Genomic DNA, 57,671 nt, shown 5'->3' with positions numbered 1-57,671 from the left:
CCGCCTTCTTCCCCTGGGCGGTGTTGTACTCCTCGGTGCCGGCCTCCGAGTCGTGGTAGAGCTCCTCGACCTCTTCGCGCACCTTCTCGATGGAGGGCTTCGGTTCGGCCTGGCTCTGTGCCGTGGACAGCAGGGAGAACGCTCCCGCCGAGGCGGCCAGTACGGCGAGCCGGGGACTGCTCGGTGGCTTCGGTCTGCGGTGGGTTCCCATCTTGCGACAACTCCTCTGTGCGCCCACGCGGGCAAGGCACCGTTCCCCGTGCTGTGGCGGCGGCCTCGATCAAGTACGCCAGCAACTTAGTAGCTTCGTAGATACCGTTGCAATCCACGCCGAGAAAGAGCGGCGTTTGCGCCCGGTTTATCCGATGGTGGGTACGCAGCCGAACAGCAGCGGGAGCACCGGCACCACGGCCGCTGCGGCGGCCACCGATCCAAGGAGCGCGACATGCGGTCGCTGCTGCGGGATGAGCACCCGCCTCATGCGGACCACGGCGCTCGGACCGCCCACCGCGAACGCGCCCGCGGGGGCGGCCTTGGCCGCCGCCATCTCGTACAGGGCCGTGGCCAGCACCTCGCGAGACTGGCGGCGCAGTGCCCGGTCGTCGGCGATCATCTCCAGGAGCACTGCGGTCTGCTCCTTGGCGTGGTGGGCGAGCGGAAGTCGTCGGAAGACCCGGGCGAACGCCTCGGTGGCGGCCAGTGCCAGATGGTGGCGGCCCGCGATGTGTGAACGCTCGTGTTCGAGTACGGCATCGAGTTGCCCAGGAGACAGCAGCCGCAGGGCGCCCGCACTGACGACGACACGCGGGTTGTGCCCCGGAAGGCAGTAGGCGGCGGGCAGTTCGTGTTCAAGGATGGTGGCGCGCAAGTGCTGCGAGCGCCGGCCCACCATGTCCAGAACTTCCCGGTGACGGGTGCGAGCCCGTCGGCCAAGGAGCACTTCGCAGACGAAGCAGCCGAGTACCAGAAACACCACCGAGAGCGGCAGGCCGATCGCCAAGCGGTCGATGACGGTCGGGTCGGGCGCGGCGGTCGCGTTGGTCAGCCCGCAGGAATGCAGCACGCCGATCAGGTCGGCGTGCAGGTGCTCGGTCGGGCTGGCGAGGTGGTACGCGGCCAGTGCGACAGCGACGGTGAACGACACGGTCAGCCCGTGCCAGACGGCCACGGCCAAGGCCGGCGCGCGGTGCGGCCAGGCGCTGCGCAGCAGCAACCGCGGTGCGAGGAAACCGACTCCGGCCGCGTAGCCGAGCAGCGCGGGCACCGCGTTCACGACTCTGCCTGCCGCCCCGCCGTGCGCAATGCCTTGCGCAGGGCGCTGATCTCGTCGGGACTCATCTGCTGGACGAAGTGGGCCAGAGCCACCGGACGGTCCTCGCTCGCGCCGAGCGCGTCCTCCATGAGCGCCGCCGCGTACTCCTCACGACTGCGGACCGGCGTGTACAGCCAGGCCCGGCCCTGCTTGCTGCGCAGCAGCCAGCCCTTGGTGTAGAGGATGTTGGTCACGGTCATCACGGTCGTGTAGGCGAGCGGGCGCTCCTCGTTGATGTCGTCGACGATCTCCCGCACCGTCGCCGGACGCTGCCACCGCCAGAGGCGATCCATGATCTCCGCCTCGAGATCCCCCAGCCGCCGCATCGTCGCTCCCTTTCCACTGCAGTACGCAGCGCCATAGTAGAACGAGCCTTTCGGCTACCCCACCCTGCGGTCAGCGTCCCTGGGAGCGGTGCGGTTTGTGGGACCGCGGTGGGGCGTCCTGATGCAGGCGGCCATCGGCGGGATCTCGCTGCCGGCCGCACACACCGGACCTGACTGGCCGACGGCGTGTGGGCACCGCTGAAGAAGCTCACTGGCCGCGCTCGAGCGCCAGGCGCAGGCCGGGGAGAAGGCCGCCGAAAACCAACGCCGGATCCGAAGGTCCTGCGCCGGATGCCGCGCGGGCAGGCGTTCGAGCACATTCCGCGGTGGAAGTTTCGGGAGCCGACGAGCGCACGGCGGCCCAAGCGGCCGCCGAAGCGGAGCGGGCCCGACTGACCAGCGGCGACCCGGTCACCATCGTCGCGGCCCTGGAAGCCGCCTTCGAGGACGCCATCTCCCCAGCGGCACCCATCGACAGCACCGGTACCGCGGTGCAACGGTGATCGTCGCCTTCCCGCCACCGACGATGTGCCGCAGTGCGAGCAGAGCACCACCCCATCCGGTAAACCGACCCTCCGGCGGGGCCGGAGCCGATGGTGATGACCCCGCGTAGGGGGGCGCTCATCACCGAGGTCACGCCTCCTGCGTGGCGTCGATCTCGGCGATCAGCTCCTCGATGCGCGTCTTGATCTCGTCGCGGATGGGGCGCACGGACTCCACGCCCTTGCCGGCCGGGTCCTCCAGGGCCCAGTCGAGGTACTTCTTGCCGGGGAAGATCGGGCAGGCGTCGCCGCAGCCCATGGTGATGACGTAGTCGGAGGCTTGGACGGCCTCGGTGGTCAGCACCTTGGGCTGCTGGTCGGAGATGTCGACGCCGACCTCCTTCATGGCCTCCACGGCGGCCGGGTTGACCTGGTCGGCGGGAATGGAGCCGGCCGAGCGGACCTCGATCCGGTCGCCCGCGAGGTGGGTGAGGAATCCGGCGGCCATCTGTGAGCGCCCGGCGTTGTGGACGCAGACGAACAGCACGGAGGCGAGCGGGGTCGAGGACATCGGTTCTTCCTTCTTCTTGAGCAGGTGTACGGGGCTCAGGTGCTCGGCAGGGAGTCGAGCAGCCCGGTGATGTGGGCGTCGATCTCGTCGCGGATGCCGCGGACGACGTCGATCGGGGCGCCCTCGGGGTCGGTGGTGGGCCAGTCCAGGTAGCGGCGGCCGGGTACGACGGGGCAGGCGTCGCCGCAGCCCATGGTGATGACGATGTCGGCGGCCTGGACGACCTCGTCGGTCAACGGCTTGGGGAAGGCGACCTCACTCAGGGGCACCCCGACCTCGGCCAGCACCTGCCCGACGGCCGGCTCGATCTCGACGGCGGGACGCGTGCCCGCGGAGGAGACGACCACCTGGCCGTGGGCCCGGTGGGCGAGGAGAGCGGCGGCCAGTTGGGAGCGGCCGGCGTTGTGGGCGCAGACGAACAGCACCCGCGGCAGTCCGACGCCCGGCGCACCCTGAACGTGCGCGATGGCGTCGAGCCGGTCCTTCGTCAGGTGCTCGGTCAGCACGATCAGGTGGGTGCGGACGTGGGCGTGCTCGGCGAGGCGCTCGTACGAGTCTGCGATGACGCTCTGGATGGTCTCCGCGGAGAAGTGGCCCCGGTACCGCAGGGCGAGCCGGGCCACGCTGGCTTCGAGGTGCTCATCAGGCAGAACAGGGGGTGAGGAGGACGTCATGGTGACCCCTTTCAAAGGGTCATGGGCCCAACGGGTGTTGGGTGCGGGTCCCGATGATCGGCAAGGATCAGCCCAGACTGGTATCAGTCGTGGGTGATGTGACAGTATCAGCCCATGATGACGTCAGTCGACACTGACCTGATCCGGGTTCTGGCCGACCCCCTCAGGCTCCAGATCGTGACCCTCCTCGCCAAGGAGACCCTCTGCACCACCCACCTGGTGGAGGAGACGGGCGCCCGTCAGACCAATCTCTCCAATCACCTGAGAGTGCTGCGCGAGGCCGGGGTCGTCGAGACGGAACCGTGCGGCCGGTACACCTACTACAAGCTTCGCCCGGATGTCATCGCTTCGCTCGCGGACCAGTTCGCCGACCTGGCCGAGTCCGCCCGCACGGCGGCCGACAACAAGCGGTCCTGTCCCTGATCCCCGCCGCTTGAGGCGACTGCACCAAGGAGTCTTCGTTGACCGCCACCCACGAGTCCGCCGCGGAATCCGTCATACCCGCGGACGAGCCGCAGCCGGCGCCCGGAGCGACACCGCCCCGTACCCCCCTGGTCGCCAGGGCCGCCGCCGAGCTGGTCGGTACTGCTGCCCTGGTGACCGTCGTGGTCGGCTCCGGCATCCAGGCCACCGAGCTGACCCAGGACGTCGGGGTGCAGCTGCTGGCCAACTCGCTGGCTACGGTCTTCGGGCTCGGTGTGCTGATCGTGCTGCTCGGTCCGGTCTCCGGGGCACACTTCAACCCGGCCGTCACGCTGGCCGAGTGGTGGACCGCGCGGCGAGGAGGATCCGGGGTCACCGCGCGGGAGGTCGTGGTGTACGTCCCCGCACAGATCGTCGGTGCGATCGCCGGTGCCGTCCTGGCGAACGCGATGTTCGGCGAACCGCTGGTGGAGTGGTCGACGCATGACCGCTCGGCAGGGAATCTGCTGCTGGGCGAGGTCGTGGCGACGGCCGGCCTGATCCTGCTGATCTTCGGCCTGGCCCGCACCGACCGCCTGCGTTTCGCCCCGGTCGCGGTCGCGTCGTACATCGGCGCCGCGTACTGGTTCACCTCGTCCACGTCCTTCGCCAACCCGGCGGTGACCATCGGCCGCGCGTTCAGCGACACCTTCGCGGGGATCGAGCCGGGTTCCGTGCCGGCGTTCATCGGGATGCAGGTGATCGGCGCCGTGGTGGGGCTGGCACTGGTCTCGCTCATCTTCATGAACGGCCGCACCGCTCCTAGGGCGTGAGTCGGGCGACCCAGGTCGTCGTCGGCGGCGGCCAGGCCGGGCTCGCCGCCTCCGGGGGTCTGTGGGTGTCCCCAGTAAGCACCGCCACCTGCGCCGCCTGAGCATCGAGTTCGTCGACCGTGCAAGGCACGGCCTGACCCCGGCCGCCCCACCCGCCGCCGACTGTGAGGCAGGTTCCCTCGCAGTCGGCGGCGGGCGGCCGTCAACGTGACTCGAGCACGTCGCGGATCACGGGCATGGCGGTGAACACCTTCGGCCACCCGGCGAAGTAGGCCAGATGGTTCAGCAACGCGTCGACCTCGTCGTCAGTGATCCCGGAGTCCATCCCCCTGTTGAGGTGAAAGGTGATTTGGTCCCTCTGGCTGCTCGAGATGAGCGCCACGACGGTGATCAGACTCCGGTCGCGCGGCTTCAGGTCCGGGCGCAGCCACAGATCGTCGAAGAGTACGTCGTCGGTGTCATCGACGACTCCCTGCGAGACGCTGCCGTACTGCTCCTGGACGCTCTTCTCGCGGGCCCGCTCGGCCTCCTGGTCCTGCGGGAGCAGCTCCGGGTCCCGCTCGGGAAGCTGATCGGCGTCGATCCCGTGCTCGTCGAAGACCTCGGCGATCACCGGCACCGCGGCCTTGGCGTTCTGCCAGCCCGCGTAGAACGCGAGGTGGGTGACGGTCTCCGAGATCTCCGCTGCGGACAGCCCATCGTCGAGGGCGCGGTCGGTGAAGCGGCCGAGCTCCGTCGTCTGCCCGTTGGAGATGAGCACCGCGATGGTGACCAGCCCCCTGTCACGACGCGAGAGGCCGTCCTCGTTCCACAGCTGCTGGACTCGTTCCCTGTCGTACTTCGCCAGGGCCGGGGAGACCGACTCGACCTGACCGGTGCGGGAGCCGGGATCGGCCTGGGCGGTGTACCCGACGAGGAGCGTGCCCGCAGCGATCGTCCCGATGAGGGCAAGTGTCCTGGACCTGATCATGCTCGCTGCTCTCGCTTTCCGCCGAGGTACTGGTCGTCGGTGACAGGTTCCAGCCAGTGCACGTTGGTTCCGTCGACGGCGTAGGTGACGGCGGTGTGCGCCATCGCGCTGTCGCGGGTCGCACCGTGCCAGTGCTTGACGCCCGGCGCGATCCAGATGACGTCACCCTCGTGGACGGTGATGCGCTTCTTGCCCCATTCCTGCACCCATCCGGTGCCCTCGGTGATGATCAGGCGCTGTCCGTCGGGATGGGTGTGCCAGACGGTCCGGGCGCGCGCCGAGAACCGCACGTCGGAGGCGCTTTCCGAATTCTCGTCGCCTGTGTACAGGGGCTGGATCGAAACGTCACCGGTGAAATTGTCCGGGGCACCCGCCGTGCTCTCCCGGTCCTTGTCCCGTGACACGACGACCCCCGGATCCGGGGACGTCTTCACGGGCTCGGCCGACGCGGCCCGCGCGGCGGCGGCGCCGGCGGCCGGTCCGGAGTCCGTCGTACATCCGGCGAGCAGAAGCGCGGAGCCCGCGACACCGGCGAGCACGGTTGCTCCGGTTCGTCGAGAGGCCTTTGGCATCGTCACATTCCAATCTGTGTGGGGTTGGTGGGATCGGCCGACGTGTCTGAAGGCCGGTCCCCGGGCGGTGCGGTCAGCCGGACGGGGCCCCGGCCCCCGACCGATCGGTCATCCTCACGGGTTCGGTACCGACCGCGCTGTGTCGCTCGGCCCAGTTCTCCAGAGCCGTACGGCAGGCGTGGTCGAGGTGGTGGAGGCCGGACAGGTCGAGCTCGATCGGGCGGTCCTGGGGCAGCGCCTCCAGACTGTCGAGGATCTTCGGCAGCCGGAGAAAGGTCGCGTTGCCCGACAGGTAGACCTGGATGGGGCCAGCGCTCTTGTCGATGACCTGCGTCTTGAGGTGCGAGGCCTCCCAGGCGGTCTTGGCCACCGACAGGGCCAGACCGATCAGCACGCCCTCGAACATGTTCACCGCGACGATCGCCACGGCGGTGACGACGAGGATCAGAGCCTCGCCGCGGTGGCCCCGCCAGAGGGAGACGATCCCGCGCAAGGGGATCAGCTTCCAGCCCGCGTGGACCAGGATGCCCGCCAGCGCGGGGATCGGGATCAGCGCCAGCGTGACCGGCAGCGCGGCGGCGAACAGCAGCAGCCACACACCGTGCATCACCCGGGACGCCCTGGTCTTCGCGCCCGCCTGGACGTTGGCGGAGCTGCGCACGATGACCGCGGTCATCGGCAGTGCCCCGAGTACACCGCAGACCGCGTTGCCCACGCCCTGCGCCATCAGTTCCTTGTCGTACTCGGTGCGCGGACCGTCGTGCAGCCGGTCCACCGCGGCGGCGCTGAACAGCGACTCCGCGGAGGCGATCAGGGTGAACGCGAGGATCGTGCCGATGATCGCCGGGTTCGCCAGCTCACCGAACGCTTCCGCGCCGGGCGGCTGGATCGAGCCCAGCAGGCCCTGCACCTCCACGGTGGCCACCGGCAGGCTGAACGCCGACGTGGCCAGCGTCGCCAGGACGACCGCGGCGAGCGCGCCCGGCACCGTCCGGGCCTTCTTCGGCAGCCGCTTCCACAGCACCATCACCGCGATGGTGCCCGCGCCGATCGCGAGCGAGGCGAGCGCGGCGGTGGAGCCGAGAGCATCGGCGGCCGCGCCGGGCAGGCCGAGGATCCTGTCGACGCCGGAGGCGGGGGCCGTCAGACCGGCCGCCGCGTACAACTGCCCGGCGATGATCACCAGGCCGATGCCGGCGAGCATGCCCTCGACGACCGAGACGGATATCGCGCGGAACCAGCGCCCCAGCCTCAGGGCGCCCATGGCCAGTTGAAGCAGACCGGCCGCGAGCACGATCACACCGAGCGCGGGCAGTCCGAACTCCCGCACTGCTTCGAAGACCAGGACGGTCAGGCCCGCCGCCGGCCCGGAGACCTGGAGACTGCTGCCGCGCATCAGGCCAGTGACGATGCCGCCCACGATGCCGGTGATCAGACCGAGTTCGGCCGGGACCCCGGAGGCGACGGCCACACCGACGCACAACGGCAGCGCGACCAGGAAGACCACGAGGGAGGCGGCGAAGTCCTGCTTCAGATGAGGAAACTTGGTCATCGCGGTCCTCACAGGGCCTCGAACGCGTCAGTCTCGGCGCTGTGGGCGCGGACGGCCCCCTTGTGCACCTCGTAGTACCAGGCGTGCAGGGACAGTTGACGCTCCTTCAGCTTCCTCTCGATGAACGGGTACGAGCGCAGCCGCAGCAACTGCGTCAGCACATGGGCCTGCACGCCCTCGGCGACCTCCGGATCCCCGGCGGCGCCCGACGGGCGCGGGGTCGCATGCGTGAGCCAGTCCCGTACGGCCGGTACCGCGTCCAGGTCGTCGCGGCGCACCAACGCGCCGACGGCACCGCAGTGGGAGTGGCCGCACACCACGATGTCGCTCACACCGAGGACTTCCACGGCGTACTCGATGGTGGCCGCCTCGCTGGTGGGGTGTTCCGAGGCGTACGGCGGGACGATGTTGCCCGCGGTGCGCAGCTCGAAGAGCTCACCGGGGCGGGCGCCCGTGATCAGGGCCGGTACGACCCGGGAGTCGGAGCAGGTGATGAACAGGGCCTGCGGTGACTGGCCCTCGGCCAGTCGCACCAGTTCCTCGGATTGTTCCGTGGACCGGTGGCCGAAGCCGCGGGCATGGTCGATGAGTGGCTGCATGGCAGATATTCCTCCTGGCGCGCCGTCGGGACGGCGCGTCGGCGTACGTTCGAGCACGGCGCTGGGCAGGCACGGCGATCGGCCGCTCGGTGCCCGCAGGCCGGCTCAGCAGCGGAATACCTGGAGGGATTTGAGGCAGGGCGTGATGGTGTGGGGCGACGCGAGATACCCGGACTTGTGACTCACCGATGGGGGCAGCGCCACGGAGTCGTACACCCGCACGGTGAGCGGGTAGGGCTTCACGTCGGGCTCCGTGCAGACGCGCTGGCGGTCACGGCCGGGCTGCCAGGGGGACGGTTCCGCGGTCTGCCCGTCGTCACTGCAGGTGGCGAACTCGTCCGCGTACTCGTCGAGGACCACGCTCGTGAACCGGTCAGGGGATGCCGGTGCGGATGTGTGGGCGATGTGCGTGGAGGCGCCGGGCGTCAGGGCCGCGAAGAACTGAAGGGCCACCAGGAGCGCAGCCAGGGTGACCATGAACCAGGGAGTCCTGCCGCGCACCATGAGCCTCCTTTCAGCCGTGCGAGTCCACGCGATGTGTGTCTTCAGAACGCTGACAATGGAATTTCGTCCGGAGTTTCATCCAAATGAAGCCTGAATCCAGTCCTCACGCGGCTCGCGTGGTCGCTGTCGGGGATCTGGTAATGGCCGACAATGTGGTCGCGGTCCATGACGCGTGCAGACGTCTTATGCTGCGCTGATTCCATTGCCGGTTGCCTGCGATAGTGCGCGGCGGCGCGGTAGTTGGCTTCCGACGCTGCGGTCCATACGGCGGGTCGGTCATGTGTCCGACTCGGAGCGCACGAGCGCGACGTACATACAGGTCGCTACCTCCCTTGTAGTTACTGACGATGGCATGGTGAAGCGTGCCCGCAGAAGGGGAGAGTTCTCTCCCCCTCGCCGTGGGAACTTCGACGCGAGCCCAGCGTTCGTGCGCTTTGCCCTCGAGGGGGTTGCTGGTGCCCGAAGGTGAGCGCGACCGGGACCTCGAGGCACTCGTCTACGCCTACCAACCGTTCACAGGTTCGCGCTCCGACGGGGCGGGCCTGGGGCGACGTGAAGGTCGCGGATGGCTTCTCGGCCTCATAGCTGTCGACTTGTCCGCCTGGAAGCGCGCCCTGTTGTTGGACGGCGAACTCGCGGATCTCTGTTCTCCGTTGCACAACGCGCTCAGTCCATCAGGCCATGTTGAAGGTGAAGGAGAACTCGGCCGGGCCGGCGTCGAGGTGGTGCTGGGGCAGGACGCCGGGGCCGCAGGAGTGGGTGCCGATGCCGTGCTGGGCGTGGTCGAGGTTGACCCACACCGTGTTGCCGGGCCGCAGGTCGGGGGTGTGCTCGGCGGCGTCGAGCTGCTCGGTGGTCCAGCGGCGGGCGGTGAACCAGAAGGTGGGCTCGCCGTCGATCCGGAGGCCGGAGCCGTGGTCGTCCCTCAGCCGGGCCCAGCGGACGTCGGCCCGCGCGCCGTTCTCCTGCGGCCGTACATACGGGGTCTGCAGGGCGTCCACCGTGGACGACCAGCGCCCGGCGCGGGAGGCGGCCCGGGTGTCGGGGTACGCCTCGCCCGGCCCGCCGCCGTACCACTCGGCCTGGCCGTACGCCGCCGGCAGCCCGAGCCGTACGCCCAGCCGGGGCAGCGGGCAGCTCCACTCGCCCTCCGAGGTGACCGAGACCGTGAGGTGCAGCCGGTCACTGTCGGCGGTCCAGCGGTATTCGGCGTGCAGGCCGAGGTCGGTGGCGGCGGGGGCGACGCGGGTCCGTACGGTCAGCGCCTCGTCGGTCGGCTCCACCGCGTCGAGGCGGTGGCGCATCCGGTGCAGGCCCAGCTTGCGCCAGATCAGGCCGTAGCGGGGATCCGGCTGCCAGGGCGCGCCGTTGTCGTTGTCGGTCGGCGCCCGCCACACATCAAGGCGCGGGCCGGTGACCGGGATGCCGCCGATGTGTGTGAGCGCTCCGCTCGCGGCGTCGAAGATGCCGGGGCCAAGAGCGATGGTGCCGCTGCCGGCCAGGCCCCGTTGGGGACGGGCCGCCGGGGCGGTCCGCGGGCGGCTCACCTGTCCTCGGGTGTCGGCGCGCACGGTCCACAGCGCCTCGCCGGCGCGGTCGGTGGTGGGCGGCTCGGGGAGCTTCAGCTCCGCGGACTCGCCGGGTGCGACCGGCGGCACGGACAGCGGGCCGTCGGCGACGGTCAGGCCCTCGATCTCGTACGACCAGACGAAGGCGAGATGCGACAGGTCGGCGAAGTCATGGGTGTTGGTGATCCGGAGGGTGCCGGCGGGGCCGTCGCCCTCGATGCGGACCGGCTCGATGACCTTCTTGTACTCGGTCAGGCCCGGGGAGGGGGTGCGGTCGGGAAAGAGCAGTCCGTCGCAGACGAAGTTGCCGTCGTGGAGCTCCTCGCCGAAGTCGCCGCCGTAGCCGTATCCGAGCTCCGGGTGGGCGATGCCGTGGTCGATCCACTCCCAGACGAAGCCGCCCTGGCAGCGCTCGTGCGTCTCGAAGAGCCGCTGGTACTCGCTGAGTCCGCCGGGGCCGTTGCCCATGGCGTGGGCGTACTCGCAGAGGATGAAGGGCAGGGCGCGGCGGCGGGCGTCCAGCTCCGGGTCGTCCAGAGGGGGTTCCGCACGGCGGCCGATGAGGTCCACCTCGGCGTGCTCCGGGTACATCCGCGAGTAGATGTCGGTGTCCGCGCAGGACGGGTCGCCCTCGTAGTGGAGGGGCCGGGAGGTGTCCCGTCCCCGGATCCAGTCGGCCATGGCTGTCAGGCCCCGGCCGGTGCCGCATTCGTTGCCCAGTGACCACAGGACGATCGAGGGGTGGTTCTTGTCGCGCTCGACCATCCGCCCGGCCCGGTCCAGCAGGGCCGGGGTCCAGCGGTCGTCGTCCACCGTATTGCCGCGCCAGCCGAGGTCGACGAAGCCGTGGGTCTCCAGGTCGCACTCGTCGATCACCCAGAGGCCCAGCTCGTCGCAGAGGTCGAGGAAGGCCGGGTGCGGGGGATAGTGGGAGGTCCGCACGGCGTTGATGTTGTGCCGCTTCATCAGCAGCAGGTCCTGGCGCATCGTCGCGAGATCCACCGTCCGGCCGGTCTCCGGATGGAACTCGTGCCGGTTGACGCCCCGGAAGAGGATTCGCCTGCCGTTGACCTTGAGGACTCCGTCCTCGACGACGACCGTGCGGAAGCCGATCCGCAGCGGGATCCGCTCGCCCTCCGTGACCAACTCGCCCTCGTACAGCCGCGGCAGCTCCGCCGACCACGGTTCGACGGGCAGCGTCACAGTCTCGCCCGTCGCGATGTCGATGCCCAGACCGGGCAGGGTGACGCGCCCGCCCGGCTCGCTGTCCACCCGCATGGTGCCGGAGCCGTCGCGGTGGTCGTAGGAGGCGTGCACAAAGAAGTCACGCACCGCGCCCTCGGGCCGGTGCAACAGCGTCACGTCCCGGAAGATGCCGGGCAGCCACCACTGGTCCTGGTCCTCCAGATACGAGCCCGCGGACCACTGGTGCACCCGTACCGCCAGCACATTGCCCGCCGGTCGCAGCAGCCCGCCGACGGAGAACTCGTGCGGCAGCCGGCTGCCCTGGAAGACGCCCATCTCCTGCCCGTTGAGCCAGACTCGGGCGCAGGACTCCACGCCCTCGAAGCGCAGCAGCGCGTCACCGCCCGAGGCCGCCGCCGGCCAGTCCTCGGGCAGATCGAAGGCGATCCGGTGGTCGCCGGTCGGGTTCTCCGTCGGCACCCGCGGCGGGTCGACCGGGAAGGGGTAGACCGTGTTGGTGTACGCGGGTGCTCCGTGACCGTGCATCACCCAGTGGCCGGGGACCGGCAGTTCGTCCCAGCCGTTGTCGTCGAACTCCGGGCGGGCGAAGGACTCGTCCTCCGTCGTCGCGGTCGGGGACAGCCGGAAGCGCCAGGTCCCGTTGAGGCTCAGCCGGTGCGCGTCCGAGGTGCTGGTCCATGCGCGGGGTGGCAGGGCACCGCTGCCCGGCGAGACGTCCTCGTAGTAGGGGAGTCCGGCGAAGTCGATCGTGCTCAATCCTGCTCCTCGGTCAGCCCTTGATCGCTGCCCGCGCACTTCCAGAACTGGACCAGCCGGCGCTGGAGGAAGACGAAGACCAGGACAAGGGGCAGTATCGATACGGCGGCTGCCATGAAGGTCAGATGGATGGTGACGGGCTGTGCGGCGAGATACGCAGCCGGCGGTGAACCCAGGGGGCGTCACCCGCCGCCATCGAGATCGGTGCGCTGGCGGAGCACCCGGAGCCCGTGGCCGAGGAGTTGCATCTCGTACAGCTTTCCGCGTGCGTTGTTGAAGGGGCGGTGGAGCACCATCATCAGCCGGCCGTCGAAGGTGTGGAACAGCATGCCGTGGCCGCTGTCGTTCCGGACCAGCGGTCGGCGCTGACTCCACGGCCCCTTGATGTCGCCGGACTTCGAGACGGCATAGGTCTGCACATAGCTGCCGCCGACGGTGCCGTCCGGGTTGGCCGAGTTCTTTTCGTACGTCGACCACAGCATGATCAGGGATTTGTCAGGGCTGCGGTACAGCTGCGGGCCGTCGGTGACATAGGGCGGGAGCTGGTGCGGGACGCCGCTGGGGATCTGCTCGGTGAGCCAGAACGCGTCCGATGCCTTGAACAGGTAGGTCGGATCGCCGACGGCCTTCGACAGGTCCGGAGCCAGCCGGATCGCTTCCATGGTTCCGTCGATGGTCTGCAGCCACTCGTGCGCGTACACCATGTGCGGCTTCCCGGACTCGTCGACGTAGAGCGTCCCGTCGAGGGCCATGAGGTTCTCGGGCGTGGTGGGGCGTGACGGGTCGATGACGGTGAAGGGCCCCAGCAGCGAGTCGGAGACAGCGATGATCGTGCCGCGCATGTAGTTCCCGATCGGGAACGGCGTGCCCCATTGGTTGGGTGGCGGGACCGGAAGCGGTTTGTTCTGGTTGTGCAGGGTGGTGAACAGGTAGTACTTGCCGTCCCATGCGTGCACTTCCGGCGCCCATCCGCCGTCGGTCGTCCAGAGTCCCTTCTGGTCGGCGGCGAGGAAGACCACGACGGGGCGCATCCAGTCGCGCAGGTTGTGGCTGCGGTAGACCATCGTGCCGGTGCCGTCCACGCCCGATACCGACCGGTCGTTGGACGTGTAGAGGTAGTAGGTCCGGGTCTTGTCGTCGGCGACGATGAACGGGTCGTGCAGGGGCATGTCGGGGAGCCGCATGAGATCGGCGTCAGCCGCGGTCGAGGACGTCGTTGACGCGCCGCCGGCGGAAGTCGACGCGGATGACGGTGACGCCGCGCCGAGGACGGTTGCGGTGGCGGCCGCACCAGAGGCGGCGATGAAGCTACGTCGGGATCCTGGCATGGCAGTTCAGCCTTTCGGTGGGTGTGGGAGGCGAGCGCTCCCTGATCCGGCGACAAATCCATGACGTATGGCATGGCCGGCATGGCCCTTTGGGGCGGGCCGGCTGAGGCGATTGGATCGCTGCGATCAGACGTGTGACCGTTGCGATGGGTGAGAACGTGACGATGAAGTGCGCCGTCTAGCTGGGGGAGGACGGTGGGGGTGCGGTCGAGCCCCGGACGACGAGTTCGACCGGTGGGTCGCTCGCCGGTGGCATCTGGGTGTCGGGCTTTTCGATGGCGTGGACGAGAAGCCTGAGGCCGTCTCTGGCCGCGGCGTCGAACGGCTGGCGCACGGTGGTCAGGGGCGGGGTGACGTGGGCGAAGACGGGGTTGCCGTCGAAGCCGACGACGCTGACGTCGTGGGGCACGCGCCGACCGGCTTCCGTCAGGGCGTGGATCAAGCCGATCGCCATGTCGTCGCCCGAGACGAAGACCGCGGTCACCTCGGGGTCGGCGGCCAGTTCGCGGCCCGCCAGGTAACCGGAGTCGGCCGACCAGTCGCCTTCGACGAGGGGCGGTTGGTGCCTGCCGCGTGCCGCCAGGGCTGCTCGCCATCCCTCGACACGGTCCCTGGCGGCGTACCAGCGCAGCGGTCCGGCGACGTGGTGGACGGTCTGGTGTCCCAGATCCAGCAGGTGGTCCGTGGCGGCCCGCGCCAGCAGATCGGCGCCGACCCCTGCGGTCACCGCTCGAGGGCCGCCGAAGGCCGGTGGTGCGCCGAGGAAGAGGACCGGCACGTCGACGCGGACGGACACCTCGCCTTCCACAATGGGTTCGGAGACGATGATGCCGTCCACGCCCTGCTCCAGGAGGGAGTCCACGGAGCGGGCGATATCGTCCGGTTCGCCATCCAGTGTGTTGACCACTCGGAGTGCGTACCCGGAGTCCCGGACGGCTTTCTCGATGGCCACCTGCAATGAGGCGGGTCCGTACCCGGCCGTCCCCAGAGCGACCACACCGATGGAACGTGTTCGTCCGGACGCCAGTGTTCGAGCCGCGTTGTTCAGCCGGTAGCCGAGTTCCTCGGCGGCTTCGATGACGCGACGCCGTACGTCGTCGGAGACGTAGGGCTCGTTGTTGAGGACCCTCGACACAGTCTTGCGTGAGACGCCGGCCAGTTGCGCGACATCGGCACTGCGAGGCACAGAGGGGCTTCCACCTCGTCCTGCCACTCGTGTCATGGTGTCTCCTCTGGCCGAGCGCGGGAATCCCTCGAGGTCCGCTGTATGACCGCGCGGTCATTGTCTACGCAGTCCGAGATCGCGCGTCAAGGGTGTGCGCATGGCTTCCTTCAACCGCGCGCCCTCGCGGAGAAGTAGGGAGTCAGGTGTCGGGCGACGCCCTGGCTGCGGCGCAAAACTGCTTCTGACCAGCGCATCCGCACCTCCGAAGTGTCGCTTGTCGCCGAGAAAAGTCCCGCAGGAGGGGAGTGGTGCTGTGCGTTCTATTGACGCGTTCCCCTCCGGCTGCGTAGATATGACCGCGCGGTCAGTGACCGCGCGGTCATACAGTCGATCTCGCCTGATGCAGGCATACGCCGTCGGGAGACTTCATGGCACGAGTAGTGAGACGGAGCGCGTGTCCTCAACAACGAGCCCTACGTCTCCGACGACGTACGGCGTCGCGTCATCGAAGCCGCCGAGGAACTCGGCTACCGGCTGAACAACGCGGCTCGAACACTGGCGTCCGGACGAACACGTTCCATCGGTGTGGTCGCTCTGGGGACGGCCGGGTACGGACCCGCCTCATTGCAGGTGGCCATCGAGAAAGCCGTCCGGCACTCCGGTTACGCACTCCGAGTGGTCACCACACTGGATGGCGAAGCGGACGATATCGCCCGAGCCGTGGACTCCCTCCTGGAGGAGGGCGTGGACGGCATCACCGTCTCCGTACCCATCGTGGAAGGCGAGGTTCCGGCCAGAGCCGATGTGCCGGTCCTCTCCTGGGCGCACCGCCGGCCTTCACCTCGGCCCGGACCGTGACGGTGGGTGCAGGCGCCTATGGACTGGCGCGGGTGGCCACCGATCACCTGCTGTATGCCTCCAAGGACCTGATCGAGGGGGACTGGTTACCCACCTACGGATGCACGGCAGGCCGCGAGCTGGTTGCCGACAGCTCCGTGATCCCCGTGTGCCGGAGGACATCAGCGTCGTAGATTCGACGGCAACCCCGTCTTCGCCTACGTCACTCCTGCCCTGACCACCGTGCGGAGCCGGAGACCGACCTGCCTCCGGCGAGTGAGCCGCCGGTCGAACTCGTCGTCCGTGCTTCGACCGCACGCCCGCCGACCAGGAAGGCACCGGCACGCGGGCGGCGCACAGCCTCCCGCTCGAACGGCTCGGCACACGCACCCCCGATCGGGGACGAACCGCCCACCACCGACTGACGGCACTCATCGGCCCTAGGGCTTGTGTCGGAAGTGGGCGCCTGCCGGGCGACGCCTGGCACGCTCCCCACTGCCTTTGAGGCGTGGGAGGTGCCCCCACTCGCCGCACCAACACAGTCATCAGCTTCCCCCACTCTCGGCCTCGCTCGCCCGAGCGGCACCCGCTCACTTCCGCTGTACGGCACGTGACACGCGTGCCGGTCACAGATCGCGCGACGCAGACACGCAGACCCGAACATGGCGACCCCGATGCCCTGGTAGCGACGTCCGCGCCTCACCCCTCCTCACCCCTTCTCCCTACCCACCCCTGCGACGCGCCCTCGCAAGGCGCTCCGTTTCACTGCCCCTCGGCGGGAGTTCACCATGCCTCGATCCTTCGTTCCCACGTCCTCCATGAGCCGTCGGCGGTTCCTCGCCGCGACCGGCGCGGTGTCCCTCGGCGCCGCGCTCGCCGCGTGCAGCGGTGACAGCGACTCCGGTTCCTCCTCCGCCGAGCCGGTGAGTCAGGCCGAGATCGACAAGGCGATGAAGACGCCGACCGAGCTGACGTTCTGGACCTGGGTCCCGGACATCCAGCAGGAGGTCGCGCTCTTCGAGAAGAAGTACCCCGCGATCAAGGTCAAGGTCGTCAACGCCGGCCAGGGCGTCGCCCACTACACCAAGCTGCGCACCGCACTGAAGGCCGGAACCGGCGCACCGGACATGGTGCAGATCGAGTACCAGGCGATCCCCACCTTCACGATCACCAACAGCCTGCTGAACCTTGCCCCGTACGGCGCCACGGCGCTGAAGGAGCAGTTCGTCGACTGGACTTGGGGACAGGTCAGCGGACCGGGCGGCGAGGTCTGGGCGATACCCCAGGACACCGGACCCATGGGGATGCTCTACCGCAAGGACATCTTCGACAAGCACGGCATCCAAGTGCCCACGACCTGGGACGAGTTCGCGGCCGCCGCACGCAAGCTCCACAAGGCCGACCCGGACGTCTACCTGACCAACCTCGCGGCGAACGAACCCGCCGCCTGGCACGGCCTGTTGTGGCAGGCGGGCGCCAAGCCGTATGCGATCTCGGGCAAGAGCAATCTCTCCATCAGCGTCGACGACGCCGTCTCCAAGAAGCTCGGCGAGTACTGGGGCGGGCTCGCGAAGGAAGGCGTCATCAGCACCGACCCGGACTTCGCCGACCCCTGGTACGCCGGGTTCAACAAGGGCAAGTACGCCACCTGGCTCACCGCGGCCTGGGGCCCGTCCTTCCTGTCCGGCTCGGCCAAGTCCACCTCGGGCAACTGGCGGGCGGCGCCGCTGCCGCAGTGGGACGCCGCCAAGCCGGTCTCCGGCAACTGGGGCGGCTCCACGACCGCGGTCACCGCGGCCACCAGGAACAAGATCGCGGCGGCGCAGTTCGCCCAGTTCCTCAACAGCGACCCGGCCAGCGCCAAGATGTTCGCCACCCAGCAGTTCTTCTTCCCGGCGACCAAGGCCCTGCTCGCCGACGCGAGTGTCACCGGCAGCGCGCCCGAGTTCTACGGCGGCCAGAAGGTCAACCAGATCTTCGCCGACATCAGTGAGACGGTCTCGCCCGAGTTCCAGTGGCCGCCGTTCCTCGACCAGGCGGTGACCGACTGGACCGAGACCGTCGGCAAGTCCCTCGCCGACAAGTCCGACACCGTCGCCGCGCTCGGCACGTGGCAGTCCCGGCTCACGGCGTACGCCAAGAAGCAGGGCTTCACGGTCGAGGGGACCTGAGATGGCTGCCACGACCGCGGCCTACGCCAGGACGTCGCGCCGAGATGGGCCGTCGGCGGGGGGGCGGGGCGGCGCGGGGGGGCCGCGGGTGGTAGCCCCGTTCCTGATCCTCTTCCTTCTGTTGTTTCTTGCCCCGCTCGGTTACGCCGCCTACCTGAGCCTCTTCCAGGAACAGCTCATCGGTGGCACCGTCTTCGTCGGCCTGGACAACTACGTCACCGCCCTCAAGGACCCGCAACTCCTCCACGGTGTCGGACGTGTGGCCCTGTTCTTCGTGATCCAGGTGCCGCTGATGCTGCTGCTGGCCCTGCTGTTCGCGCTCGCGCTGGACAGCGGCCTGCTGCGCCTTGCCCGCGTGATCCGGCTCGGCATCTTCGTGCCGTACGCGGTCCCGAGCGTGGTCGCCGCGCTCATGTGGGGCTACCTGTACGGCCCCGACTTCGGCCCGTTTGCCCAGCTGAGCCGCAATCTCGACCTGCCGGCCCCGCAGTTCCTCAGCGAGAGCTGGATGCTGGGCAGCCTGGCGAACATCGTGACCTGGGAGTTCGTCGGCTACAACATGATCATCCTGTACGCGGCCCTGCGGACCATCCCGCACGACCTGTACGAGGCTGCCGCCATGGACGGCGCGGGAGCCTGGCGCATCGCCTGGTCGATCAAGCTCCCCGCGTTGCGGCCCGCTCTTCTGCTCACCCTGCTGTTCTCGGTGATCGGCAGCTTCCAGCTGTTCAACGAACCGAGCCTGCTGATGAAGATCGCCCCCGACGTCATCAGCAGCTCTTACACCGCCAACCTCTACGCCTACTCCCTCGCCTTCACCGGCCAGCAGGTCAACTACGCGGCCACGGTGTCCTTCCTCCTGGGCCTGGTCATCGTCATCGCCTCCTACGCCGTGCTGCTCACCGCGAACCGAAGGAGGGAAAAGTGACGACCACCATGCCGAAGGCCACGACCGCACCGGCCGACGGCCCGGCCCCCACCGCACCGAAGCGGCGCCGGTCCGCAGCTCCCCGCCGCAGCACCCCGCTGACGATCGCCATGCTGGCGGCCCTGGCGTACTTCCTCCTCCCGCTGTTCTGGCTGCTGGTCGCCTCGACCAAGAACACACAGGACCTGTTCAACAGCTTCGGCCTGTGGTTCTCCGGCGCCCCGCAGCTGCTGGACAACATCAGCCAGACCTTCACCCAGGACGACGGCGTCTTCGTCGACTGGCTGCTCAACACCGCCGTGTACGCCGTCGTCAGCGCGGTCGGCGCGGCGATGATCGCGGCCGCCGCCGGCTACGGCTTCGCCAAGTTCCGCTTCCGCGGCGACCGGGCCGCGTTCAACCTCGTACTCGGCGCCATCATGGTCCCGGCCACCGCGCTGGCGATCCCGACCTATCTGCTGTTCGCCGAGGTCGGCCTGGTCAACACCCCGTGGGCGATCATCCTGCCCTCCCTCGTCAACCCCTTCGGCCTCTACCTCATGCGCGTCTACGCGGCCGACGCGGTCCCGGACAGCCTCCTCGAGGCGGCCCGTATCGACGGGGCGGGGGAGGGGCTGATCTTCTTCCGGATCGCCCTGAGGCTGCTGGCCCCCGGCCTGGTGACCGTCCTGCTCTTCACGCTCGTGGCGACCTGGAACAACTACTTCCTGCCGCTGATCATGCTCAGCGATCCGAACCTGTACCCCATCACGGTCGGCCTCTCCTCCTGGGCCGCCCAGGCGCAGAACGGCGGGGCCGGCGCCAGCAGCGACATGCTCCCGCTCGTCGTGACCGGCTCCATGATCTCCATCGTGCCGCTCGTCATCGCCTTCCTCATGCTCCAGCGCTACTGGCAGAGCGGTCTGGCCACCGGAAGCGTCAAGCAGTAACGCCCCCTGATCGACGACTTCGCCCGAACCATCACCCCTGGTCATCCCTCAGAGGAGAGGCAATGCAGACAAGAAGACTTGGCAAGGCGCTGGGAACCTTCGTCGCGGGTTCAGCGATGCTGGGCCTGACCATGAGCAGCGCGCAGGCGTACAACCCGACGGGCGGGATCCTGTACCAGCTCGGAAATGAACCGTGCCTGAAAGGGCGGGGCAACTGCGCGATCTACGTCAAGTCGGCGCAGCTGCCGGGCGGACGTCTCGTCGCGGCATACGAGAAGGCCACGGTCGTCCCGGAGACGGGAAGCGCCGACCGAGAGACGATACCGGTCCACAAGAGCGACGACTACGGAACGTCGTGGCAGCCGCTGTCGGAGGTCAAGGCTCCGGCGTATCTCTCCAGTGACCCCAAGTACGCGAAGTACAAGAGCAACTGGGGAGCGCCCTTTCTCTACACGCTTCCGCAGGACGTCGGCGACCTGAAGAAGGGCACGCTGCTCCTCGCGAGCGTCGTGACGGGCGACGACCACTACTACCTCGAGCACAAGGCGGCCGACCCGAACTGGACGCCGTCCAACGACGGAGACCGCAGTGACATGGCGCTCGCCCTCTACTCCAGCACGGACGAAGGCGAGAGCTGGAAGGTCCTCAACGTCATCGCGACGGGCGGCTGGCAGGGCGGCAGCGCGGGCGCGGTCGGCAAGAACGTCGCCAACGCGAACACGTACAAGCAGGTGGATCCCCTCTGGGAGCCGTACCTGATGGTCCACGACGGCCAACTCGTCTGCTACTACTCCGACGAGAACGACTACCTCGGCTTCGACCCGGTCACCGGTGTGCCGAAGCTGGATCCGGACAACGACACCGCCCCGGACTCGCACGGCCAGATCCTCGTCCACAAGACCTGGAACGGCCGCAGCGCGCAGTGGAGCGAGCCCGTCGTCGACGTCGCCGGCCTGACCCAGGACATGGGAGGCGGCAAAACGCAGATCGGAGGCGGCCGGCCGGGCATGACGACCGTCGTCCCGACGACGGACGGCAAGTGGCTTCTCCCGTACGAGTATTGGGGCGGCGGAACCAACACCCGGTACGTGATCGCCGACGACCCGCTGCAGTTCTACCGCGGCTCCACGGACGCTCCCGTCACCTCACTGCCGGTCGACGCCGGTTCCCGCCCTCTCGCGACGGGCGGCAGCCCGGTCGTCATCAACCTCCCCGACGGGCGCCTGGTGTACAACGCCGCCGGCAGTGGCAACGTCTGGGTCAACGAGAGAGGACGCAGCGACGGCGTGTGGAAGGAGTACCAGACGAATGCGCCTGCCTCCTACACCCGCAATCTGCAGTACGTCGAGGGCACCGGCCGCATCTCGATCCTCAACCACCAGGGCACCTCGACGATCCGGTACTCCGAGGTCGACCAAGGCCGCTCGGACGGCGCCTACTACCAGCTCGTGAACCGTAAGACCGGCGAGGTCATCGGCACCGGCGGCAAGACCAACGACGCCAACATCGGCAACGGGGACGTTCCCGACGTCCGCCTGGAGGACGCCGGTTCGGCGGCGAACAAGGACACCCAGTACTGGCACGTGGTTGCCGCGCCGAAGGGCGGCACGACGCTGCTGAACAAGTCCGGCGGCCGTATGGCAGGCATCTGGACCGGGAACGCGACGGTCGGCCAGAGGATCGGCCAGTGGGTCGACAACAGCCCTACGGGCGTCTGGAACCTCATCAAGACCGCCGACGGGCACTACAAGTTCCAGGCTGCCAGGAACACCAACGTGTACTTGACCGGCGCATCCGCCGGTGCGCCGCTGACCCTGCAGAACGCGGTCGCGGACGGCTCGCAGGAGTGGCAGCTCGTCCAGCAGGCGCCGACCTCCGCGGACTTGACGAAGGACAGGCGGTCGAAGCGCCTGACCGCGAGCAGCGTCGGGAGGAACGCCACCCTGTCGCTGAACGCCGCCACCTCGGACCCCGCGGGCACGGCCCTGCACGCCAACACGACGGGCCACGCCTACGCGTTCGCAGCCAACGGGAAGGCCACCGACCTCGGTCCGGTCTCCTTCGACGAGGACCAGATGGGCAGCGTGACGCTTCCGGCGACGATCGCCGGCGGGAGGAAGATCAAGATCGCCGTGGTCTTCGACGACACACCGCTGTTGTGGGACGCGACCACCGTGCGGCCCGCCCCCACCGAACGCTAACCGGTGGCTTGGGGTGAGCCGACTCGTCGGCTCACCCCAACCTCAGCGGTGCAGTGCCCTCATCCTGGGAGAAAATTGACCCTCCTTTGCTGGGCGCTTGTTGAGGTTCACTGGCCGCGGCACATCCCAAGACCTCTCGAAGGAACGGCTCGGCATGCACTTCAACCCGATGGCCGCCCCCGCGGCTCGTCAGAGCGCCCGTCTCGTCAGGCTGGCGGCCGCGTCCGTGGTCTCCGCGGCGATACTCACCTTGTTCTCGGCGGGCGCCGCGCAGGCGCATCACGGGTTCGACGACTTCGACACCGATCGCCTCTACTACATAGCGGGTACCGTCTCGCAGGTCCGCTGGGGCGACCCGCACTCCTACTTCACCGTGACCGTCGACGGAGATCTCCCCGCTGACACCCCCGAGCGCGATCTGCCCGAGGGACTGCGCGACGCCCCCGACAGCGACCCGATCAACGCCGCACCGTCCTTCAGCGGGTCTCACGACGAGCTGGAGGTCACCATCGCGCCGCCGGGCTTCACGGGGATGTGGGGCCTGGACCGCGAACTCGAAGACGGCGAGCGGATCGAAGCCGTCGGTTACGTCGGCTGGAGTCACACCGACGAGTTCCGTCCGGTCGTGTTCTGGTACGAAGAGGGCAAGCCCGTCAACCAGGTGCTCAACGAGGAACTCCCGGCGACGCCGCTGCCGGTCCCGTATCCGGAGGGCGACGGGGCGTCCGCCGACGCCGACCAGGACTCCCCGTCGGCCGCAGCGGACTCCGAGGGCACGTCACCGACCGTGGTGTGGGCCACGCTCGGTGGCGTCCTGGTCGCCGGCATCGCAGGTGGAGTCTTCTACCTGCGTCGACGCTCGTCCCGGGCGTGACGGCCGTCGTCATGGACAGTGTCTTCTCCTGGCTGGAGGACAGTTGGTTCGCCGAGGCCGTCCGTGGCACGGCCTACCTCTACCCGGTGCTCGAAAGCGTCCACATCATCGGCATCGCCCTCCTCATCGGCCCGGCCGCAGCATTCGATCTTCGGCTGCTGGGGCTCGGGCGGCGGACACTGCGGGTGACGACCGCGGCCCACCACCTGCTCCGCCTGTCACACCTCGGCTTCGTGATCGCGGCGGTCACCGGCGTGGCCATGTTCGTGCCCGGCGCCGGCCTCATCGCCGACCGCGGCAGCGCTCCGTGGAAGCTCGGCCTCATCCTGCTCGCAGGACTGAACATCCTGATCTTCCATCGGCGGACCTACCGCAACGTGGCCGACTGGGACATGGAGCAGCCGACGCCTGTCGCAGCCCGGTTCGCCGCGGTCGTCTCCCTCACCTCGTGGTCGGGAGTCACGATCGCGGGCAGGCTCCTGGCCTACACCTGACGCCGCCACAGCGGCACGCCGCACCGCGACCGCCCTCAGGTTCGAACGGCTCACGGGGGCGTTCGTCACACGCCAGGCCCATCCCGTCGCCGTAGCTCCCGGGCGGCGCAGGGGTCTGGAAGACGGTGCCGCAGTCCTGGCATGTCCGGCGCCGCAGATCGGCCCGGCGCCGCGCGTCCCGGTCCCCGGTACACGCCGCACATCCCCCGTCGTGGACGGGGGTGAACTTGCCTGCGGAGCGGGCCTGTTCCAGAGCGGTCGCGCCGGGGAAGGCGCCGGGCGTGCCCTTGGCGATCAGCCGCTCTGTGCCGGGCGACTTCCTTGCGGCGTCGAGGCGCGCAGTGCGCGCTACAGACGTCAGTCCGCTGTGCCGCTCAGCAGTGCTTCGAGCTCGGTGGCGGCGTTGGCTCCGTCTTCGAGGAGGACCCTGTTCAGCAGGGCGGGCAGTCGGCGGGCCGGTAGGCCCAGGAAGGGGCCCAGTCGCCGGGCCACTTCTGCCGAGTCGCTGCCCAGGCCGTGCCGGGACAGGACGCCGGCCGTCTGCTCCCAGAGCCGGGCGTCGTCCATCAGGTCCCGCACAGTGGCTACATCGGACGATGCCGAGGCGGGGCAGGGATCCTCGGTGGTCCAGGTGTGTGTGCCGTGAGCCACGGTCACCGGCGGCTGCCCGGAACCGGGCAGGTGGACGGTGGCCCGTGCCCCCACGGGCACGACCACCTTCAGGTGGAAGCGGCCGTCCTCGCGCCGCCAGCCCACCGACGCCTCGCCGTACGGGGTGAGATGCACGGCCGCGGCGTGGGTGAGCGACCGGTGTGGCAGTGGGCGCACGGTGATGTCCCGGTAGCCGGGCGCGGCGGGGGCCAGTCCGGCCACGGTGCGGTGCATCCAGTCGGCGACGGCTCCCAGCGCGTAGTGGTTGAAGGAGGTCATCTGGCCGGGGTTGACCGTGCCGTCGGGCAGCATGCTGTCCCAGCGTTCCCAGACGGTGGTGGCGCCCATCGTCACGGGATACAGCCAGGAGGGGCAGCCCTTCTCCTGCAGCAGCCGGTGGGCGAGGCCCGGGTGGCCGGCGGCGGTGAGCGCGTCCGTCATCAGCGGCGTACCGACGAATCCGGTGGCGATCCTGAAGCCGTTCGTGCGGACGAGGTCGGCGAGCCGGTGTCCGGCGGCCTCGCGCTGCTGGGGGGAGGTCGGCAGGTCCCATTGCAGGGCCATGGCGTATGCGGTCGGCGAGTCGCCCAGGATCCGGCCCGCCGGGGTGACGAACGCGCGGGCGAATGCCTCCCGGGTCCGCTCGGCGAGCGCGGAGTACCGAGCGGCCTCCTCGGAGCGGTCCAGTACCTCCGCGGTGCGGGCGACGATGTCCGCGCACCGGACCAGGCACGCGGTGGCGACGACGTCCGCGGGAGTGCGGGCGGCGAACGGGTCGTCGGGCGGTGCGGTGGGGTCGAGCCAGTCGCCGAACTGGAAGCCGCCCGCCCACACGCCGTCGGTGGTGAGCGAGGTGATCTTGTCGACCCAGGCGCGGGCGCTGGTGAACTGTCGCTCCAGGATGCCGCGGTCGGCGTACCGCTCATACAGCACCCAGGGCACCACCGGCGCCGCGTCGCCCCAGGCCGCCGCGGTCGGGGCCGCGTTGTCCAGGACGTCGGGGATCACCCAGGGCACCGCGCCGTCGGGATGCTGGTCGGAGGCGAGGTCGGCGAGCCAGGAGGACAGGAAGCCCGCGGTGTCGAAGAGGAAGGCGGCGGTGGGGGAGAAGACCTGGATGTCGCCGGTCCAGCCGAGCCGCTCGTCGCGCTGCGGGCAGTCCGTCGGTATGTCCAGGAAGTTGCCCCGCGTGCCGCGGACGACGTTCTCGTGGAACTGCTCCAGGTCCGGGTCCGAGCAGGAGAACCAGCCGGTGCGGCGCAGGTCGCTGGCCACCACCACGGCCTGCAGATCCTCCGCCTCCAAGCCGGGTACACCGGTGACCTCGGCGTACCGGAAGCCGTGGAATGTCAGCGAGGGTTCGAGGACGGTCTCCGCACCGTCGGCCAGGAGGTAGGTGTCGGTGGCGTCGGCCGTGCGCAGCGGCCTGGTGCACAGCTCCTCGTCCTCCAGGACCTCCGCATGCCGGACGGTGACCTCCGTGCCGGCCGCGGTGTCGCGCAGGCGCAGCCGGACCCAGCCCACGACGTTCTGCCCGAAGTCGACGAGCGTACGGCCGGACGGCGACTGCCAGACCTTCAGGGCCGGTAGCACCTCGATGACCCGCACGGGCGGGCCCTCCGGGGCGACGAGCCGGGCCAGGTCCGCCTCCTCCTCGGACAGCACATCCACCGGTCCGTCGGCCGCGCCCGGCGTGAACCGCAGGTCGGTGCGCTGACCCTGGTAGAGATCGTCAGCGACGATGCCGGTGTCCCGGGCCCGCCACTCCTCGTCGGTGCCGAAGACCTCCACCGAGCCGTCGGCATAGCGCACCTCCAACTGCGCGAGCAGGGCCAACCGGTCGCCGTAGAGCGCGCGGTCACCCCACCAGCCGAGGTGGCCGCGGTACCAGCCGTTGCCGAGCACGACCGAGACGGTGTTCTCACCCTCCCTGAGCAGCGCGGTGACGTCGTGGGTCTGGTAGCGCAGCCGGTGGCGGTAGCTGGTCCAGCCCGGGGCGAGGACCTCGTCGCCGACCCGGGCGCCGTTCAGGGACGCGGCGTAGACACCGTGAGCGGTGGCGTACAGACGAGCGGAGACCATGTCCGCCCGCAGCACGACCGTCCGTACGAGTTCCGGAGCAGGCGCGTCCAAGGCGCCATGATGGCGGGGCGTGATGAACCGAGCGGTCCAGTCGTCGGGGTGCAGCAGTCCTGTCTCCACGGTGGCGGGTGCGCTCCAGTCGCTCCAGCGCGTTCCAGAGGCCACCCGGATCCGGATGCTTGACCGGCCGCGTGAGGGGAGGGGCGCGAACGGCCAGGGGACGAGCACCTGTTCGGCCGACTCGACCCGTACCGTCGTGGCGCCGTCCAGCTCCACCTCGTACGCCGTCTGCCGCCAGGCGGGGTCATCGGTGCGGACCTGCCAGGACAGACGGGGTTCCGGGGTACCAACGCCGAGCGCGTCCTCCCGGTGCTCGAACCGGATGGCGACCACCGTGGTGTCGGGTTCCGGACGCTCAAGGCTCATGCCAGCTCTCGTTCCCAGTTGTATGCATCGTTCTACGTTTGAAACGACTCAACCCTGAGCGGAGATGTCCGGCGCGTCAAGGGGAAACGACAGGAAATTCCAAGGGGAGCGACGGGAGGTTCCCAGCGGGCGGACGCCCGGCCGCCCCGACGTCGGTCCGGTGTTCGTCCGGCGTGGATCCGCCCGCCACGCGGTGGGGGCGTGGCGGTTGATCAGGCGCCGGGCGGTGCCGTGCTGCCGCGCGTCACCAGGTGAGGTGTCGACGCCATGACGACAGCGCGGTCACGCCGCTTCTCGATGCGCTCCAGCAGCAGCCGGGCCGCGGTCTCGCCCATCATGGCGCCCGCCTGGTCGACGCTGGTCAGGCTCACGGGGGCGAGGGCGGCGACGGAGGTGTTGTTGTATCCGGCGAGCGAGAGGTCGCCGGGGATGCGCAGGCCGAGCTCGGCGGCGGCCCGGAAGACGCCGGTCGCGGCGACGTCCGCGCCGGCGAAGATCGCGGTGGGCGGGCGGGTGGAGGTGAGCAGTTCCATGGCGCCGCGGTAGCCGCCCTCGTCCGAGTACCCGGAGCGCACCACCCGGGCCAGGTCCGCCAGGCCGTGCCGGGTCATCGCCGCATGGTAGGCGGCCCTGACGTGGTGCTCGGGCCGCTGCTCCCATCCACTGCCCCGCACCGTCGGATGCGAGATGTGGGCGATGTCCCGGTGCCCCAGGCCGACCAGGTGGTCGATGACCAGGTCGACGCCGGCCCCGTCCTGATTGACGACGCAGTCGTACGCCTGCGAGGGGTCGTGGTGGCCGATCACCACCGTCGGCACCTCGGCGGCGATGCGCACGACCTCCGTGCGGGGAACGGCGGGCGCGATCAGGATCAGGCCGTCCATCTGCCGGTCCACCATGGCGTGGATCAGTTTGGTCTGATCCTCCATCTCGGAGGAGACGCTGGAGCCGATGAACAGCGCGTACTCGGTGTTCCGCAGCTGCGCGTCCACCCCCTCCAGCAGATCGGCGTAGAAGGCGTTGCGGATGCTCGCGAGCAGAACGCCGATCGTGTAGGTGCGGCCCCTCATGCCACGGGCGGCGGCGTGCGGGCGGTAGCCCAGCTCGGCCATGGCCGTCTGCACCCGCTCCCGCATCGTGGGGCTCACCCCGTAGGCGTTGCGCAGCACCTTCGACACGGCGGAGGTGGACACGCCCGCGGTGCGCGCGACGTCGGTGATGGTGACCCTTTTCGAGCCGCCTGCCGATTGCATGGGGTCCCCTCCGTGGTCATGCGCCGCTTGCCCTCTTGGTGTTTCCGGAACGTTACCTGCGGATGGCTTGACGGCTCCGGTCCGTTCGCTTCACCCTGTGGGACAGCTCTTCGTAGAACGTTACACGAAAGGTCCTATGGCGGGGCCCACCGGGTGACTGCGGTAAAGCCGGGTCGCCCGGAGCGTCAGAAGTGGTCGATCGCGCCAGAGGGTCTGGAGGCCACTGTCCAATCGTGATCCAGTGTCCAAGCGTCACTGTCGCGAGGTGCCAAACCCCTGGATTGAAACGATTCATCACGCTCGAAACGAAGGAACTTCCCATGAGGTCAACCACTCGCGCCAAGAGAAGGACGGCCGTTGCGGCTGCCGCCGCTCTGCCGCTCCTGCTCAGCGCGTGCAGCGCCGGCTCTCTCGGCTCGTCCAGCGGGGACGGCAGCGCGACGACGATCAAGCTGCTCGTCGACAACGCGCCCGACAACCTCGAGGCCGCCAAGCGGCTGGCGAAGGACTTCGAGGCCAAGAACCCGACGATCAGGGTCAGCGTGGAGACGCGTCCCGGTGGAGTCGACGGCGACAATCTCATCAAGACGCGGCTGCAGACGGGCAGCATGAGCGACCTCTTCTCGTACAACACCGGTTCGCTGTTCCAGCAGATCGACCCGGCGAAGAACCTCACGCCGCTCACCCAGGACCCGTACGTCAAGAAGCTCGACAAGTCCTTCCTCCCGCAGGTCACGGTCAATGACCAGACGTACGGCGTCCCCTTCGGTTCGGCTCTGGGTGGCGGCGTCCTCTACAACAAGAAGGTCTACGCCAAGCTCGGCCTGAACGTGCCGACGACCTGGGCTCAGTTCATCGACAACAGCAAGAAGATCAAGGCCGCCGGCATCGCCCCGGTCATCCAGACCTACCAGGACACCTGGACGTCGCAGCTCCTCGTGCTGGGCGATTTCCACAACGTGTCCGCCGCGGAACCGGACTTCGCGGAGAAATACACCGCCAACAAGGTCAAGTTCGCGAGCGACGCGAACGCCGTCAAGGGCTTCGAGCGTCTGCAGCAGATCCATGACCTGAAGCTGAAGAACTCCGACTTCGCGTCGGCCACGCTCGTCAAGGGCCTGCAGATGCTGGCCACCGGCAAGGGCGCCCAGTACCCGATGCTCTCCACCGTCATCGGCGCGATCAAGACGAGCAACCCGGACCAGTTGAACGACATCGGCTTCTTCGCCCTGCCCGGAGACGACGCCTCGGCCAACGGCCTGACGGCGTGGTTCCCGAACGCCTTCTACGTCCCGAAGAGCACCACCGGGGACAAGCTCACCGCGGCTCGGAAGTTCCTCGCGTTCGCCGCCAGCCCGGCCGGCTGCACCTCCCAGGCGAAGGCGTCGACGCCGACCGGCCCGTACCTGGTCAAGGGCTGCACCCTGCCGGCGGATGTTCCCACCATCACCAAGGACGTGGCGGCGTACTTCACGAAGGGCGCCCAGAGCCCGGCCCTGGAGTTCCTCTCGCCGGTCAAGGGCCCGAGCCTGGAGCAGATCTCCGTCCAGGTCGGCTCCGGCATCACCAGCGCGAAGACGGGCGCGGCCCAGTACGACAAGGACGTCAAGAAGCAGGCTCAGCAGCTCGGGCTGTCGGGCTGGTAGGGAACGGAACCCAGTGCCCCCCGGCTCCGGCAGGAGCCGGGGAGGCACCCGAGAGAGGTCGATCGATGACCACAGTTGCACCGACCAGGCCACCGACGGCCGAACAGCCGAAAGCGGCGACCAGGGCACGTCGGTCCGCCAAGATGCGCAGCGCCTATCCCACCTGGTTCTACCTGCCCGCCGCGGTGATCTACGGGACGCTGTTCCTGGTCCCGACCTTCGCGTCGTTCTACTTCAGCCTGACCAGGTGGACCATCTCCAAGTCGACCTTCATCGGGCTGGACAACTTCACCGAGTTCTTCCAGGAGACCGCCCTCGTCAAGGGCCTCGTCAACACCTTCCTCTACGCGGTCGTCACCTCGGGCCTCAAAGTGGTCCTCGGCCTCCTCCTGGGAATCCTGCTGACCAGCCAGATCCGCGCCCGCGGCTATCTGCGCTCGGTGGTGTTCTTCCCGGTGCTGGTCAGCACCGTGGGCGTCGGCATCACCTTCACCGCGTTCATGGATCCCTCCACCGGCGCGATCAACAAGGCCCTTTCGACGGTCGGAATCGACGGTCCGGGATGGCTGACGGACCCGTCGTTGGCACTGTTCTCGGTGGCCTTCGTCGACGTCTGGAAAGGCGTCGGCCTGGCCACCGTCATCTACATCGCCGGCATCGTGTCCATCCCGCAGGACTACTACGAGGCGGCGAAGATCGACGGGGCGGGCCCGTGGCAGCTGTTCCGCAACGTCATCCTGCCCTTGAGCTGGCCGGCGACCTCGACCGTCATCATCCTGTCGCTCATTGGCGGCCTGCGGTCCTTCGACCTCATCTGGGCCATGACGCGCGGCGGTCCGGGCTTCAGCTCCGACGTGGTCGCCTCCGTCATCTACAAGCAGTACCAGGCGGGCTTCTACGGCCTGTCGACCGCCGGAAACGTCATCCTCTTCCTGGTCGTGACGGCGATCATCGTCCCGTTGTCCCGCTTCCTGGCCCGCAAGGAGGTGGAGCGATGAAGAACCCCGCCCGTACCTGGCTCGCCGTCCTGTCGGTCGCCGTCAGCGTCGTCGTCTTCGTCGTCCCGTTCGCGTTCATCGTGCTCACGGCCGTGAAGGATCCCCAGCAGGCCGCACAGCTCGACTTCTCCTGGCCGCGCAACTTCCAGCTGGTGGACAACCTCGTCCAGGTGGTGCAGGCCCGGGACTACATCCTCATCATCGCCTTCATCAACAGCGTGGTCCTGACCGTCGCCAGTGTGGCGGTGATGGTGGTCCTCGGGGCGATGGTCGCCTTCGTCCTCCAGCGGCGGGTCACCCGATGGACGGGACTGATCAACTTCCTGGTCCTGTCCGGGCTGATCATCCCGCCGGCGGTGGTGCCGACGATCTGGGTCCTTCAGAAGGCCGGCCTGTTCGGCACGCTCCCCGGGCTGATCCTGGTGGAGATCGCGTTCGGCCTGTCCTTCTCCATCCTGCTGTTCCGCGCCTTCATCGCCACCATCCCGCGTGAACTCGACGAGGCCGCCATCATCGATGGCGCGTCCCCCCTGCGGCTGTTCTTCCGCGTCATCTTCCCGGTGCTGCGGTCGGTGATCGTGACAGTGATCGTCGTGCAGTCGGTGGCGGTCTTCAACGACTTCACCAACCCGCTGTACTTCCTGCCCGGCGAACAGAACGCCACCGTCCAGCTGACGCTGTTCAACTTCCAGAGCCAGTACAGCACCAGCTACAACCTGCTCTTCATGGACATCCTGCTCATCACGGTCCCGCCGCTGATCATGTTCCTGTTCTTCAACCGGCAGATCGTGGCGGGCATGACCGCCGGAGCGGTCAAGGGCTAGGCGCTCCGCTGGAATGCCGGTGATGAACCTGCGGGCCGGTGGGGGCTCGTCGCGCCCACGCGGCGGAGCCGCAAATTGTCGCAGCCCCGCGCCCCTTACGGGGCGTGGCACCGCACCGGACTTCACCAAAGCCGCTTAGCCGAACAGACAGGGACCCCGGCAGCGGCTCGAGCCATGCCGGGTGGACCGGAGCCCGGCCCCACCCCCGTCACTCGGGGCGACACGATCCGGCGGAACCGCCGGTCCGGCCCGCATCCGCGCGCCGTGCCGATCTCCCAGGCTCCACGCGCGTCACAGCACTGCCCGAAACAGCCAACGCCGACGGGGATGATCCCCGCCCCTCCACAGCGACACAAAAGCGACACAAAGGAGTCTCGCATGCACGTCCACAACGCCCCTGGGCCACGTCCCGGCATCGGCGCAAGACGCGGCCGGCCCGCACTCGCAGCGGCCCTGGTCGCCTTCCTGACCGTTCTCGGCCTGGTCACCGCCTCTCCCGCCCAGGCGCTCAGCGGTGACCTCCGCATGCACGACCCGAGCGTCATCAAGGTGGGCAGCTGCCACTACGGCTTCTCCACCGGGTTCGAGAACGACTCGCTCAACCCCAGCGGAGCCATCACCATCCGCAGGACGTGCAACGCCACCGCGGCGTCCGGATGGACAAAGGTGGGCAACGTCTGGGAGTCGACCCCGTCCTGGATCACCGACAAGCTCGGCGCGACCCCGCCGAACATCTGGGCCCCGGACATCAAGCACTTCAACGGCAAGTACCACCTGTACTACGCCGGTTCCCGATGGGGCACCAACTACGCGGTGATGGGCCTCGCCACCGCCACGAACATCGAGGGCCCTTGGACCGACCAGGGCATGGTCACGGACGTCAACTACCCGATCGACGCCAACGTCGACTGGGGACCGGACGGGCGGCTGTACATCTCCTGGGGCTCCTGGACCGGCTCCGGCACCTACATGCACGTCCTGGACCAGTCCACCGGCAAGCTGTCCACCACTGACCACAACCTCTGGCGTATCGCCGTCAACATCGAGAACCCGACGATCATGCTCAACGGCGGCTACTACTACCTCTTCGGGTCCAAGGGCACCTGCTGCAGCGGAATCAACAGCACCTACTACACCGTGGTCGGCCGCTCCACCAGCATCACGGGACCGTACCTCGACCAGAACGGTACGGACATGGCCGCCAACGGCGGCACCACCGTCCTGACCGGCGCTTACCCCAAGGTGGCCGCCGGCGGAGCCGACGCCTACGACGACGGCACGTCCAAGTTCCTCGCCTACCACTACTACGACGGCGACAACTCCGGGCGAGAGACCCTCGACATCCGACAGGTGACCTTCGCGAACGGCTGGCCGGTCATCGCCAGCCCGCTGGGGGCCCCGAACAACCACCTGCTGAACCGGAACAGCGCCAAGTGCGCGGACGTCTGGAGCCTGAGCACGGCGGAGGGGGCGGCGGTCAACTCAGGGAACTGCAACTCCGGCGCCAACCAGCAGTGGGTGCCCAGGGCCGTCGGCTCCAACTACAGGCTGGTCAACGTCAACAGCGGCAAATGCCTGCAGATTTCCGGTGCGTCCAAGGCCGACGGAGCGGTGGCCGTCCAGTCGACGTGCACCGGGGGATCGCACCAGCTGTGGAAGAGGACAGCGGTCATCGGCGGCTACGTCACCTTCACCAACGTGCGCAGCGGCAAGTGCCTTCAGGTCGCCGGCGCGTCGACCGCCAACGGCGCGGCACTGGACCAGTCGACCTGCACCGCCGCCGCGAACCAGCAGTGGATGGTCGTCTGACGCGCGGGACAACCGCCGACCGGCGGGGACTCCGGGCGGGCCGGAGCGCACCTCGGCCTGCCTGGAGTCGACACCTGTTGATGCAAGCCTTGGAGAGCGTGTGCCGACCGGCTACGTGGGACGATCGACCCGGTGGATGGTGGCTTCAGCACGCGAGGAGATCGCAGTGTGCGTTCCAGTCATCGGTGATCGACGCATCCCCTGTCGGGTACATCGACGCCCTGGCAGTGGTGTGCGGCCCGCGCTTCGGACGGGGGCGCGGCGTTGACTGATCGGGAACCAAGGGGTTCCGGCGGGATCAGGACGCTGCGTTCGGCGTGGCTCGTCGCCGAACTCGGCGACCGGCCGTTGCGCCGCCGCGGACAACGCTCGCGGCCTGGGGTGAGCTGTGACGCGTGAACTGGTGCTCGGTGTCGACGCGGGACACGCCGTGACCAAGGCCGTGCTGTACGACGCCACCGGCCGAGCGGTGGCGCGGGGCAGCGGCGTACTACCGCTGAAGACCCCGCAACCCCACTGGGTCGAGCGGGACATGGAAGAGGTGTGGCGGGCGGCGTTCCAGGCCATCGCCGCCTGTCTCGCCGAGGTGGGACCGGACGCGGGCCGAGCCGTCGCCGCGGTGGGGCTGGCCGGGCACGGCGACGGCCTGTACGCCGTCGATGGGCAGGGTCGGCCGGTGCGGGCCGCGATCGTGGCAATGGACACGCGCGCCGAACCGATGCTGGAGGAGTGGCGGGGCACTCCGGTGTGGTCCCGCGCCCTGGAGTTGTCGGGCACGGTGCCCTTCGCTGGTTCCCCTGCGGCCCTGCTGGCCTGGCTCGCCCGCCACGAGCCGGGAGTGCTTCAAGAGGCCCGTTGGCTGCTGTCCTGCAAGGACTGGCTGCGCCTACGGCTGACGGGCGCGGTGGCCACCGATCCCACGGACGCCAGTGCCTCGTTCACCGATGTGCGGCGGGGCGGCTATGTGCCGGAGCTGCTCGACCTGTACGGCCTCGGCGCGCTCGCCGGCCTGTTGCCGCCCGTGCTGGCCTGTGACGCGGTGAGTGGAACCGTCACCCGTGAGGCCGCGGCGCTCACCGGGCTCACCGCCGGAACACCCGTCGTCACGGGCGCCCATGACGTCGATGCCGCCGCGCTCGGGATCGGCGGCACGACGCCGGGCGAACTGTGCCTGATCGCCGGGTCGTTCAGCATCAACCAGGTGATCAGCGACCGCCCCGTCGTCGATCCGCGCTGGCAGGTCCGTCACTTCGTCCGGCCGGGGCAGTGGATGACCATGTCCACCTCGCCCGCGTCGGTGGCGAACCTGGAGTGGTTCCTGCGGATCACGGGCGCGCCGGCCGACCAGCGGTACGGCGTCCACGAGGCGATCGGCCGAGAGGTCGAGGCGTGTCTGGGCGGTCCGTCGGAGGTGTTGTTCCACCCGTTCGTCTACGGCTCCCCGCACCCGCATCCCACGTCCGGGACGTTTCTCGGCCTTCGCGGCTGGCACGGCCGCGGCCACTTGCTGCGGGCCCTGATGGAAGGCGTGGTCCTCAATCACCGCTGGCATGTCGACGCGCTCTGCTCGAAGCTGCCGGTCACCGGGGCGGCGGCCCGGCTGACCGGCGGCGCCGCGCAGAGCCCGGTGTGGAGCCAGATGTTCGCGGATGCCCTGCGACGGCCTGTGGTGGTGACCGACGTGCAGGAGAGCGCCGCTCGGGGAGCGGCCCTGCTCGCCGCCACCGCCGTCGGACTGCTCGACGACGTGACGGACCCGCATGCCGGAGCGGCCGTGCTCAGACGTCACGAACCCCGCCCGGACCGGGCCGCCGTACTCGACGAGGCATATGCGCTGTCCCGGGAGGCGTTGGAGGCTCTCGGGCCGGTCTGGGCCCGCATGGACGCGCCCAAGGCCGACGAGTGAGAACGGAGCGAGTCTCCCGCGGAAGGGATCGACTCAGGGATCACGAGAGATCTCGGCACGGCCCGGACCCTACGCCGGGTCGGCTCGTCGTCGCGGCGGTACGGCGACTGGGAGCCCGCGCGGGTGCAGGGGTCGGCCGCGATTTTCACGACGTAGGACAGCAGCCGGGCGAACTCGCCGGCCCTGAGACCGTCGACGCCTTCGCGGTCAAGCCGGTCGGCGTGGTGCAGGTGGGCGAGTAGTCCGGCGGTGAAGGCGCATCGCGGCCGGCGGCCCAGGCGCCCCAGGAGCCGAACATGATCAGGACGAGCCCCGGCCCCGGACGCGAGCCAGCCCTCGGCCACCGCCTCGGCTGACTCACCGGCGTAGAGCCGGGCCAGGTCCTCGTCGCTCGCTCTCGCCATGTCGGCGCGAGCTACCCACGCAGCGAACCGCTGGAGATGGGCGGCGCGGTCGGTGACCAGGTCCGGCCGCAGGTTCGGTCGAGGGACATCAGCCGCCGGCCCGTCTCGCGGCGCGGCAGCCCGCCACCGCCGGGCAGGGCGGCGAGGTGCTCAGGGCGTAGGCCATGGTCGGCGGGCGGCAGCGTCCGCGTGGCAGGAGTGGACGGCCGGTCCGCCTCGCACAGGTGCGCGCGGGCGATGGCGGTGGGGTGGGCCGTCGACAGCCCATGGGTCAGGCGCGTGCCGGATGCCGCGAGGGGCGCGCAGCGGATCGTCGAAGTGGTCGTCGGAGATGCAGGCGAGCAGCGCCGTGGGGACTCCGAGCCGGCCGGGACCGGCGGCGACGTCGGGTCTGTCTGCGGATTCCGGTCTGGCACTCATGCGGGACTCCTCGGAGACGGTGGTGGAGGCGCCCCGCACCCCCTCGCGAGACAGCCTGACGATAGATTCGCAGAAGTTTTCTCGCAAGATGTGTTAACAACGGCGCAGTCTCCTGATAATAATTCGGCCATCGATATCGCGCCCCACACCCCAGGGCCGCGTCCACCCCCTCCCCAGCCGAGCTCAGTCAACGTCCCGACGAGCGGCGCCGCGGCGGGAGCCCCTACGCAGTTTCCAGACCCACCCGCACGAGAGGTCCCTCATGCGATCCACCAGATACGCCCTCATAGCCGGCGCCGCCGCCACCGCTCTCCTCGCCACCGCCTGTTCCGGAGCCGGAGCCGGCGGCAGCGACAGCGGGGGCAAGAGCATCAACGTCCTGATGGTCGGCAACCCGCAGATGGAGGACATCGCGAAGCTGACCAAGAGCACCTTCACCAAGGACACCGGGATCAAGGTCAACTTCACGATCCTTCCCGAGAACGAGCTGCGCGACAAAGTCACCCAGGACATCGCCACCCAGGCGGGTCAGTACGACGTCGCCACCATCGGCGCCTACGAGGTACCGATCTGGGAGAAGAACGGCTGGCTGCACGAGCTGGGCTCCTACGCCGACAAGGACGCGAGCTTCGACAAGAGCGACCTGCTCAAGCCGATGGTGCAGTCGCTGTCCGGCTCCGACGGCAAGCTGTACGCCATGCCGTTCTACGGCGAGTCCTCGATGCTCATGTACAACAAGGACGTCATGAAGGCGAAGGGCATCACGGTGCCCGAACGGCCGACGTGGCAGCAGATCGCCGACATCGCGGCCAAGGTCGACGGCGCCGAGCCCGGCATGAAGGGCATCTGCCTGCGCGGTCTGGCCGGCTGGGGGGAGCTGGGTGCGCCGCTGACGTCCATGGTCAACACCTTCGGCGGCACCTGGTTCACCAAGGACTGGAAGGCGCAGGTCAACAGCGGCGGCTTCAAGGAAGCCACAAAGTTCTACGTCGACCTGGTCCGCAAGCACGGAGAGTCGGGCGCGCCGCAGGCCGGGTTCACCGAGTGCCTCAACGCGCTGAGCCAGAAGAAGGTCGCGATGTGGTACGACGCGACCAGCGCGGCCGGTTCACTGGAGGACCCCGCCTCCAGCAAGATCGCCGGGAATGTCGGCTACGCCTACGCGCCGACCGTCGAGACCAAGAGCAGCGGCTGGCTGTGGGCCTGGGCCTGGGCCATGCCCAAGACCACCAAGAACGCCGACGCGGCCTCGCAGTTCATGCTGTGGGCCTCCAGCAAGAAGTACGAGCAGCTGGTCGGCGAGAAGCTCGGCTGGTCGCGTGTCCCGGCCGGCAAGCGGGCCAGCACCTACGAGATCCCGCAGTACCAGAAGGCCGCCGGATCGTTCGGTGACATCACCCTGAAGTCCATCGAGCAGGCCGACCCGGCCAACCCCGGCGTCCAGCCCAGGCCGACCGTGGGCATCCAGTACGTGGCCATCCCCGAGTTCCAGGACCTGGGCACCAAGGTCACCCAGGAGATCTCCGCCGCCATCGCCGGCAAGACCAGCGTGGACAAGGCGCTCGACGACGGTCAGAAGCTCGCCGAGGAAGTCGCCAAGAACTACCAGTGACCGTCCCTGCCCGGCCGGCCTCCCGCCGGCCGGGCACGGCACCTTTCCCCTACCCGGCCGTCACTGGCGGAGGAACCATCGATGACCACGCTCACCGCACCCCCCAAGACCGCACCACCTCCCGCCCGGACCCAGAAGTCCTCGGGCATCAGCAAATGGAAGCGTCGCATTCCCCTGCTTCCGGCGCTGATCTTCACCATCGTCGTCACACAACTGCCGTTCGTGGCCACGCTGATCATCTCCACCTTCCAGTGGAACATCCTCAAGCCGGGCGAGAGGCACTTCGTCGGCCTGTCCAACTTCAAGTTCGTCTTCACCGACGAACGGCTGCGCACGGCGGTGCTCAACACCGTCGTCCTCACCGCGTCGGTGGTGCTCATCAGCGTGATCCTCGGCCTCGGCCTGGCGATGCTGCTCGACCGCCGGTTCGTCGGCCGTGGGCTGGCGCGCACCCTGCTCATCGCCCCGTTCCTGGTCATGCCGGTCGCCGCGGCGCTGCTGTGGAAGCACGCCATCTACAACCCCGACTACGGCCTGCTCAACGGCGTACTCAACGCCGTATACCGACTGTTCGGAGCGGACAACGGCCCCACGGTCGACTGGATCTCCTCCTATCCCATGCCCGCCGTCGTGGTGTCACTCGTCTGGCAGTGGACCCCGTTCATGATGCTGATCCTGCTGGCCGGTCTGCAGGCGCAGCCCGGTGACGTCCTGGAGGCGGCCCGTATGGACGGCGCCTCCGCGCTGGCGACCTTCCGCTTCATCACGCTGCCGCACCTGCGCCAGTACATCGAGCTGGGTGTCCTGCTCGGCACGATCTACGTCGTGCAGACCTTCGACGCGGTCTTCACCATCACCCAGGGCGGCCCCGGCAAGCAGACGACCAACCTGCCCTACGAGATCTACCTGACCATGTTCCGCAAGTACGAGTACGGCGAGGCAGCCGCCGCCGGTGTCGTCGTCGTGCTCGGCGCGATCGTGATCGCGACGTTCGCGCTGCGCACCATCGCGTCGCTGTTCCGCGAGGAGGTGTCCCGATGACCCACGCAGCAGTCGCCGCGCCCGGGGCGAGGTTCAAGAAGTTCCTGCGCCGCAAGGACGACCAGGGCGGTGCGCCGCGCCTTTCGCCGCTGTGGACGTTCGTCGCCTGGCTCGCCACGCTGGCGTTCTTCGCGCCGGTGGCGTGGATGGTGCTCACCTCCTTCCACCAGGAGGCCGACGCGGCGACCAATCCGCCAACCCCCTTCGCCGCCGTCACCTTCGACCAGTACAAGCTGCTGTTCAGCCGGGACATCACCCCGTTTCTCCTCAACTCGGCCATGGCCAGCGTCATTTCCACGGTGCTGGTGCTCGCCCTGGCGGTGCCGGCGGCCTACGCGCTGTCCATCAAGCCGGTCGAGAAGTGGACCGACGTGATGTTCTTCTTCCTGTCCACGAAGTTCCTCCCGGCCATCGCAGCCCTCCTGCCGGTGTACCTGATCGTCAAGGACGCCGGGATGCTGGACAACGTGTGGACGCTGATCGTGCTCTACACCGCCATGAACCTGCCGATCGCGGTGTGGATGATGCGTTCGTTCCTCGCCGAGGTCCCCAAGGAGATCCTGGAGGCGGCCGAGGTCGACGGGGCGGGCCTGCTCACCGTGCTGTGGCGGGTCGTCGCGCCGGTCGCCATGCCCGGACTCGCCGCCACCTCGCTGATCTGCTTCATCTTCAGCTGGAACGAGTTCATGTTCGCCGTGAACCTCACCGCGACGCAGGCCTCCACCGCGCCGGTCTTCCTGGTCGGGTTCATCACCAACGAGGGCCTGTTCCTGGCCCGGCTGTGCGCGGCGGCCACCCTGGTGTCGCTCCCGGTCCTGATCGCCGGCTTCGCCGCACAGGACAAGCTGGTCCGTGGCCTGTCCCTGGGAGCCGTGAAGTGACAGCCGCCGTCATCGAACTCGCCGTCGCGGTCGGCCCGTCGCTGTCCTGCTTCGAGTGCCACTACTGCCGTACCGGCCACAACAACCTCTGCGAACGGTGGGCCGCCCTAGGCGTCACCCACCCCGCGCCGCCGCCGAGTTCGTGGCCGCCCCTGTCGCCAACTGCGCGGTCCTGCCCGACGGCGTGCGCGGGCAAGATCCAGATTCAGCCCGGCCCGGCATCCTCGTGAACGCCCCCCACCGAACGGAATCCGTCATCATGACCGAGCAGATCCGCCGCGTCCTCGTCCGCTCCCTCGATGACATCGCCCTCGAGGAGGTGTCCGCCCCCGTCCCCGGGGACGACGAACTCCTCGTACGCACCACGGTCGTCGGCGTCTGCGGCTCCGACACCCATGCGGCGGCCGGCCACCATCCCTTCATCGACCTGCCCTACCGCCCCGGTCACGAGGCGGTCGGCGTCGTCGCCGCGGCAGGGAAGGGTGCCGAGGACTTCGCGCCCGGCGACCGCGTGATCATCGAGCCCAACCTGTACTGCGGACAGTGCGCGCAGTGTCGCTCCGGCCGCTACAACATCTGCCAGGAGCTGAAGGTCTTCGGCTGCCAGACGCCCGGCGCCATGGCCGACCTGTTCGCCATTCCGGCCGACCGCGTCCACCGCGTCCCCGACGGCATGTCCGACATCGAGGCCGCCCTCGTCGAACCTCTGGCCACCCCCGTGCACGCCGTGGCGAAGGCCGGTGACCTGACCGGCCGCACGGTCGTCGTGCTCGGTGCCGGGCCCATCGGGCTGCTCGTCCTCGCCGCCGCCCGGCACGCGGGCGCCGCGAAGATCGCCGTCACCGATCTGCTGCCGGGCAAGCGGGACCGTGCACTGCGTCTCGGAGCCGACACGGCCCTGCCCGCCGACGCGACCGACCTTGCCGACCAGGCCCGTAAGGCGCTCGGTGGACCGGTCGACGTCGTCTTCGACTGCGTGGCCCGGGAGCAGTCCATGGCCCAGGCCATCGACCTGGTCACCAAGGGCGGCACGATCATCGTCGTCGGCGTCGGAGCCGCAGGCACCACACCGATCCGCCTCGACCTGATCCAGGACCGGGAGATCCGCATCGAGGGCACCCTGATGTACACCGGCGAGGACTACCGCACCGCGATGTCGCTGATCGCCGCGGGCGCCGTGGACACCGCCGAGATCGTCACCGCCACCTACCCTCTGGAGGACGCCGCCAAGGCCTTCGCCGCATCCGTCGACCCCGAGCAGGTCAAGGTACTGGTCACAGTGGACGGACCGTAGCCCACGGCCACGCAGGCATGGACGCGGATCCGCACGTCGTACGCAGCGGCCGCCCCACGAGTGGCCCGAGGTCCGCGAGCCGGACGGGCCCCGACCCGCACCGGCCCGTGTGGGAAACTGCCAGACCGGAGCTACCGGGAAGGAGGGGCGCCGTGACCGCCCGTACGCGACTGTCACAGGCGGCCGTCGAGGAGCGGCGCCAGGCCGTGCTGCGGTACGTCGCCGACCATGGCGAGACCCGCATCGACGACCTCGCCCGGCACTTCGACGTCAGTCTGATGACGATGCACCGGGACCTGGACGACCTCACCGGGCGGCATCTGCTGCGCAAGGAGCGCGGGCGGGCCGTCGCCTTCCCCGCCCTCACCATGGAGACGGCCACCCGCTTCCGTGAGAACAGCGCCCTCGCGGCCAAGAACGCGCTGTGCGCGGCAGTGGCCGGCCGGATCAGGCCGGGCAACACGGTGCTGATGGAGGACTCGACCACCCTGTTCCCCCTGGTCCCGGCGCTGGCGAAGGTGGATCAGCTGCACGTCGTCACCAACTCGGTCGGCCTCGCGCAGCGCCTCGGGTCCGCCGCCCCCGAGGTGAACGTCACTCTGCTGGGCGGCCACTACCGCGGCGACTTCAACTCCTGCACCGGCCCCACCGTCACCCGCGCCCTGTCCCGGATCCGGGCCGACCTCGCCCTGATGTCCGCCACAGCCGTCTTGGAAGGACGCCTCTTCCACCCTCTGAACGACTACGTCGAGGTGAAGCTGGCCATGCTCGCCTCCGCCGAACAGGCGCTGCTCCTGGTGGACCACTCGAAGTTCGGCAAGACCGCCACGTACGCATACGGGTCCGTGGCCGACTACCACACCGTCATCACCGACACCGGCACCCCCGACACGGAACTCGCGGCCATACGCGACCTCGGAGTCCCCGTCGAGACGGTCGAACCCGAAGAGCCCTCTCCATGATCCACACCTTGTTCCAAACGCCCAGCGCCTACCATCCCAGCGACGTCGAGATGGCCGCGCCCGTACCCGCGGTCCAGGCCGTCCTGTTCGACTTCAGCAACACCCTTTTCCAGATGATCGACCTGGAGACGTGGCTGCGCCGGGTCGGCTCCGCCACCGGGCGCCTCGCCCTGCTGGACGAGCCGTGCGCGGTGGCCGGAATTTCCGACCAGTTGCGCGCCGCCTTCCGGCTGCCCTCCGTCGTCGCCCTTCAGGAAGGCCGTGATCTCTCTTCCGAACTGCACCGCCGCGCCATGTGGGGATGGTGGGAGCAGGTGGACTTCCTGCGCGGCGCGGAGGAGGCGGCCTACCGGGAACTCACCGCTCCGGACGCCTGGGTTCCGTATCCCGACACCGAACCGGTCCTGCGCGCCCTGCACCAGCGCGGACTGCGCATCGCCATCGTCAGCGACTTCGCCTGGGACCTGCGCACCCACCTCGCCCACCACGGGCTGGACGCCTTGATCGACACCTGCGTGATCTCCTACGAGCAGGGCCGGGAAAAGCCCGACCCGCAGCTGTTCCTCAAAGCGTGCGCCGACCTCGGTACGGACCCCCGCGCCACCCTCATGGTCGGCGACAACCCGGTCCGCGACGGCGGCGCGGCCGCCTGTGGTCTGCGCACCTACATCCTGCCGGCGGAACACCGCATTGGAGAGCGCGGCCTGACGGACGTGCAGCGGCTCGTGGTCTGACAGCGGTGGCGGTCAGCTGACCGGGGAGGAGGCCGGCAGGTGCTGGTCGGCGGCCCAGGAGGCGAGGATGCGGAGCCGTTCGTGGGTGGGGGAGCCGGGGCCGGCGGTCCAGACGGTGAGGTGCTGGTCGGGGTCGGTGTTGGCGGTGAGGGTGTCCCAGTCGAGGACGAGTTCACCGACGACGGGATGGTTGAGGGTCTTCGTGCCCACGGTGCGGGCGGCGACCTTGTGTTCGCCCCACCACTTGGCGAACTGATTGTCACGCGTGGACAGTTCACCGACCAGCTCGATCAGGCGGGGGTCCTCGGGATATTTCGCGGCCTCCATACGCAGTTGGGCGACGGCGATGTGCGCGGAGGCCTCCCAGTCGGCGTACAGGGTGCGCATGGCAGGATCCGTGAAGATGAGCCGCGGGTAGTTGCGGTGCCGTTCCGGAATGCGGGAGAAGTCGGTGACCAGGGCGGCGGCCAGCGCGTTCCAGGCCAGAATGTCCCCGCGCCGGCCCTGCACGATGGCGGGAGTGGCGGTGAGGTCGTCCAGGACCCGCTGAAGCTGCGCCTGGACCTTCTGCCGGCCGCGGCGCCGGGCGCGGGTGGTGGTCTTGCCCGCGAGCTGGAAGAGGTAGCCGCGCTCGTCGTCATCCAGATGCAGTACGCGGGCCAGGACGTCCAGCACGGGCGCTGACGCCTGCATGCGGCCCTGTTCGAGCCGGGTGTAGTAGTCGGTGCTGATGCTGGCGAGCTGGGCGACCTCCTCGCGGCGCAGCCCCTCCACACGGCGGGGCCTGTCGCTGTCGGGCAGTCCGACCGTGCGCGGGCTCAGCTCGGAGCGGCGCTTCTTGAGGAATTCTCCCAGCTCATTGAGGGGGACGTTGGCGGTCATGCTTCACAGCATGACACCGATTCCACTCCTGAAAGGGGGGAGAATTTACTCCCAGGATGTTCCTCTCCCAGGATGGATCTCTCCGCTTTTCGCGCCTGACCTCGCGTGTGAGGGTCGACGGTGAGCAGCCTTCCCGACCCCGGCTGCGGCTCACCGACCCTCGCACCGAAGGAAGCACCCATGCGCGGAGCAGTCATCTACGCCCCCGGCGACGTGCGCTTCGAGAACCTCGACGACCCGAAGATCGTCCACCCGACCGACGCGGTGATCCGCACGGTGGCCACCTGTGTGTGCGGCTCGGACCTGTGGCCGTACCGCGGCGTGGAACCCATCGGCGACCCGCACCCGATGGGGCACGAGTACGTCGGCATCGTCGAGGAGGTGGGCAGCGAGGTCGCCAGCGTCAGGCCGGGCCAGTTCGTGGTCGGCTCCTTCGCCACCTCGGACAACACCTGCGCCAACTGCCGGGGCGGCTGGCAGTCCAACTGCCTGCACCGCGAGTTCATGAGCACCTGCCAGGCCGACTACGTCCGCATCCCCAACGCCCACGGCACCCTGGTCGCCACCGAACAGCACCCGGACGCCGAGATGGTGCCGAGCCTGCTCGCCGTGTCCGACGTGATGGGCACCGGCTGGTACGCCGCCCTCGCCGCAGAGGTGAAGCCCGGCTCGACGGCTGTCGTCGTCGGTGACGGCGCGGTCGGCCTGTGCGCCGTCATCGCCGCCAAGGAGCTCGGCGCGGAGCGGATCATCGCCATGAGCCGTCATGAGTCCCGGCAGGCGCTGGCCCTGGAGTTCGGCGCCACCGACATCGTGGCCGAGCGCGGCGAGGACGGTGTCGCCCGCGTCAAGGACCTCACCGAGGGGATCGGGGCGGACGCGGTGCTGGAGTGCGTCGGCACCGCCGAGTCGATGCGGCAGGCGCTGCGCTCGGCCCGGCCCGGCGGCAACGTCGGCTTCGTCGGCGTCCCGCACGAGGTGCAGGTCGACGGCCAGGAGCTGTTCTTCTCCCACGTCGGCCTGCGCGGCGGCCCCGCACCCGTCCGCCGCTACCTGCCCGACCTGGTCGACCGCGTCCTGACCGGGCTGATCAACCCCGGCAAGGTCTTCGACCTCAGCCTGCCCCTGGACCAGGTCGCCGAGGGCTACCGGGCGATGGACGAGCGCCGCGCCATCAAGGCCCTGCTCAAGCCCTGAGCGCGGACGCGTCCACACCGGGGCGCTCAGGGCCGGTGCGGCCCACGGACCGGAACCACCAGCACCACCCCCACTCACTCAAGGACCGACCATGACGACCTTCGCCCTTGTCGGCGCGGGCCCCGGCCTCGGGCTCGCCACCGCTCGCCGCTTCGGAGCCGCGGGCCACACCGTCGCCCTCATCGCCCGCAACGCGGAAAAGCTGGACGACCTGACCGCCGACCTCGCCCGTGACGACATCCAGGCGCGCGGGTTCCCCGCCGACGTCCTCGACCTCGAGTCGCTGACCGCGGCCCTGTACGCGGCTGCGGCCGCCCTGGGGCCCATCGAGATCCTCCAGTACAGCCCGGTGCCGCGCGCCGACTTCATGAAGCCGGTCCTCGACACGAGCGCCGACGACCTCGACGCCCCCCTCGCCTTCTCCGTCAAGGGCCCCGTCGCCTGTGTGAACGCCGTCCTGCCCGGCATGCGTGCCCTCGGCCGCGGCACCGTGCTGTTCGTCAACGGCGCCAGCGCCGTACGCCCCAACCCGAACGTGGCCGGCACCTCGATCGCGTTCGCCGCCGAGAGCGCCTACGCCCGCACCCTGCACGACACGCTCGCCGGGGAGAACATCCACGCCGCGCAACTGATCATCCCGGGCGCCATCCGGCCCGACGCCGAGCACAGCAGCCCCGAGGTGCTGGCACAGCGGCTGTACGACATCCACCAGCAGCGCGACGGCTTCCGCCACTACTCCGAGCCTCTGCCCGACTAGTTACAGGACGCCCCCGTGAACCCGGGCTCCGGCCGCCACCACATCACCCGGCAGGACAACCGCCATGAACATCTGGCTCACGCTCAACGGCCACCGTATCGCCGCCACCCTGAACGACAGCCCCACCGCCCGCGACTTCGCCGCCCAGCTGCCCTTCACCCTGTCCGTGCGCGACTTCCACCAGGCCGAGAAGATCGCCGACCTGCCCCAGAAGCTGTCCACCTCCGGCGCCCCGGAAGGCGCCGCCCCCAAGGCAGGTGACCTGGCGTACTACGCCCCCTGGAACCAACTCGCCACCTACTACCGCGACGTCCCCTACGCGCCCGGCGTGGTGCCCCTCGGGCATATGGCCGACGGCGGCGCCGAGCAGCTCGCCACCGCCGACGAGATCACCATCGAAGCCGCGCCCTGACCAGCCGCCGAAGACGTGGCCGCGCCGTCCGCTGTCTGCCGTGACGGCTTCACTCGCCACCATGATCCGCCGATTTCCACGCAAGGAGAGACCACACGTATGCCTGCCGCGTCCGGGACCACCCCCGGCAAGCTCCCCTTCGTCGTCTGGGTGCTCGCCGCCGGCACGTTCCTGATGGGGACCACCGAGTTCGTCGTCGCCGGACTGCTGCCGGAGTTGGCCGGTGACCTCGGAGTCAGCGTCTCCCACGCCGGACTGCTGATCACCGCCTTCGCCATCGGCATGATCGTCGGTGCTCCGACCATGGCCATGGCGACCCTGCGCCTGCCTCAGCGCCAGACGCTGATCCTGGCCCTGTCGGTGTTCTGCCTCGGACATCTGGTCGCCGCCCTCAGCTCGTCCTTCACGATCGTCCTCATCGCCCGCGCCGTCACGGCCCTGGCCACCGGAGCGTTCTGGTCCGTCGGCTTCGTCGTCGCCACCACCGCCGCAGGCGCGCACAACGCCACCCGCGCGACAGGCGTCATGATCGGTGGCCTGACCCTGGCCAACGTCGTCGGCGTGCCGATCGGCTCCTTCACCGGCCAGTTCACCGGCTGGCGCGGACCCTTCTGGGCCCTGGCCGTCCTCTCGGGGCTCGCCGCCGTGTTCATCGGCCGCTTCATCCCGGCCCAGGAGCAGCGCGTCGAGCTGTCCATCCGGGCCGAGGTCCGGGCTCTGCGGCAAGGCCGGCTGTGGCTGGCGCTCGGTTCCGCGATGCTGATCATGGGTGGCGTTCTGGCGACGTACACCTATGTCACGCCGCTGCTGACCGACCGTGCGGGCGTCCCAGCGGGCGCCGTACCGCTCGTCCTCATCGCGTTCGGCGTCGGCGCCCTCGGCGGCACCACCATCGGAGGCCGCCTGGGCGACCGACGTCCGATGGCCACCACCATCACGGCCGCCGCGGCCACCGCCCTGGTCCTGCTCCTGATGATCCCGCTGTCCGCCAACCCGGTGACAGCCACGCTCCTCGTCTTTCTCATGGGCCTGGCCGGCTTCACGGTCAACCCGGTCGTCACCGCCCTCGCCATGCGCTTCGCGGGCGATGCCCCCACCCTCACCTCGGCGCTGACCACCTCCGCCTTCAACACCGGCGTCGCCGCCGGATCGGCGATCGCCGGTACGGCCCTGGACTCCTCCCTCGGCCTGACCGGCCCGCCCCTGGTCGGCACGGTCATCGCCGCGCTCACCATGCTCCCGCTGATCGCCCTCGCCGTCCACGGCACTTCTCACAAGGGCCGGATCGTGGCCCGGAGCGGCGCTTCGGCGGACGTGCGACGCGACGAACCCGCGCAGGTGCCGTCGCAGTACTGACGCATGCCCGGATCCGTCCAGCCGGAGTCTGCCGGAATCCGGCGACTCCCCGAACTGATGAGGACAACACGACGTGAATCCCACGTACGACTTCACCGGCCAGGTCGCGCTCGTCACCGGGGCCGGCGCCGGTATGGGGCTGGCGACGGCACGCGCGTTCGCCGCGTCCGGAGCCGCCGTCGCCCTGACCGACATCGACGAAGCCGCATTGAACACAGCCGCGAAGGAACTCACCGACGCCGGCCATCAAGCCCTCGCCCTCACCTGCGACGTCAGCGACGAGGACCAGGTCGCCGCCGAGGTCGACCGTACGGTGGAGACCTTCGGCCGCCTGGACATGGCCTACAACAACGCCGGCATCCAGATCCCGCCCAGCGACGCCGCCGACGAACCCGCCGAACGGTTCGACCGCGTCAACGCCATCAACCTCCGCGGCGTATGGGCCTGCATGAAGCACGAGCTGCGGCACATGCGCGCCCAGGGCAGCGGCGCCATCGTCAACTGCTCCTCCCTCGGCGGCCTGGTCGGCCTCCCCGGCCGCGCCTCGTACCACGCCTCCAAACACGGAGTCATCGGCCTGACCACCAGCGCCGCCCTCGAATACGCCCCACGCGGCATCCGCGTCAACGCCGTCTGCCCCGGCACCATCGACACCCCCATGGTCAGCGACATGATCGCCAAGGGGGAGCTCGACCGCGCCGAGGCCGAGGCCAACCAGCCCATCAACCGGCTCGGCACCGCCGAGGAAATCGCCCAGGCGGTCCTGTGGCTGTGCAGCCCCGGGGCGAGTTTCGTCGTCGGCGTCGCCCTCCCCGTCGACGGCGGCTACGTCGCCCGCTAGGGACAGCCGCCGTACGAAAGAGAGAGCTCAGAGAGACACCATGGAATTCATCAAGCAGCAGCCCAGCAGCAAGGCCCCGGCGGTCTGGTTCACCGGCGACGTGTGGTGGGACGTCATCGTGGCAGGCCAGGAGCCGTCCCGGATGCGCGCCAACCTGGTCCGCTTCGCACCGAGCGCCCGAACCCACTGGCACTCCCACGCCCTGGGCCAGACCCTGCACATCGTGTCCGGCGTCGCCCTCATCGGCACCCGGGACGGCACCGTCTTCGAAGCCCACCCCGGCGAGACCGTCGCGTGTCCGCCGCACGAAGAACACTGGCACGGAGCCGCCCCGGACCGGTTCATGGAGCACATCGCCCTGTGGGAGGGCACAGACGACGGCACCCCCGAGACCGCCTGGGCCGAGCCGGTCACCGACCAGCAGTACAACGGCCCCCGCACCACCCACAACCAGTAACCCCGGCTCGCTAAGGGGGGAGGAAAGTCTCCCTGCCGCCAACGTTGCCGGTGGTGCAAGACTCCACGTGCGACCAGTCGCCGCTGCAGAAGCGCGTGGTTGCCCGGTTCCCGCGGTGACGACGATCCAGTCTCCCGTCCCGCTGCTGTGTACGGCCGATCCGTCCGCGATACGAAGGCGTACGTATGTCTACCCAACTCCCTGAGTCTGCCGCTCCACCCCCCACCGGAGCCGGCGAGTCTTCCGTGGCGCCCTCTCGGCGCACGTTCATCGCCACCAGTGCCGCGGTCGGCGGTGCCGTCGTGGCCGGAGGGGCCTTCATCTCCCTCCCGGAGGAGGCGGGCGCCGCGGGGGCGTCGCCCTCCAGCCGCGTCGCTCTGACGGTCAACGGCACCCGCCGGACCGTGACGGTCGACAACCGCACGTCGCTGCTGGACCTGCTCCGCGAGCACCTCGGCCTCACGGGCTCGAAGAAGGGCTGCAACGCCGGAGCCTGCGGTGCGTGCACAGTCCTGGTCGACGGGCAGCGGCACAACGCCTGCCTCACGCTCGCGGTGCGACTGGAGGGCGCCGAGGTCACCACGATCGAGGGCCTGGCCGACGGCGATCAACTCCACCCGCTCCAGCAGGCGTTCATCGACGAGGACGCCTTCCAGTGCGGCTACTGCACCCCCGGCCAGATCGTCTCCGGCGTCGGCTGTATCCAGGAAGGCCACACCGGCTCCCCGGAGGAGATCCGGGAGTGGATGAGCGGCAACATCTGCCGCTGCGGCTGCTACGTCAAGATCGTGCGCGCGGTCGAACAGACCGCCGCCCGGAAGTAAGGAGCGGCCCACCATGCACCCCTTCTCCTACACCCGGGTCTCCGACACCCGCGAGGCAGTCAACGCCGGTCGCCGCGGCGGCCGTTACATCGCCGGCGGCACCACCCTGGTCGACCTCATGCGCGAGACCGTCGAACGCCCCGAGAACCTCGTCGACATCAGCGGCCTGCCACTGCGCGAAATCACCGTCACCGAGCGGGGCGGGCTGCGCATCGGCGCCCTGGTGAGCATGACCGAGACCGCCGCCCACCCCAAGGTGCGTTCCCTGTTCCCGGTCATCTCCGAGGCGCTGGAACTCAGCGCGTCGGCCCAGCTGCGGAACATGGCGACCATCGGCGGCAACATCATGCAGCGCACCCGGTGCACGTACTTCCGGGACGTGACCGCCGACTGCAACAAGCGCGAGCCCGGCTCGGGCTGTGCCGCCCTGCACGGCGTCAACCGCACCCACGCCATCCTCGGCACCTCCGACACCTGCGTGGCCACCCACCCGTCCGACGTCGCCGTGGCCTTCGCCGCCCTGGAGGCCCGCGTGCACCTGCTGGGCCCGGACGGGGCACGCCAAGTGCCCTTCGCTGACTTCCTGTTGCGGCCCGGAAGCACCCCACAACGTGAACAGGCCCTGCGCAAGGGCGAGTTGATCACCGCAGTGGAGATCTCCGCTCTGCCGCGCCCGCTCAGGTCCGGCTATCTGAAGGTGCGTGACCGGCAGTCGTACGAGTTCGCCCTCACGTCGGCGGCCGTCGCGCTGCATGTACGCGGCGGGGTGATCCGCGAGGCCAAGGTCGCCGCCGGGGGAGTGGGCACCGTGCCCTGGAAGCTGCCCGCCGTCGAGCGACACCTCGTCGGTGAACGCCCCTCGGGGGCCCTCTGGTCGGCCGCTGCCGCGAAGGCGGCGGACGGCGCCCGTCCCCTTCAGCACAACCGGTTCAAGGTCGAGCTGCTCAAGCGCACTGTCGAACGCCAGCTGCGCGTCGTAGGAGGTACCAAGTGAGCCCCCAGCCGCAGGCAGCCGTGGGTGCGCCGCTGTCCCGGGTGGACGGGCGGCTCAAGGTCACGGGCGAGGCGCAGTACGCCGCCGAGTTCGACATCGACGGGGCGGTGCACGCGGTCATGATCGACGCGAGCATCGGCCGCGGCCGGATCACCGGCATCGACACGGGTGACGCCGAAAAGGTCCCGGGCGTGCTGCGGGTGATCCATCACGGCAACGCGCCGACGCTGCCGTACCGTGACAACTCCGGCTCCAACAACCCGCCCGGGCGCAGGCTTCGGGTTTTCCAGGACGACCGGGTGCTCTTCCACGGCCAGCCGGTCGCCGTCGTCGTGGCCACGACCCTGGAGGCCGCGCAGCACGGGGCGAGTCTGGTCAAGGTCGAGTACGACGCCCAGCAGTCCTCGACGGACCTCGCCGAGGCCGAGCCGGGCGAGCCGACGAACTACGCGCGCGGTGACGCGGAAGCCGGCCTGCGCGAGGCTGCCGTGCGCCTGGACCTGACCTACCAGCTGGCGCGCAACCATCACAACCCGATGGAGCCGCACGCCACCATCGCCCGCTGGGACGGCAACAAGCTGACCGTGTGGGACAAGACGCAATGGGTGATGGGCACCCACGACGAGCTTGCCGCCGTGTTCGACCTGCCCGCGGATGCGATGCGGGTCATCAACCCGTTCGTCGGCGGCGGTTTCGGCAGCGGGCTGCGCTGCTGGCCGCACACCACCGTCGCCGCCCTGGCCGCGCGGGTGACGAAGCGCCCGGTCAAGCTGGTGCTCAGCCGCCGGCAGATGTACTTCGGCGCCGGATTCCGGCCGGCGTACGAGTACCGACTGCGCCTCGGCAGCGACCGGCGCGGTCGGCTGACCGCGGCCATCCACGGCATCGACGCCGAGACCTCCTCGTACGAGACGTTCACCGAGGCCATCATGGGCGCGGGGCAGATGACCTACAGCATGCCCAACGTCAGCCAGGCGTACCGGCAGGTGCCGCTGGATGTGAACACCCCGATCTGGATGCGCGGCCCCGGCTTCGCCACGGCGTCGTTCGCGATCGAGTCGGCCATGGACGAACTCGCGGACCGGCTCGACATCGACCCCATCGAGCTGCGGCGGCGCAACGAACCGGACGAGGACGAGTCGAACAACCTGCCGTTCTCCACCCGCCGGCTGCGCGAGTGCTACACGGTCGGTGCCCGGGAGTTCGGCTGGCACCGTCGCTCGTCCCGGCCGCGTTCGCGGCGCGAGGGCGACTGGCTGATCGGTCTGGGCATGGCCACCGGTGTGTACGACCCCGGGCGTTTTCCCGCGGAGGCCCGGGTCCGCCTGGATGCCGACGGCACCGCTGTGGTCGAGTCGGCGACCAGTGACATGGGGCCGGGCACCTACACCTCCCAGACCCAGGTGGCCGCCGACGCGCTCGGGCTGACCATGCGCACGGTGACCTTCCGGCTCGGCGACTCGCTGTATCCGCAGACCGGCCCGCACGGCGGCTCGGCGACCATGGCCAGCGTCGGCACCGCCGTCGTCGACGCCTGCGACCAGGTGCGGCAGCAGGCGATCAAACTGGCCGTCGAGGACCGCGATTCGCCGCTGTACGGGGTGGACGCCGGCGATGTGGTGGTGCGCGGCGGCCGGCTGCATGTGCAGGGCAACCCGGCGCGCGGTGAGACGTACCAACGGCTGCTGGCCCGCAATGACCGCACCCACCTCGAAGCGGACGGCTCGTACACCGGGCCGCCGACTCCCGCGCGGCGCTCTTACCACGCCTACGGCGCGGTCTTCACCGAGGTAGGCGTCGACGCGACCCTCGGTCTGGTACGGGTGCGGCGCATGCTCGGCGTGTACGACGCCGGCCGCATCATCAGCCCCAAGCTGGCGGACAGCCAGGCGGTCGGCGGGATGGTCGGAGGCATTGGCGCGGCCCTCCTTGAGCACACGGTCACCGACCACCGCGACGGCCGGATCGTCAACGCCAACCTCGCCGACTACCTCGTCCCCGTCAACGCCGACATCCCCGGGGTCAGGGCGATCTACCTGGAGGGCGAGGACAACGACGGCAACGCGCTCGGCGTCAAGGGGCTCGGCGAGGTCGTCCAGGTGGGTGTGGCGGCCGCGATCGCCAACGCGGTCTTCAACGCCACCGGCCGACGGGTGCGTGAACTGCCCATCACCGCCGAGGCATTGCTCTGACCCCAGCACCCCACCGGCCGGTCCGGCAGCCGGCTCCCCGTCCGGTTGCCGGACCTACCAGGGCCGCCGCCGCCCATGCGCTCCCCGTCGGCGCGGCGGCGGCCCGCCCCACTCCCACCGCGAGCCACGGAGAACTACGGCCATGCTGAACATCGCGGAGACACTGCACCGTTGGTGCCGCGAGGGCCGCCCCTTCGCCCTGGCCACCGTCGTCGACGTCACCGGCAGCGCCCCTCTGCCCACCGGTACGTCGGTCGCGGTGGACACCGACGGCAACGCGGTCGGCAGCATCTCCGGCGGCTGCGTCGAAGGAGCCGTCTACGAGCTGTGCCGGCAGGTGCTGCGCGACCAAGGTGCCCCTCAGCGCGCCTGGTTCGGATACTCCGACGACGATGCCTTCGCCGTCGGCCTGACCTGCGGCGGCGAACTCGACGTCCTCGTCCGGCGCGTCGATCCCGCCACCGACCCCCATTTCGGCGCCGCCCTGGACGACATCGTCCAAGGCAGGCCGACTGCCGTGGCACAAGTCGTTGACGGCCCCGACGACCTGGTGGGCCGCACGCTGTGTGTCCTCGCGGACGGCACCGCCTCGTACGGAACCCTGGACGGAGGGCCGACGGACCGCGCGGTGACCGCCCAGGCGGGCGCCCTGCTCCGGTCGGGACGTACCGCCCGGATCGAGCTGGGCTCAGACGCCGCCACCTGTCCGGACCGGCTGTCCGTCCTCGTCCACGTGGCCGCGTCCCGCCCCCGCATGCTGATCTTCGGCGCCGTCGACTTCGCGGCCGCGCTCAGCCGTGCCGGGGCCTTCCTGGGCTACCGGGTCACCGTGTGCGACGCCCGTCCCGTCTTCGCCACCGAGGCACGCTTTCCGCATGCCGACGAGGTCGTGGTCGACTGGCCCCACCGCTACCTGGAGCACACGGCCGTGGACGCCCGTACCGCCGTCTGCGTCCTCACCCACGACGCCAAGTTCGACATTCCCCTACTGCGCCTCGCCCTCGATCTGCCCGTCGGCTACGTCGGGGCCATGGGATCGCGGCGCACCCACGCACAGCGCCTTCGCCTCCTGCGCGAGGCGGGCCTGTCCGACGAACACTTCGCCCGCTTGCACTCCCCGATCGGCCTGGACCTGGGAGCTCATACACCTGAGGAGACGGCCGTCTCCATCGCGGCGGAGATCATCGCCTCCGCCAACCTCGCGAGCGGCATGCCCCTTTCCCGGGGAGCGGGCCCGATCCACCGTCCGGTGCCCGTCCTGCCCGCCCCGGCCGACGGCCGGCCCGGGCTCGACGAGGCAGCCGCACACGCCGGTGTGGGACGGGGCACGGGCTCCGGGTGATCCGGTGGTGAGGCGACAGTCGCCGAGCTGGGCCGCATGCCCTCACTGAGCCGGCGGCTGTTTCTTCCGAGTAACACTCGGAGTCGTTGCCGCCAGTTCGGCCGCTCAACCGTCTAATCTTGCGAGGCTCGAACTTTTGATCTAGCGATGCTGGAAGGAAACCGTGTGAGCGGGAACTTGGTGCGGGGCTTAGCGGTGGCCTCTGCGACTGCGGTCACCACTGTCGGCGCCGTTGCGGGAGCTGCCCAGAGCAGCACCGGCCAGTCGGTGAACGGCACAGAGACGACAGCGAGCGACTCGACCCTCCTCGCGGACTTGCCGGCGGGGCAGCAAGTTCAGGTGCAGACGGCCGCTCTGGCTCAGCAGGCCGACTCGCAGGCCATCGCCGCGGACAACAGCGCAAGGAAAACCGCGGCGGAGACGGCCCGTAAGCAGGCCGCGAACGCGGCGATCGCCAAGCAGAAGGCAGCCCAGCAGCAGGCCCTCAATGACGCCAAGGAGCGCCAGGAGGCGCGGCAGAAGGCCAGTCGATCGTCGACGGACTCCTCGTCGACGGACTCCTCGGAGACGGACAACTCCAGCATCGCGACGCAGTCGTCGTACACCACTGCCCAGGTCCGGGCTATCGCGCAGCAGTTGGTGCCCAGCGATCAGTTCCAGTGCTTCAGCAACATCGTGGACCACGAGTCCGGCTGGAATTACAAGGCGGTCAACCCCTCTTCCGGGGCCTACGGTCTCGTACAGGCCTATCCCGGCTCCAAGATGTCGTCTGCCGGAGCCGACTGGCAGACCAATCCGGCCACGCAGATCAAATGGGGCCTGAACTACATGAACGACCGCTATGGCAGTCCCTGCGACGCCTGGGCTTTCTGGCAGGCCAACGGCTCCTACTGAGCCGATGCCGTTGAGGTCGCTCAACCCTGCGCAGCTCCTCACCGTTCTGCGGTGAGGAGCTGCCCCATGTGGGTCAGGCCGCACCTGGCCAAGGGCGTTGGCACGGATGCTGCCGGCCAACCCCGCGCAGGTGTCAGCGATCACGGGGGAGCGGTCGCTGGTGGTCACTGCGGCAGGATCATCTTGCGGAGCAGTTCGAATTCGGCGCGACCAGACAGCTGCCTCTTGATTTTCTTGATCCTGTTCACGGCGCCCTCCGTGCTGCCGGGCTCCAGCGGAGGGTGAGCCCGGCGGTGACGGTATCGAGGTCTCCGGTCAGTCCGCAGGCGAAGCCGGTCAGGCCGGGCAGGTTCGTGGCGAGGGCCCGTCCGTCAGCACAGTGGCATAGCGGTGGCCACGCTTGATTGCGGCGGGCGAAGCTGACACCTGGGCTCTGCTTGCGGGCCCAGGGTCTGCGGCCGCAGTCGCAGAACACTGCTTCGCCGCCCTCCGTGACCGCGTCGGTGGTGCCGATGACTCACATGCTGCCCGCACCACCGAGTTCCCCATGAGTCGTGTCGGCGCGCGCCCTGACTGGGGGGTACTGACAGAGCTTCCCACCTGCGGTGGCCTCGCGGTTAGCCTCGACGACATGACCAGAACCAGTTCTTCCGTATCCGGGCCGTCGCGTCGAGCGCGTCGGGGTCTGGTGCTCTCGCTGGCCATGACCTTCGTGTGCGTCGTGACAGCCTGTAGCAGCGATTCGGAAGGGACAGCTGCACAGAGCGTCACGCCTGCGAGTTCCTCGTCGTCCAGCGATTCGGCGTCCGCTGCGGCCTCCTCCTCACCCGGCTCCGAGCAGTCGTCGAGCGACGGGACGCCGATCCGCGTCACGATGGGCGGCACGGTGCTGATGGGCCGGCTCTCTGACAACGCCACCGCTCGGGACCTGATCGAAAAGCTCCCGGTCACCGTGGAGTTCAGCGACCACCAGAACATGGAGAAGACCGGGCCGCTGCCTGAGGAACTGTCCACGGAGGGCATGCCCGAGGGAGAGGACCCTCGCCCCCGGGACATCGGCTACTACGCTCCGGGGGGCGACCTCGTCTTCTACTACGGCGACGTGGGCTACCACGACGGCATCCTGAGGATCGGTCAGTTCGACGGAGACATGGATGCGATCGCCGACCAGGAGGACGGCTTCACGGCGAGGGTGGAGCTGGCCGACTGACCGTCACTTGTCGAGGGCTCAGGTCCTCACGGCCTCTGCGTTAGTCGTGGAGGTCCCGCTGGTACCGGCGGCGGCCCACCTGCTCAGGTGAGCCAGCTTGACGGCCGTCGACGTATCCGGTCCGGCGCTGTAGACGATGATCGAGAGTCCTTGGTCGGCCTGCACATCAAGGGTCTCGAAGGCAAGGGTGAAGTCTCCGACGACCGGATGATGGAACTGCTGCACTCCGGTGTGGTGCGCACGCACCTCGTGGTGAGCCCACACTTCACGGAAGACCGGGCTCCTGGTCCGGAGTTCGTCGATCAGAGCGGTGAGCGCGGGATCGAGCGGGGTGCGTCCCGCTTCGGCGCGGAGGGCCGCCGCCGTGACCCGGCAGGCGAGGTCCCAGTCGGGGCAGAACGACTGGGCACGGTGATCCAGAAAGACGAAGCGAGCCAGGTTCGGCGGCTGGCAGGCGCTGTCGAACGGCGTGACGTACAGAGCTCTCCCGAGCCCGTTCGCCGCGATCAGGTCCTGCCGCGTGTTCTGTACGACAGCCGGCACGTGCAGTGCGTCAAGGATCCGTTGCACCGATGCCCGGACACGGGGAGCGGGCGCGGACCGGCGCGGAGCGGGTGCCGTGTGGCCGCGCGCGAGATCGAACAGATGGTCTCGCTCGGCGGCCGTGAGCCGGAGAGCACGAGCGAGCGCGTCGAGCACGCTGTCCGACGCGCCCCGGATCCTTCCGCGTTCGAGACGCGTGTAGTAGTCGACGCTTACGCCTGCCAGGAGCGCGACCTCTTCGCGGCGCAGACCGGGAACCCGGCGTTCTCCTCCCAGACCGGTCAGCCCGACCTGTTCGGGCGTGATCCTCGCACGCCTAGTGGTGAGGAAGCTGCGAACCTCGTCCTGCCTGGTCATCGGGTTCGCCTTTCGTCAGCGGATCGGACTGTGCTTCCGTTCATGGGTCTGCCGCGTCGCCTGTCGGACATGGGTCACCCAAGCTGGCATTTGCCTTTGTTTCTCGTAAGGGAAGAATTCCTTCCTGGGATCAGCGGATCCAGGGAGAAAACCCTCCCCCTCAGCCGCCGTGTGACAGCAACGCCGGGCAGATAGCCTGGCCGTTCATGTGAACTCGCAACGGATTCCGTCCCTCGGCTGGAGCACGCGATGCCGCATGGGGTGTCGGAACGCAACCGATTGGCGATGGGGGAGGGGCCACGTGCTCATCGATACCTACGGCCGAGTGGCCACCGACCTGAGGGTCTCGCTGACCGACCGGTGCAATCTGCGCTGCACCTACTGCATGCCCGAGGAGGGCCTGCAGTGGCTGGCCAAGCCCGACCTGCTCACGGACGACGAGATCGTCCGCCTGATCGACATAGCCGTCACCTCCCTGGGCATCGAGGAGGTCCGCTTCACCGGCGGCGAGCCGCTGCTGCGCCCCGGCCTGGTCGGCATCGTCGAGCGAGTCGCCGCCCTCGACCCCCGCCCCCAGATGTCCCTGACCACCAACGGCATCGGCCTCCAGCGCACCGCGAGTGCCCTGAAGGCGGCGGGCCTGGACCGGGTCAATGTCTCGCTGGACACCCTGCGCCCGGACGTCTTCAAGACCCTCACCCGCCGCGACCGCCACCACGACGTCATCGAGGGCCTGCATGCCGCCCGCGCGGCGGGCCTGACCCCGGTCAAGGTCAACTCGGTCCTGATGCCGGGCCTGAACGACGACGAGGCCCCCGACCTGCTGGCCTGGGCCGTGGAGCACGACTACGAGCTGCGGTTCATCGAGCAGATGCCGCTGGACGCCCAGCACGGCTGGAAGCGCGACGGCATGATCACGGCCGGGGACATCCTGGCCTCGCTGCGCACCCGCTTCGCACTGACCGAGGAGGGCGACGAAGCCCGCGGCTCGGCGCCGGCGGAGCGCTGGCTGGTCGACGGCGGCCCGCACCGCGTCGGCGTCATCGCCTCGGTCACCCGCCCCTTCTGCGCGGCCTGCGACCGTACCCGCCTGACCGCCGACGGCCAGGTCCGCACCTGCCTGTTCGCCCGCGAGGAAACCGACCTGCGCGCCGCCCTGCGCTCCGACGCCCCCGACGAGGAAATCGCCCGCATCTGGCGCCTGGCCATGTGGGGC

At 69.4% G+C, this 57,671-nt stretch carries 50 protein-coding genes and 4 pseudogenes (1 of these 54 running past the window's edge); 35 read left to right on the top strand and 19 right to left on the bottom strand.

Going from position 1 to position 57,671, the window contains the following annotated elements; all coding sequences use genetic code 11:
- The 3 genes from AB0I98_RS13090 to AB0I98_RS13080 form a co-directional block, all read right to left on the bottom strand.
- On the bottom strand, positions 1-211 hold the 5' end (the start) of the coding sequence (locus tag AB0I98_RS13090) for an NlpC/P60 family protein (protein ID WP_362939680.1). The gene continues 818 nt to the left of window position 1, outside the view; the window shows 211 of its 1,029 coding nt (coding positions 1-211); its start codon is at positions 209-211; the stop codon falls past the left edge of the window.
- A gap of 147 nt (positions 212-358) precedes the next feature.
- The gene (locus AB0I98_RS13085; RefSeq protein WP_362939677.1) at positions 359-1,273 is read right to left on the bottom strand and encodes a M56 family metallopeptidase; all 915 of its coding nucleotides are present in this window, start codon (positions 1,271-1,273) and stop codon (positions 359-361) included.
- Positions 1,270-1,638: a BlaI/MecI/CopY family transcriptional regulator gene (locus tag AB0I98_RS13080; RefSeq protein WP_210570656.1), complete on the bottom strand. Its 369-nt coding sequence runs from the start codon at positions 1,636-1,638 to the stop codon at positions 1,270-1,272. The genes AB0I98_RS13085 and AB0I98_RS13080 overlap by 4 nt, the downstream gene beginning before the upstream one ends.
- A gap of 326 nt (positions 1,639-1,964) precedes the next feature.
- Between AB0I98_RS13080 and AB0I98_RS13075 the strand changes: the two genes are divergently transcribed.
- Positions 1,965-2,141: a hypothetical protein gene (locus AB0I98_RS13075; protein ID WP_362939674.1), complete on the top strand. Its 177-nt coding sequence runs from the start codon at positions 1,965-1,967 to the stop codon at positions 2,139-2,141.
- Between the two features lie 130 nt (positions 2,142-2,271).
- Here the strand turns inward: AB0I98_RS13075 and AB0I98_RS13070 are convergent, their stop codons facing one another.
- The gene (locus tag AB0I98_RS13070; protein WP_362939671.1) at positions 2,272-2,691 is read right to left on the bottom strand and encodes an arsenate reductase ArsC; all 420 of its coding nucleotides are present in this window, start codon (positions 2,689-2,691) and stop codon (positions 2,272-2,274) included.
- Positions 2,692-2,726: 35 nt separating this feature from the next.
- Entirely contained in the window at positions 2,727-3,365 is a 639-nt protein-coding gene (locus AB0I98_RS13065; RefSeq protein WP_362939668.1) for a three-helix bundle dimerization domain-containing protein, read from the bottom strand.
- A gap of 114 nt (positions 3,366-3,479) precedes the next feature.
- Between AB0I98_RS13065 and AB0I98_RS13060 the strand changes: the two genes are divergently transcribed.
- Both AB0I98_RS13060 and AB0I98_RS13055 read left to right on the top strand, forming a co-directional pair.
- Positions 3,480-3,788 (top strand): metalloregulator ArsR/SmtB family transcription factor, encoded by a 309-nt coding sequence (locus tag AB0I98_RS13060; protein WP_362939665.1) that lies wholly within the window; start codon positions 3,480-3,482, stop codon positions 3,786-3,788.
- Positions 3,789-3,826: 38 nt separating this feature from the next.
- Positions 3,827-4,600 carry an MIP/aquaporin family protein gene (locus AB0I98_RS13055; RefSeq protein ID WP_362939661.1) on the top strand — a complete coding sequence of 258 codons (774 nt, stop codon included), beginning with the start codon at positions 3,827-3,829 and terminating at the stop codon, positions 4,598-4,600.
- A 202-nt stretch (positions 4,601-4,802) separates the two neighbouring features.
- Here AB0I98_RS13055 and AB0I98_RS13050 read toward each other — a convergent pair whose 3' ends face one another.
- From AB0I98_RS13050 to AB0I98_RS13010, 9 genes and pseudogenes are all read right to left on the bottom strand, one after another.
- Positions 4,803-5,570, bottom strand: coding sequence for a carboxymuconolactone decarboxylase family protein (locus AB0I98_RS13050; RefSeq protein ID WP_362939658.1), 768 nt, complete (start codon positions 5,568-5,570; stop codon positions 4,803-4,805).
- On the bottom strand, positions 5,567-6,109 hold the full coding sequence (locus tag AB0I98_RS13045) for a cupin domain-containing protein (protein WP_362939654.1): 543 nt from the start codon (positions 6,107-6,109) through the stop codon (positions 5,567-5,569). Before AB0I98_RS13045 ends, AB0I98_RS13050 begins: the two co-directional genes overlap by 4 nt.
- Before the next feature lie 106 nt (positions 6,110-6,215).
- Complete coding sequence (locus tag AB0I98_RS13040) at positions 6,216-7,694, bottom strand: SulP family inorganic anion transporter (protein ID WP_362939651.1); 1,479 nt, start codon at positions 7,692-7,694, stop codon at positions 6,216-6,218.
- Between the two features lie 8 nt (positions 7,695-7,702).
- Complete coding sequence (locus tag AB0I98_RS13035; protein ID WP_362939649.1) at positions 7,703-8,293, bottom strand: carbonic anhydrase; 591 nt, start codon at positions 8,291-8,293, stop codon at positions 7,703-7,705.
- Positions 8,294-8,398: 105 nt separating this feature from the next.
- The gene (locus AB0I98_RS13030; protein WP_362939646.1) at positions 8,399-8,797 is read right to left on the bottom strand and encodes a hypothetical protein; all 399 of its coding nucleotides are present in this window, start codon (positions 8,795-8,797) and stop codon (positions 8,399-8,401) included.
- 674 nt (positions 8,798-9,471) lie between these two features.
- Complete coding sequence (locus tag AB0I98_RS13025; protein WP_362939643.1) at positions 9,472-12,327, bottom strand: glycoside hydrolase family 2 TIM barrel-domain containing protein; 2,856 nt, start codon at positions 12,325-12,327, stop codon at positions 9,472-9,474.
- A 13-nt stretch (positions 12,328-12,340) separates the two neighbouring features.
- Positions 12,341-12,488: pseudogene (locus tag AB0I98_RS13020) on the bottom strand (carbohydrate ABC transporter permease); the annotation flags it as partial.
- Between the two features lie 21 nt (positions 12,489-12,509).
- Positions 12,510-13,511 carry a glycoside hydrolase family 43 protein gene (locus AB0I98_RS13015; RefSeq protein ID WP_362939640.1) on the bottom strand — a complete coding sequence of 334 codons (1,002 nt, stop codon included), beginning with the start codon at positions 13,509-13,511 and terminating at the stop codon, positions 12,510-12,512.
- A 322-nt stretch (positions 13,512-13,833) separates the two neighbouring features.
- Complete coding sequence (locus tag AB0I98_RS13010) at positions 13,834-14,877, bottom strand: LacI family DNA-binding transcriptional regulator (protein ID WP_362939637.1); 1,044 nt, start codon at positions 14,875-14,877, stop codon at positions 13,834-13,836.
- Positions 14,878-15,273: 396 nt separating this feature from the next.
- Here AB0I98_RS13010 and AB0I98_RS13005 point away from each other — a divergent pair.
- The 7 genes and pseudogenes from AB0I98_RS13005 to AB0I98_RS12975 all read left to right on the top strand — a co-directional run.
- Positions 15,274-16,082, top strand: a pseudogene (locus AB0I98_RS13005) (LacI family DNA-binding transcriptional regulator); the annotation flags it as partial.
- Positions 16,083-16,445: 363 nt separating this feature from the next.
- Positions 16,446-17,828 (top strand): substrate-binding domain-containing protein, encoded by a 1,383-nt coding sequence (locus tag AB0I98_RS13000; protein WP_362939634.1) that lies wholly within the window; start codon positions 16,446-16,448, stop codon positions 17,826-17,828.
- 1 nt (position 17,829) lies between these two features.
- Positions 17,830-18,756, top strand: coding sequence for a sugar ABC transporter permease (locus AB0I98_RS12995; protein ID WP_362939631.1), 927 nt, complete (start codon positions 17,830-17,832; stop codon positions 18,754-18,756).
- On the top strand, positions 18,753-19,685 hold the full coding sequence (locus AB0I98_RS12990) for a carbohydrate ABC transporter permease (protein WP_362939628.1): 933 nt from the start codon (positions 18,753-18,755) through the stop codon (positions 19,683-19,685). Before AB0I98_RS12995 ends, AB0I98_RS12990 begins: the two co-directional genes overlap by 4 nt.
- Before the next feature lie 62 nt (positions 19,686-19,747).
- Positions 19,748-21,547, top strand: a pseudogene (locus tag AB0I98_RS12985) (RICIN domain-containing protein); the annotation flags it as partial.
- A 493-nt stretch (positions 21,548-22,040) separates the two neighbouring features.
- Positions 22,041-22,760, top strand: coding sequence for a DUF6152 family protein (locus AB0I98_RS12980; protein WP_362939625.1), 720 nt, complete (start codon positions 22,041-22,043; stop codon positions 22,758-22,760).
- The gene (locus AB0I98_RS12975; protein WP_362939622.1) at positions 22,757-23,254 is read left to right on the top strand and encodes a hypothetical protein; all 498 of its coding nucleotides are present in this window, start codon (positions 22,757-22,759) and stop codon (positions 23,252-23,254) included. Before AB0I98_RS12980 ends, AB0I98_RS12975 begins: the two co-directional genes overlap by 4 nt.
- Before the next feature lie 357 nt (positions 23,255-23,611).
- Here AB0I98_RS12975 and AB0I98_RS12970 read toward each other — a convergent pair whose 3' ends face one another.
- Entirely contained in the window at positions 23,612-26,413 is a 2,802-nt protein-coding gene (locus AB0I98_RS12970) for a glycoside hydrolase family 78 protein (protein WP_362939619.1), read from the bottom strand.
- 212 nt (positions 26,414-26,625) lie between these two features.
- Positions 26,626-27,666 (bottom strand): LacI family DNA-binding transcriptional regulator, encoded by a 1,041-nt coding sequence (locus tag AB0I98_RS12965; RefSeq protein WP_362939616.1) that lies wholly within the window; start codon positions 27,664-27,666, stop codon positions 26,626-26,628.
- Positions 27,667-27,986: 320 nt separating this feature from the next.
- On the opposite strand from AB0I98_RS12965, the gene AB0I98_RS12960 reads away from it, so the two are divergent.
- The 5 genes from AB0I98_RS12960 to AB0I98_RS12940 all read left to right on the top strand — a co-directional run bounded on the left by AB0I98_RS12960 (position 27,987) and on the right by AB0I98_RS12940 (position 34,849).
- On the top strand, positions 27,987-29,312 hold the full coding sequence (locus AB0I98_RS12960; RefSeq protein WP_362939613.1) for an extracellular solute-binding protein: 1,326 nt from the start codon (positions 27,987-27,989) through the stop codon (positions 29,310-29,312).
- A 65-nt stretch (positions 29,313-29,377) separates the two neighbouring features.
- The gene (locus tag AB0I98_RS12955; protein WP_362939610.1) at positions 29,378-30,310 is read left to right on the top strand and encodes a sugar ABC transporter permease; all 933 of its coding nucleotides are present in this window, start codon (positions 29,378-29,380) and stop codon (positions 30,308-30,310) included.
- Positions 30,307-31,134 (top strand): carbohydrate ABC transporter permease, encoded by an 828-nt coding sequence (locus tag AB0I98_RS12950; RefSeq protein WP_362939607.1) that lies wholly within the window; start codon positions 30,307-30,309, stop codon positions 31,132-31,134. The genes AB0I98_RS12955 and AB0I98_RS12950 overlap by 4 nt, the downstream gene beginning before the upstream one ends.
- 378 nt (positions 31,135-31,512) lie before the next feature.
- Entirely contained in the window at positions 31,513-32,943 is a 1,431-nt protein-coding gene (locus AB0I98_RS12945; protein WP_362939604.1) for a family 43 glycosylhydrolase, read from the top strand.
- Between the two features lie 388 nt (positions 32,944-33,331).
- Positions 33,332-34,849 carry an FGGY-family carbohydrate kinase gene (locus tag AB0I98_RS12940; protein ID WP_362939601.1) on the top strand — a complete coding sequence of 506 codons (1,518 nt, stop codon included), beginning with the start codon at positions 33,332-33,334 and terminating at the stop codon, positions 34,847-34,849.
- A gap of 415 nt (positions 34,850-35,264) precedes the next feature.
- Here the strand turns inward: AB0I98_RS12940 and AB0I98_RS12935 are convergent, their stop codons facing one another.
- Positions 35,265-35,669 carry a hypothetical protein gene (locus AB0I98_RS12935; protein WP_362939598.1) on the bottom strand — a complete coding sequence of 135 codons (405 nt, stop codon included), beginning with the start codon at positions 35,667-35,669 and terminating at the stop codon, positions 35,265-35,267.
- Between the two features lie 266 nt (positions 35,670-35,935).
- Between AB0I98_RS12935 and AB0I98_RS12930 the strand changes: the two genes are divergently transcribed.
- The 7 genes and pseudogenes from AB0I98_RS12930 to AB0I98_RS12900 all read left to right on the top strand — a co-directional run bounded on the left by AB0I98_RS12930 (position 35,936) and on the right by AB0I98_RS12900 (position 42,197).
- Positions 35,936-37,285 (top strand): sugar ABC transporter substrate-binding protein, encoded by a 1,350-nt coding sequence (locus AB0I98_RS12930; RefSeq protein WP_362939595.1) that lies wholly within the window; start codon positions 35,936-35,938, stop codon positions 37,283-37,285.
- 81 nt (positions 37,286-37,366) lie between these two features.
- Entirely contained in the window at positions 37,367-38,326 is a 960-nt protein-coding gene (locus AB0I98_RS12925) for a sugar ABC transporter permease (protein WP_362939592.1), read from the top strand.
- Positions 38,323-39,207: a carbohydrate ABC transporter permease gene (locus AB0I98_RS12920; protein WP_328349478.1), complete on the top strand. Its 885-nt coding sequence runs from the start codon at positions 38,323-38,325 to the stop codon at positions 39,205-39,207. Before AB0I98_RS12925 ends, AB0I98_RS12920 begins: the two co-directional genes overlap by 4 nt.
- A gap of 23 nt (positions 39,208-39,230) precedes the next feature.
- Positions 39,231-39,406, top strand: a pseudogene (locus AB0I98_RS12915) (alcohol dehydrogenase catalytic domain-containing protein); the annotation flags it as partial.
- Positions 39,407-39,466: 60 nt separating this feature from the next.
- A complete protein-coding gene (locus AB0I98_RS12910) occupies positions 39,467-40,501 on the top strand; it encodes an alcohol dehydrogenase catalytic domain-containing protein (protein WP_362940114.1) in 1,035 nt (344 codons plus the stop codon).
- Positions 40,502-40,653: 152 nt separating this feature from the next.
- Entirely contained in the window at positions 40,654-41,463 is an 810-nt protein-coding gene (locus tag AB0I98_RS12905) for a DeoR/GlpR family DNA-binding transcription regulator (protein WP_362939589.1), read from the top strand.
- On the top strand, positions 41,460-42,197 hold the full coding sequence (locus tag AB0I98_RS12900; RefSeq protein WP_362939586.1) for an HAD-IA family hydrolase: 738 nt from the start codon (positions 41,460-41,462) through the stop codon (positions 42,195-42,197). Before AB0I98_RS12905 ends, AB0I98_RS12900 begins: the two co-directional genes overlap by 4 nt.
- Positions 42,198-42,209: 12 nt before the next feature.
- On the opposite strand, the gene AB0I98_RS12895 is transcribed toward AB0I98_RS12900, so the two are convergent.
- On the bottom strand, positions 42,210-43,079 hold the full coding sequence (locus AB0I98_RS12895) for a helix-turn-helix transcriptional regulator (protein WP_362939583.1): 870 nt from the start codon (positions 43,077-43,079) through the stop codon (positions 42,210-42,212).
- Between the two features lie 180 nt (positions 43,080-43,259).
- Here AB0I98_RS12895 and AB0I98_RS12890 point away from each other — a divergent pair, with 180 nt between their 5' ends.
- The 12 genes from AB0I98_RS12890 to AB0I98_RS12835 all read left to right on the top strand — a co-directional run bounded on the left by AB0I98_RS12890 (position 43,260) and on the right by AB0I98_RS12835 (position 55,555).
- The gene (locus AB0I98_RS12890; RefSeq protein ID WP_362939580.1) at positions 43,260-44,276 is read left to right on the top strand and encodes a zinc-dependent alcohol dehydrogenase family protein; all 1,017 of its coding nucleotides are present in this window, start codon (positions 43,260-43,262) and stop codon (positions 44,274-44,276) included.
- Positions 44,277-44,367: 91 nt separating this feature from the next.
- Positions 44,368-45,033 carry an SDR family NAD(P)-dependent oxidoreductase gene (locus tag AB0I98_RS12885; protein ID WP_362939577.1) on the top strand — a complete coding sequence of 222 codons (666 nt, stop codon included), beginning with the start codon at positions 44,368-44,370 and terminating at the stop codon, positions 45,031-45,033.
- Positions 45,034-45,097: 64 nt separating this feature from the next.
- The gene (locus AB0I98_RS12880) at positions 45,098-45,445 is read left to right on the top strand and encodes a cyclophilin-like fold protein (protein WP_362939574.1); all 348 of its coding nucleotides are present in this window, start codon (positions 45,098-45,100) and stop codon (positions 45,443-45,445) included.
- Between the two features lie 99 nt (positions 45,446-45,544).
- The gene (locus AB0I98_RS12875) at positions 45,545-46,801 is read left to right on the top strand and encodes an MFS transporter (RefSeq protein WP_362939571.1); all 1,257 of its coding nucleotides are present in this window, start codon (positions 45,545-45,547) and stop codon (positions 46,799-46,801) included.
- A gap of 73 nt (positions 46,802-46,874) precedes the next feature.
- Positions 46,875-47,642, top strand: coding sequence for a glucose 1-dehydrogenase (locus AB0I98_RS12870; protein WP_362939568.1), 768 nt, complete (start codon positions 46,875-46,877; stop codon positions 47,640-47,642).
- A 40-nt stretch (positions 47,643-47,682) separates the two neighbouring features.
- A complete protein-coding gene (locus tag AB0I98_RS12865) occupies positions 47,683-48,099 on the top strand; it encodes a cupin domain-containing protein (RefSeq protein ID WP_362939565.1) in 417 nt (138 codons plus the stop codon).
- A 185-nt stretch (positions 48,100-48,284) separates the two neighbouring features.
- On the top strand, positions 48,285-48,923 hold the full coding sequence (locus AB0I98_RS12860; RefSeq protein ID WP_362939562.1) for a (2Fe-2S)-binding protein: 639 nt from the start codon (positions 48,285-48,287) through the stop codon (positions 48,921-48,923).
- Positions 48,924-48,936: 13 nt separating this feature from the next.
- Entirely contained in the window at positions 48,937-49,917 is a 981-nt protein-coding gene (locus AB0I98_RS12855) for a xanthine dehydrogenase family protein subunit M (protein ID WP_362939559.1), read from the top strand.
- Positions 49,914-52,109, top strand: coding sequence for a xanthine dehydrogenase family protein molybdopterin-binding subunit (locus AB0I98_RS12850; RefSeq protein ID WP_362939556.1), 2,196 nt, complete (start codon positions 49,914-49,916; stop codon positions 52,107-52,109). The genes AB0I98_RS12855 and AB0I98_RS12850 overlap by 4 nt, the downstream gene beginning before the upstream one ends.
- A 142-nt stretch (positions 52,110-52,251) precedes the next feature.
- Positions 52,252-53,451, top strand: a complete 1,200-nt coding sequence (locus AB0I98_RS12845; RefSeq protein WP_362939553.1) for an XdhC/CoxI family protein — start codon at positions 52,252-52,254, stop codon at positions 53,449-53,451.
- A 147-nt stretch (positions 53,452-53,598) separates the two neighbouring features.
- Entirely contained in the window at positions 53,599-54,345 is a 747-nt protein-coding gene (locus AB0I98_RS12840) for a transglycosylase SLT domain-containing protein (protein WP_362939550.1), read from the top strand.
- A gap of 688 nt (positions 54,346-55,033) precedes the next feature.
- Positions 55,034-55,555 (top strand): cyclophilin-like fold protein, encoded by a 522-nt coding sequence (locus AB0I98_RS12835; RefSeq protein WP_362939547.1) that lies wholly within the window; start codon positions 55,034-55,036, stop codon positions 55,553-55,555.
- An 18-nt stretch (positions 55,556-55,573) separates the two neighbouring features.
- On the opposite strand, the gene AB0I98_RS12830 is transcribed toward AB0I98_RS12835, so the two are convergent.
- Positions 55,574-56,455: a helix-turn-helix transcriptional regulator gene (locus AB0I98_RS12830; protein WP_362939544.1), complete on the bottom strand. Its 882-nt coding sequence runs from the start codon at positions 56,453-56,455 to the stop codon at positions 55,574-55,576.
- Between the two features lie 301 nt (positions 56,456-56,756).
- On the opposite strand from AB0I98_RS12830, the gene moaA reads away from it, so the two are divergent.
- A partial coding sequence (gene moaA, locus AB0I98_RS12825; protein WP_362939541.1) for a GTP 3',8-cyclase MoaA occupies positions 56,757-57,671 on the top strand: 915 nt, incomplete at its 3' end.

The sequence above is a fragment of the Streptomyces sp. NPDC050211 genome, from assembly GCF_040656035.1.
Lineage (GTDB): Bacteria > Actinomycetota > Actinomycetes > Streptomycetales > Streptomycetaceae > Streptomyces.
Note: the sequence above shows the minus strand (reverse complement) of the source record. Positions and strands in the feature narration are given on the sequence as shown.

Coding starts and splice junctions, on each gene's coding strand:
- AB0I98_RS12885 (WP_362939577.1), top strand. CDS start 44,368: ATGACGACCTTCGCCCTTGTCGGCGCGGGCCCCGGCCTCGGGCTCGCC.
- AB0I98_RS12855 (WP_362939559.1), top strand. CDS start 48,937: ATGCACCCCTTCTCCTACACCCGGGTCTCCGACACCCGCGAGGCAGTC.
- AB0I98_RS13065 (WP_362939668.1), bottom strand. CDS start 3,365: ATGACGTCCTCCTCACCCCCTGTTCTGCCTGATGAGCACCTCGAAGCC.
- AB0I98_RS13015 (WP_362939640.1), bottom strand. CDS start 13,511: ATGCGGCTCCCCGACATGCCCCTGCACGACCCGTTCATCGTCGCCGAC.
- AB0I98_RS12995 (WP_362939631.1), top strand. CDS start 17,830: ATGGCTGCCACGACCGCGGCCTACGCCAGGACGTCGCGCCGAGATGGG.
- AB0I98_RS12875 (WP_362939571.1), top strand. CDS start 45,545: ATGCCTGCCGCGTCCGGGACCACCCCCGGCAAGCTCCCCTTCGTCGTC.
- AB0I98_RS12960 (WP_362939613.1), top strand. CDS start 27,987: ATGAGGTCAACCACTCGCGCCAAGAGAAGGACGGCCGTTGCGGCTGCC.
- AB0I98_RS12900 (WP_362939586.1), top strand. CDS start 41,460: ATGATCCACACCTTGTTCCAAACGCCCAGCGCCTACCATCCCAGCGAC.
- AB0I98_RS12895 (WP_362939583.1), bottom strand. CDS start 43,079: ATGACCGCCAACGTCCCCCTCAATGAGCTGGGAGAATTCCTCAAGAAG.
- AB0I98_RS12920 (WP_328349478.1), top strand. CDS start 38,323: ATGACCCACGCAGCAGTCGCCGCGCCCGGGGCGAGGTTCAAGAAGTTC.
- AB0I98_RS12950 (WP_362939607.1), top strand. CDS start 30,307: ATGAAGAACCCCGCCCGTACCTGGCTCGCCGTCCTGTCGGTCGCCGTC.
- AB0I98_RS12980 (WP_362939625.1), top strand. CDS start 22,041: ATGCACTTCAACCCGATGGCCGCCCCCGCGGCTCGTCAGAGCGCCCGT.
- AB0I98_RS12890 (WP_362939580.1), top strand. CDS start 43,260: ATGCGCGGAGCAGTCATCTACGCCCCCGGCGACGTGCGCTTCGAGAAC.
- AB0I98_RS12830 (WP_362939544.1), bottom strand. CDS start 56,455: ATGACCAGGCAGGACGAGGTTCGCAGCTTCCTCACCACTAGGCGTGCG.
- AB0I98_RS12865 (WP_362939565.1), top strand. CDS start 47,683: ATGGAATTCATCAAGCAGCAGCCCAGCAGCAAGGCCCCGGCGGTCTGG.
- AB0I98_RS12930 (WP_362939595.1), top strand. CDS start 35,936: ATGCGATCCACCAGATACGCCCTCATAGCCGGCGCCGCCGCCACCGCT.
- AB0I98_RS13070 (WP_362939671.1), bottom strand. CDS start 2,691: ATGTCCTCGACCCCGCTCGCCTCCGTGCTGTTCGTCTGCGTCCACAAC.
- AB0I98_RS12955 (WP_362939610.1), top strand. CDS start 29,378: ATGACCACAGTTGCACCGACCAGGCCACCGACGGCCGAACAGCCGAAA.
- AB0I98_RS12840 (WP_362939550.1), top strand. CDS start 53,599: ATGCTGGAAGGAAACCGTGTGAGCGGGAACTTGGTGCGGGGCTTAGCG.
- AB0I98_RS13010 (WP_362939637.1), bottom strand. CDS start 14,877: ATGACACGAGTGGCAGGACGAGGTGGAAGCCCCTCTGTGCCTCGCAGT.
- AB0I98_RS12880 (WP_362939574.1), top strand. CDS start 45,098: ATGAACATCTGGCTCACGCTCAACGGCCACCGTATCGCCGCCACCCTG.
- AB0I98_RS12945 (WP_362939604.1), top strand. CDS start 31,513: ATGCACGTCCACAACGCCCCTGGGCCACGTCCCGGCATCGGCGCAAGA.
- AB0I98_RS13030 (WP_362939646.1), bottom strand. CDS start 8,797: ATGGTGCGCGGCAGGACTCCCTGGTTCATGGTCACCCTGGCTGCGCTC.
- AB0I98_RS12845 (WP_362939553.1), top strand. CDS start 52,252: ATGCTGAACATCGCGGAGACACTGCACCGTTGGTGCCGCGAGGGCCGC.
- AB0I98_RS13050 (WP_362939658.1), bottom strand. CDS start 5,570: ATGATCAGGTCCAGGACACTTGCCCTCATCGGGACGATCGCTGCGGGC.
- AB0I98_RS12970 (WP_362939619.1), bottom strand. CDS start 26,413: ATGAGCCTTGAGCGTCCGGAACCCGACACCACGGTGGTCGCCATCCGG.
- AB0I98_RS12860 (WP_362939562.1), top strand. CDS start 48,285: ATGTCTACCCAACTCCCTGAGTCTGCCGCTCCACCCCCCACCGGAGCC.
- AB0I98_RS12910 (WP_362940114.1), top strand. CDS start 39,467: ATGACCGAGCAGATCCGCCGCGTCCTCGTCCGCTCCCTCGATGACATC.
- AB0I98_RS13035 (WP_362939649.1), bottom strand. CDS start 8,293: ATGCAGCCACTCATCGACCATGCCCGCGGCTTCGGCCACCGGTCCACG.
- AB0I98_RS13060 (WP_362939665.1), top strand. CDS start 3,480: ATGATGACGTCAGTCGACACTGACCTGATCCGGGTTCTGGCCGACCCC.
- AB0I98_RS13040 (WP_362939651.1), bottom strand. CDS start 7,694: ATGACCAAGTTTCCTCATCTGAAGCAGGACTTCGCCGCCTCCCTCGTG.
- AB0I98_RS12965 (WP_362939616.1), bottom strand. CDS start 27,666: ATGCAATCGGCAGGCGGCTCGAAAAGGGTCACCATCACCGACGTCGCG.
- AB0I98_RS12925 (WP_362939592.1), top strand. CDS start 37,367: ATGACCACGCTCACCGCACCCCCCAAGACCGCACCACCTCCCGCCCGG.
- AB0I98_RS13080 (WP_210570656.1), bottom strand. CDS start 1,638: ATGCGGCGGCTGGGGGATCTCGAGGCGGAGATCATGGATCGCCTCTGG.
- AB0I98_RS13000 (WP_362939634.1), top strand. CDS start 16,446: ATGCCTCGATCCTTCGTTCCCACGTCCTCCATGAGCCGTCGGCGGTTC.